Origin of the sequence: Bradyrhizobium agreste (assembly GCF_016031625.1) — a bacterium.
GTDB lineage: Bacteria > Pseudomonadota > Alphaproteobacteria > Rhizobiales > Xanthobacteraceae > Bradyrhizobium > Bradyrhizobium agreste.
Window position 1 is genome coordinate 1 of sequence record NZ_JACCHP010000036.1, and the last position, 44,041, is coordinate 44,041.

Genomic DNA, 44,041 nt, shown 5'->3' on the forward strand with positions numbered 1-44,041 from the left:
GGCGCCCGGCAGCACGCCGACACCGCCGGCCGGGCGTCCGGGGGCAGCCACGCCCGCGCCCGGCGCGACCCCGGCCCCCACGGCGACGCCAGCGCCCGGACAACAGGGTGGAACGCCTCCGGCCGGCGCGCCCGCTGCCGGGACTCCGGCTGCGCCGCCCCAGGCTGGCAACCTGCCGCCCCGGCCAGCAGCTCCTCCGGCCGGTGCCGCGGCGCCTACGGTGGTCCCCGGCACGCCCGCCGCAGCGCCACCGCCTGACAGGGCACAATACGCGCCGCCGACAGTCGCGCCCGCGTTCCGCGCCGCGCCGACAGTCGCAGCCCCCTTGCCGCCGCCGCCGCGTCCGCAGCAGCGTGACCTGACCCCGCTCGCGATCGGCGCCGGCGTGGTGGCCGGCGCCGTGATCGGCGCCACCATCGCCGATCTCCATAACCAGCGGCGCGAGGTCGTCGAGGGCGGCCGTACCGTCTACACCGAGCCGGACCGCATCATCGTCCGCGATCCGGGCGGGCAGGCCTATGTTCGCGGCAACGATCTCTATCGCTTCCGCTATGGTGCCCGTGACATCCGCACCGACACAGTCGGCGGCGAAACCCGCACCGTCGTGATCCGTCCCGACGGCAGCGAGGTGATCACCGTGGTCGGCCCGGACGGCTCGCTGCTGCGGCGCATCCGCAGGGATCCCGGCGGGCGCGAGATCATGATCATCGACAACAGCTACCGCGATCCGCGGGCGGTCGGCGGCTTCTACGTCGACGTGCCGCCGCCGGTGGTCAGCATTCCCTACGATCGCTACATCGTCGACGCCCAGGAGGCGCCGCCAGAGGTGATCTACGAAACGATGCGTGCCCCGCCGGTGCAGCGGATCGATCGTCGCTACTCGCTCGACGAGATCCGCTACAGCCCGAATGTTCGTATGCAGATGCCGAGCATCGACGTCAATACGATCAACTTCGCGACGGGATCGTGGACCATTCCGCCGGATCAGGCGGCGCGGCTGCAAGTGATCGCCGACGGCATCAACCAGGCGCTCCAGGCCAACCCGCAGGAGGTGTTCCTGATCGAGGGCCACACCGATGCGGTCGGCAACGAGGTCGACAATCTGTCGCTGTCGGACCGCCGCGCGCAGGCCGCAGCCGAATTGCTGACGCAGCAATTCGGTGTGCCTGCGGAGAACCTGACGTCGCAGGGCTATGGCGAGCAGTATCTGAAGGAGCAGACGCAAGGCCCAAGCCTGATCAACCGGCGCGTCACTGTCCGCCGTATCACGCCGTTGCTCAACGGCGGCCAGGCCAACGCGGCGCCTCCGCCGCGCCAGTAAGACCTTCGCAAGACGAAAATGGCCGGGAGCAATCCCGGCCATTTTGTTTGAAGCCTGTGTAGCCGCTAATGTCCGGCGGCGAGCCCGAGCGCATCGGCCATGACACGGAACACTTCGGTATTGTCCATCGAGCCGTGCACGCGCTCGCTCCCCGGGCCCGTCGCCGTGAGAATGACGTCCTCACCCGAATGCACGCTGGCGCCGACCAGCGACGACAGATTGCCGGGGCGCAGCACCGCGCCCGGGACCTCCTTGTATTTGTCGTTAGCCTTGAAGGTGCCGTCGTCGCCGGCCTTGACGGTCGGCTCGTTGGGATTATCGAGCTTCGGACGGAACGTCTCGTAGTGATCGGGCAGGCTCGCCGAGAAGATGGCAAGCCGCCGACTCACGTCGACGCGTGACGGATAACCTTCCGCATCCGGCGCAGGATAGTTGGGAAATCCGGCCTGCTCATAAACTCCGACCCGCTCGCGCAATGGCACGTTGGGCGTTGTCCCCATGTCGTCATTGATCGTCCCGACCAGGCTGTTGGGATGATTGTGATCGGCCAGCACCAGGATCAGGGTGTCGTCGCCGCGTGCGCGCGCCCATTCGCGCGTCTGACGCACCGCGTTGTCGAGCATGATCGTGTCGTAGACCGCTCGCTCCATATCGAGGACATGCGCGTATTTGTCGATCAGTCCGGACTCGACCATCAGGAAGAAGCCGCCCTCGTTCTTGGAGAGGACGTTCAGCGCCGCCTGCACCTGCTCGGTCAGATCAGGCTGCTCCGGGAATTTCTTGACGCCGCCGCCCTTCAGGAATTTGCGGTCGAGCACACCGTCCATGTTGCCGGTGGCGAACAGGCCAAGCAGCTTGCTCGTCTCCTGTTTTGCGGATGAGGCGCTGAGCTCGCTTGCGGTGGTCGCCACCTGATAGCCGGCATCGCGGAACTTCGCGATGTAGTCGGTCTCGTCCTTGCGTTTCGATCCGGCGGCCGACTTCGGCAGAAAATTCGCGCTGCCGCCGCCCATCAGCACATCCGGCTTTGCCGCGAAGAATTGCTCGACGATGTCGTCATAGGCGGCGCGCCGACGGGTGTGCGCGACCATCGCTGCCGGCGTCGCGTCCTCGATCTCGGTATTGGTGACGATCCCGATCGCCATGCCGAGCTGCCTCTTGGCGAGGCTCGCGATGGTTTCGACCTTGGGATCGTCGAACGGGCTTGCGGTGCGGTCGGCATAGACGCCGAGGGCATTGACGGCGCTCTTGTGCCCGGTCGCATAGGCGCTCGCCGAGTTCGCGGAATCCGTGATGATCGAGTCCGAGCCGGCGGTTGCCACCAGCGCCATATGCGGCATGTCGTCGATGGCGAGCTTGCCGCGACTCTTGCCTTCCGAAATGCCCTTTGACAGGATTCGCGCTGCGACCCGATGCACCGGCGACATGCCGTCGCCGATGAACAGGATGACGTTCTTCGCCTTGCGCGGGCCGGTGTCGTAGACCGTCCATGTGACGCTGCGCTGGCGCGTGCCGTCGCTGACGTCGACGTTTACGCTGCCCGGCTTCGTCAACGTAACGTCGCGCAGGATCAGGGCCGACTGCTCCTTGCCATCCTCGCGCTCGATGAAGGTCCCGGGGCGGCCGAACGCGGCCGCGTAATCCGCGCCGTTCACCGTCACCTTCAACTTGGCGGGATCGACCAGCCCGGGGAGCTCGACCTTGAAGTCGAACTTGGCTCCCGCCAGAATCTCGGCGCGGTCGATCGGAAAGATCGTCTGCGCCTGCAGCGACGATGTCCAACAAAGAACGATGAGAGAGGCGAGTGCCGATCCCCTGACCATGTGCGATGCTCCGCAATTCCGTTCCCGACAGAAGGCGGAAGCGTAGCGGTCGAGAATGACAGCGTCATTAAGCGCGTGGCCCGGATGGCGCGAAGCGCAATCCGGGCTACGGAAAGCCTCAGCCCTTGTCGCTCTCGAGCCGGAAGATCTGCGAGCCTTCCGTGCCCGACAACAGGCCGGTCTTCGAATAGAGACCGAGCTTGGTGCGGGTGTCGGCGATGTCGAGGTTGCGCATGGTGAGCTGGCCGATGCGGTCGGCCGGCGTGAAGGCGGCGTCCTCGACCTTCTCCATGCTCAGCCGCTCCGGCGCATAGGTCAGGTTCGGGCTCTCGGTGTTGAGGATCGAATAGTCGTTGCCGCGGCGCAGCTCCAGCGTGACCTCGCCGGTGACGGCGCGCGCGACCCAGCGCTGCGCGGTCTCGCGCAGCATCAGGGCCTGCGAATCGAACCAGCGGCCCTGATAGAGTAGTCGTCCCAAGCGCATGCCGCTGATGCGGTACTGCTCGATCGTGTCCTCGTTGTGGATGCCGGTAACGAGGCGCTCATAGGCGATGTGCAGCAGCGCCATGCCGGGCGCCTCGTAGATGCCGCGGCTCTTGGCCTCGATGATGCGGTTCTCGATCTGGTCGCTCATGCCGAGGCCGTGACGGCCGCCGATGACGTTGGCTTCGAGGAACAGCGCGACGGGATCGGAGAAGGTCTGGCCGTTGAGAGCCGTGGGCTGCCCTTCCTCGAAGCGCACCACGACCTTTTCGGCCTTGACATTGCAGTCGTCGCGCCAGAACGGCACGCCCATGATCGGGTTGACGATCTTGATGCCGCTGTCGAGGCTTTCGAGATCCTTCGCCTCGTGGGTGGCGCCGAGCAGATTGCTGTCGGTCGAATACGCCTTCTCGGCGCTCATCTTGTAGGCAAAGCCCTGCGCGGTCATGAACGCCGACATCTCGGCGCGGCCGCCGAGCTCGTCGATGAACTGCTGGTCGAGCCAGGGCTTGTAAATTTTCAGGCCGGGATTGGTGAGCAGGCCGTAGCGATAGAAGCGCTCGATATCGTTGCCCTTGAAGGTCGAGCCGTCGCCCCAGATGTTGACGCCGTCTTCCTTCATGGCCGCGACCAGCATCGTGCCCGTCACGGCGCGCCCGAGCGGCGTGGTGTTGAAATAGGTGATGCCGCCGGTGGAGATATGGAAGGCGCCGGCTTGGATCGCGGCGATGCCCTCGTGGACCAGCTGCGTGCGGCAATCGACGAGCCGCGCGTTCTCGGCGCCGAACTCCATCGCCTTGCGCGGGATCTCGTTGTAGTCGGCTTCATCCGGCTGGCCGAGATTGGCGGTGTAGGCATAGCAGCGCGCGCCCTTCTGCTTCATCCAGAGCAGCGCCGCAGAGGTGTCGAGGCCGCCCGAAAAAGCGATGCCGACTTTCTCACCCTTGGGCAGGCTTTTCAGGATCGTGGTCATGGGGCTTCCAATCGGGTCTCAAGCTGATGTGACGGGTGGGTTGACCGCGCGAATATCAAATTTCGCGGGGCTCGGCACCCCTTTAATGGCTCAAACCGAGGGCTCGGGGCCGGTCTTGCGGCCGAACAGGCGCTGGCGCAGCCGGTAGGCGGGCATGTTCAGCCGGGTCAGGGCGGCATCCACCGCTTCGTCCGAGAACCGCGTCCGCGGCCAGCGGTAGATCAGCGCGTGGGCGAGCCAGATCACGACGAAGGTGACGAGGCCGGCGATGGACACGTCGGTGAAGAAGTGCCCGCCGAACGCCATGCGCAGGGCGCTGGTCAAGGCGCCGAACACCACGGCAGCGGCATAAGCGAGCGGTCGCCACGCCGGCGGCGCCAGCGCAGCCGGCGCCAGCGTCCAGAATGCCGTCGCGCCTTCGCCGGAGAAGAACGAGCAGTTGCGCCCGCAGGCGCCGCGCGGATCCCACCACGGCACGAATTGCTGATCGCCGGCGAACTCGGTCACCACCACCGGACGCGGACGACCCCAATAATTCTTGAACGTCAGGTTGGTCAAAATGCCGGCCGACATGGTCAGCGTCACCAGCAGGAAGATGACGGTGCGCCCCCGCACCATCAGCGGCCGGTCGGGCCGGATCATCTTGACCACGAGCGCGACGATCGAGGGAAGGGCGAAGGCCCAGGCGATCCACATCGCCGCATCGCGCGCAAAGCCGGCCCACCCGTTCAGCTTGAGCGGAAAGGTCCTGGTCGCGGGGTCGAAGAACAGCGAAGCGAGCTTGAGGTCGAGCTCGGGATAGAGGCCGAAGACGACGCCGATCACGAGCCACAGCGCCAGGGCGATGAAGAGTCCGGTACGGTTCATGGCGCGCGGTTTAGCGGAGTGGGAAGGGGATGGAAACCCTTGCCGTGGTCATTCCGGGGCGGTGCGCAGCACCGTACCCGGAATCTCGAGATTCCGGGTCTGGTCCTTCGGACCATCCCGGAATGACAGAGCACCAAACTATCGCACATCCGGCCGCGAATTCGACGGCAGCGGCGGCGGCGGTTTGCGTGGGGACGGCGGGATGCGCCAGGCGCCGGCGTTTCGACCGGCGATCAGCCAGTAGACCACGCCGGCAACGATGCCGGCGCCGGTCATGATCTCCAGGTGACGACGTACGATGCCCTCGAACTGCAACGTGTCGGCGTGGAAGGGAACGAGGCCGAGATAGCAGGCGAGCCCGACAAGGCCGCCGCCCACAGCGTAGGTCAGCGCGCTGCGGATGTAGAGCGCCTCGGTGATCGCGACAATCACTGCCGCCGGCACCAGCGCGAAGCCCGAGACGAAGATGAAGCCGAAGCCGAGCAGGATGTCGATCGTGCCCTGATCGACCGGACCGGCGCCGAGATCGGCGAATTCGGGAAACAGCAGCGCGACGACCACGATCATGCCGCCGACGAAGCAGGCGGCGAGAAAGCCGATGAAGATGACGATGAGGCGACCGATCAGAGACATGAGATAAGCAGGTTGCCAATCAAGGATGTCGCGACGCTCACAACCGTCATGCCCGGGCTTGACCCGGGCATCCACGACTTTCGTGCTCGTGGCTCGACGTGGATGGCCGGGTCAAGCCCGGCCATGACGAGCATCGAGGACGTCATCATCCATCAATCCGTCATCGCCATGGCGCGCAGCGCCTGGCGCTCGCGCGCCGAGAGCTTTTCCGTCTCCGACTTGAGCTGGCCGCAGGCGGCGAGGATGTCACGGCCGCGCGGGGTGCGCACCGGCGAGGAATAGCCGGCGTTGAAGATGTATTCGGAGAACCTTTCGATCTGGTCCCAGTCGGAGCACTCATAGGCCGTGCCGGGCCAGGGATTGAACGGGATCAGGTTGATCTTGGCCGGAATGCCCTTGAGCAGCTTCACCAGCAGCTTGGCATCGTCGAGCGAATCGTTGACGCCCTTGAGCATCACATATTCGAAGGTGATGCGGCGCGCGTTGGAGGCGCCGGGATAGTCGCGGCAGGCCTGCAACAGCTCCTTGATCGGATATTTGCGGTTGAGCGGCACCAGCTCGTTGCGCAACTCGTCGCGCACCGCATGCAGCGAGATCGCGAGCATGACGCCGATCTCCTCGCCGGCGCGCACGATGTTCGGAACCACGCCCGAGGTCGACAGCGTGATGCGGCGGCGGGAGATGCCGATGCCTTCGTTGTCGCCGACAATCAAGAGCGCATCGCGCACGGCGTCGAAATTGTAGAGCGGCTCGCCCATGCCCATCATCACGATGTTGGTGACGCGGCGCGTGCCGTCCTCGCGGTCGGCCCAGTCGTTGAGACGGTCCCGCGCGACCATCACCTGTCCGACGATTTCGCCGGCGGTGAGGTTGCGCACCAGGCGCTGCGTGCCGGTGTGGCAGAAGGCGCAGTTCAGGGTGCAACCGACCTGCGAGGAGACGCACAGCGTGCCGCGGTCGGTCTCGGGGATGTAGACGCATTCGACTTCATGCGCCTTCTGAACATTGTCGCCGCTCGGCAGACGCAACAGCCATTTGCGGGTGCCGTCGTTGGAAATCTGCTCGGCCACGACCTCGGGCCGGTCCACGGTGAAATGCTGGGCGAGATCGGCGCGGATGCCCTTGGAGATCGATGTCATCTCGTCAAAACTCTGGGCGCCGCGGAAATAGATCCAGTGCCACAGCTGCTGCACCCGCATCTTGCGCTGCGCCGGCGCGACGCCGATCTCGCCGAGGCGATCGGCAAGCTCGGTGCGCGACAGGCCGATCAGCGACGGCTTGGCCGGCGGCACATAGGTTTCGAGTGGAGTTTTCTCCACCAATGTTGCGTTGTGCGGCTCGGTCGTCGGTTGCATTGAATGGACCTGATGGCTTGGTCGTTCCGGGGCGATGCGGAGCATCGAACCCGGAACCTCGAGATTCCGGGTCTGGTCCTTCGGACCATCCCGGAATGACGGAAGAATTTGGAACCGCCCCTATATAGCAATCGGAACCGCCGATTGCGACCTTATCGCCCGCAGTCTTGCCGCCGACAGTCTTACCGCCGGCAGTCCTGCGCGATCTTGTCGAGCGCCTGGGCGAGGCCCTTCAGCGAAAATGTGTCGGTCGTCTCGGTGCCCTTGGCCGAGACGCCCTTGACGACGAGATCGGCGGACTTGCGCATGGCTTCGACCATCCGTTCCTCCTCGGCCGCATTCTTGATCCAGAGCCCGTCGCCCTGCGTGTACATGGCGAAGGAGGCGCCGCCGACTTCGACGGTCGATTCCGAGCCCGGCTTCAGCGCATAGCCGATCATGACCGAGACTTCGTTGTTGACCTTCTCCGCCGGCCGGGTGGAGACGAAGGCATAAGCGGGATCGCGCGGCCGGTTCGGCGGGTTGGTTTTCGACGATGACGGCTTGGCCAGCGCGAAGCAGACCTTCTTGCCGTTCGGCGTCGCCGAATAGGCACCCCAGGTGCCGAACTGCCCGATCAGGGTCGGCTCCGCGCCTCCCGCAACTGCCGCAGCCGAGGCCGCCGGCTTGCTCTCGGGCTTCGGGGTCGCCTTTGCGTTGGTGTTGGCCGATGGCGCGGCCGGCTTCGGTGTAGCCTCTTTTGCAGCTGGACCGGACTTGGGCGCCGGTTGCGCCGTCTGCGCCCGCGCCGAAACGGCGATTCCCCCGGCCGCCACGCCCGTCATCAAAGCTAAAATCAGCACCCGCCACATGCCGCGTTGGTTCCCTCAATATTGTGACTGGAAGATGGCCCGAGCGCGCTTTGTCCCCGGGCAGGGATAGCCGGGAAAGTTCAATTTGGGAAGGAAGTTAGCGGTATCGCCGGCGGCTAGGCCTTGGATCGGGCGGCGCGTTGCGCGGCCCATTGCGCCTCGGTCCAGCCGAGCAAATCCTCGGCGCCGGAACTGCGCAGATGCGCGCCGCCGTCGATCACCACCATCTCGCCATTGATATAGGCGGCGCGATCCGAGACCAGGAAGCTGGCGAGATCGGCGAGCTCGCTATGCTGGCCAGTACGTCCAAGCGGGTTGCGCGCAGTCCAGCCTTCGTCACGGCCTTCGGGACGGAGCTGCCCGGCGGCCCCTGCGGTCGGAAACGGGCCCGGCGCGATCGCGACGGTGCGGATGCCCTTCGGGCCCCACTCCACCGCAAGGCTCCTGGTCATCGCCAGCAGTGCGGACTTCGCCATCGCCGAGGGAACCGTGAAGGCGCGGCCGGTGATGGTGGAGGTCGAGAGGATCGACAACACGACGCCGCCGTGCTCGGCCTCGATCCAGCGCCTGCCGGCGCCAAGCGTGCAATACATCGCGCCATGCAGCGTCGGCGCCAGGATGGCGTCCGCGGCACGGAAGGAGAGGCGCTCGCTCTGCGCGATGAAGGTGGCAGCGGCATTGTTGACGAGGATATCGAGCGGCGCCTCGCGCCAGATCGCATCCATCATGTTGTCGACCGCCGCACCGTCGCGGATATCGCAGGCGATCGCGGTGACCTTGCCGCCGGTCTCTTCGCGCATCTCGCGCGCCGTCGCATCGAGCCGGTCGAGCTTGCGGCCGCAGATCACGAGCTCGGCGCCGAGCGCGAGGAAGCGACGGCCCATTGCGGCGCCAAGACCCGAGCCGCCGCCCGTGACGAGGATGCGCTTGTTCTTGAGGAGGCTTGTTTCAAACATCGTTTGAATCCTCGCTGTTTCGATACACCGCGTTATTGCGAGAGCAGCGAAGCGATCCAGCCTATTTCCGCAGGACGGATTCTGGATTGCTTCGCGGAGCCTGTCATCGGGCCGCGCTTCGCGCGGACCCGGTGGCTCGCATGACGGGAGGATAGCCGTCGCGCGACCTCAGACAAAGAATCCGGATTGTCGCCACTGCCTAAATCCGGCAGAAACGGCCAAACTATAATTCCACCCGAAACGCCCTCAAGGTGCCGCCATGAAAGCCATCCTCTGCTCGCAATATTGCCAGCCTGACGACCTCGTTCTGACTGAGGTGCCGGATCCGGTGGCAGGGCCCGGCGAAGCCGTAATCGCGATCAAGGCGGCGGCGCTGAATTTCTTCGACATCCTGATGATCCAGGGCAAGTACCAGATCAAGCCGCCATTCCCGTTTTCTCCGGCGGCGGAAGTCGCTGGTGTGATCGAGAGCATCGGCCCCGGCGTCACCGATCTCAAGGTCGGCGATCGCGTGGTCGCCTCCTGCGGCCACAACGGCGCGCGCGAGAAGATCGCGCTGCCGGCAGCATCGATCGTGAAGATCCCCGACAATCTCGACTACGACCGCGCGGCCGGCATCATCATCATCTACGGCACCGCGCTGCATGCGCTGGAGGATCGCGCCAGCCCCAAGCCCGGCGAGACGCTCGCCGTGCTGGGCGCTGCCGGCGGCACCGGCCTTGCGGCCTGTGAGCTCGGCAAGCTGATGGGGTTGAAGGTGATCGCCTGCGCCTCGTCGGACGAGAAGCTCGAATTCGCCAAGGCGCACGGCGCAGAACTGACGCTGAATTACGCCAAGGAAGATCTGAAGGAAGGCCTGCGCAAGCTCACCGGCGGCAAGGGCGTCGACATCATCTTCGATCCCGTTGGCGGGGCTTACGCCGAACAGGCGCTGCGCTCGATTGCCTGGGAAGGCCGCTTCCTTGTCATCGGCTTTGCCGCCGGCGACATTCCCAAGATGCCGCTGAACCTCGCGCTGCTGAAGGGCTGCGACATCCGCGGCGTGTTCTGGGGCGCCTGGACGCGGCAGAATCCGGAGAAGAATCGCGCCAACCTGGAGAAGCTCGTGAAGTGGACCGCGGAAGGCAAGATCTCATCGCATGTCGATCGCACCTTCCCGCTGGCTCAGACTGCGGACGCGCTGAAAGTGCTCGCGGGCCGTCAGGCCATGGGCAAGGTGATCCTGCATCCGTGATCGCGATGTTCTCGCGACGCTGTTTCAGCATACACAAGTGTCATCGCCCGGCTGTGACCGGGCGATCCAGTATTCCGGAGCGCCAGTGATTTAACCGAGAAGCCGCAGCGTTCCGGGTGACCCGCCTTCACGGGGATGACAGCGGGCGAGGAGCTAGCACTATGCCTGCCGCCGCATCGTAAGATCCCCATCAACCATAGCGAGCAAAATTGCGGTGCATTCCGCCGCGCCGCCGTAATCAAACCCAAATATCTCCAGATTCGCGCAAACCGCCGTCGTTTTTTGGGCTGAATCGGACGGCGATTTACCGGTTCCAGTTAGCGGGGACTTCTGGACAACAACAAAAAGACTGAAGCCGGGACTGCCCCTGCGTTGCGTCAGTAATGGGGAGCATCACACCATGGAGACGACGGCCTACCGTCCGTCGAAGGAGTCGCACGCACACGATTCCGATCGATCTGCATCACATCCGCCCATCGCATCCTATATCCGTGCACGGGCCAAGCGCGCCGAGCTGGCGCAGGACGATCCAATTCCACTGTTTCTGTCCGACCCGCTCGGCGCACCCGACCCGAGCGAATATGCGCCGGTGACATCGCGCTCCAGAATTGTCCCGCGTATGCTCGCGGCCGTTCTGGCGGCATTCAGCCTGGCAGTTCTGGCCACACTGTTTCAGTCCGACTTGCGCGACCTCTTAGCCGCCAGTGCCGCTAGCTGGGCTCGCATCGCGGCGGACCAGGCCATGGCGTCGGCCAGCGCGCCGACCAGACCGCAGATCCCTCCCAAGGATGCGGCCCGCGTGGGCGACACGAGGCTGGCGAGCGCCGACACGCAGGTACTCCCTGCACCGGCCATGCCGAGCCGAGAGGCGATCGCGACCGCCTATCAGACGGCGCTGCAAGCCCAAGGACAAACCCAACCGGCGCCCGCGCCCGTCGCGGCGCCGCCCGCACCGCCTACGCCCGCGAAGACGCTCGACGCCGACACGCTGGCCGGGCTGATGACGCGCGCGAAGAACCTGTTGGGCGTCGGCGATATTGTTGCTGCCCGCCTGCTGCTTGAACGCGCGGCCAATGCACAGGATGCGACGGCTGCGTTTCTGCTGGCGCAGAGCTATGACCCGGCCGTGCTTGGCACCAGCGACTCGCGGCGCATCGCCGCCGACGCGGCCGCCGCGCGCGACTGGTATCAAAAGGCCGCGGCACTCGGATCGGCGGAGGCGCGACAGCGTCTCGCCCAACTCTCAAACTAGAACGCTTCAGGGGACATCATGCGTAACGCTTTGGGAATGGCGCTGGCCGCCATCATGACCATCTGTGCCTTCGCGGCGCGCGCCGAGCAGGCCGAATACGATCCGGCCAAGGTCTCGGACAGCCTGAAGGCCATCTTCCAGTTCGGCTCGAGCTCGACCAAGCAGGCGCTGAACGCCAACACCGTCACGCTGATCACGGGGACGATCGGCGGCACCTATGTGCAGTTCGGCGCCGATCTCGCCTCCGTGCTCGACGACGGCAACAAGATCCGCGTGCTGCCGATCGTCGGCCGCGGCTCGGTGCAGAGCGTCGCCGACATCCTGTTCCTGCAAGGCGTCGATCTCGGCATCGTGCGGGCCGACACGCTCGACTATCTCGAGCGCAAGGGTTTCGCCAAGGACATCAAGCGGCAGTTCACCTATGTGACGAAGCTGTACAACGAGGAGATGCAGGTGATCGCGCCGAAATCGGTGACGACGCTGAAGGACCTCGAAGGCAAGACCGTCAGCGTCGACCTGCCCAACGGCGGCACCTTCGTCACTGCGCTCACCGTGTTCGAGCGGCTCGGGATCAAGGCGCAATTCGTCTATGTCGAGCAGCGCATCGCGATGGAGAAGCTGAAGGCCGGCGAGATCGATGCCGTCATCGTGGTCGGGGGCAAGCCGTACAAATCGGTCTCGACCTTCGGCAATGACGGCCGCTTCCACCTCGCGAAGGTGGACTACGCCAAGCCGCTGCAGAGCGACTACCTGCCGGCGACCCTGACCGCGAAGGACTATCCGAATTTGATCAAGGAGGGCGAGAGCGTCGACACGATCGCGGTGCCCGCGGTGCTTGCGGCATATAGTTGGGCGCCCAATACCGAGCGCTATCGCAAGCTCGCGCTGTTCGTGGACGCGTTCTTCACGAAATTCCCCGCGCTGCAGAATCCGCCCTTTCATCCCAAGTGGAAGGAGGTCTCGCTCGCGGCGCCGCTATCCGGCTGGAACAGATTGCCGGTGGCGCAGCAATGGCTCGACAAGCACGGCATCGAGCCGGTGACACGGCAGCGCTTCGAGGCGTTCCTGAAACAGAGCCCGGCGGCCGCGCAGGTGTCCGATGCGGACAAGGAAGCGCTGTTCAGGCAATTCCAGGCATGGGAGGCGGCGCGGGCGCAGGCGGGGGGCGAGAGGAAGTAGACAACAAGGCGGCAAACGCCATCCACACAGGAGCTGTCATCGCCCGGCTTGCCGCCTTCGCTAAAGCTTCGGCGGCCGAGCACCCTTGTGGCCCCGGCGTAGCCTTGGCGGAGCCGGGGACCGGGCGATCCAGTACTCCGAGACGATTGCGATTGAACCGAGAGGCCGCAGCGTACTGGATGCCCCGGTCAAGCCGGGGCATGACAGTGTGCTGGTAGCGAAGGCTACTCCGCCACTTCCACTTCTGCCTCCGCCTCATCCAGCCCGCGCTTCAGCGCGGCACGGGCGGCGTCGCGGTGCTCATTTGTGATGTGGCTGGCAACCATCCGGATCGCAGTGGCGAGCACGGCGGCGTCATCGGCGAAGCCGAGCATGGGCATCACGTCCGCGACGAAGTCGAACGGCAGGATGAAATAGGCGATCGCACCCAACAGCGAAGCCTGGACGTGGCGCGGCGTCTGCCGGTCGAACGCGCAGTAATAGGCGGCAAGCAGATCCTCCGCGAACGGCAGATGCGCAGCGACCCGCTTCAGCTTGCGCCAGAAGCGGCGGCGCACGCTCTCGCGATCTTCCGCGAGCCGATCGGCCGGCTCGAAGCCGACGCTGTGCTCGGCAGCCATGTGCGACAAACTCCCTTCGGCCGGAGGCGGCGGACCGCCCCATCCCGGCTGATCACAACATGGGGATGCGGCCGGCCCCTGCAAGATGTCAGCTTGATGTCAGCCAGCGATGGCGTCCATCGCCTTGGCCAGCGCAATGTCGCGCGCGGTGACGCCGCCGGCATCGTGGGTCGACAGCACCACCTCCACCGTCTTGTAAACGTTGCGCCATTCGGGGTGGTGATCCATCTTCTCGGCGACCAGCGCGGCACGGCTCATGAAGCCGAACGCCTCGTTGAAATCCTTGAAGACAAAGGTTTTCCCGATGGCGTCGCGGCCTGGGACGTCAGTCCAGCCGGGCAGTCCGCCCAACGCCTGCCTGCGCGCCTCCGCCGAGAGCCGTTCTGCCATGATCATCTCCATCCTTCAGGGGAACTTTACCCTAACCCCGTGCTGACGCCCGGGTTCATACGGGGATTTCCTCCATCTGCTAACCATGACGGAGATGTAACCCCGCGGGACAAGAAATTTGCTACAATTGCACGCATAGATCGCCGGCCAAGATGAAACTGAGCCTGAAGCGCCTGTTTGGGAGATCGATGACCGGGGGATTGGACCTGGCCGAAGCACCCCCTCCGCCTTCGCCGCGATCCGCGGCGCGGAAGACGGCGCTCGTGTCTCTGGCCCTGGTGCTTGCCATCATCGGCGCGCTCGCCGGCGGCTACTATTTCGCGATGCGGCCGGTGACGCTGAGGATCGCGGTCGGCCCTGCCAACAGCGACGACGTCAAGGTCGTGCAGACGCTGACGCAAGGCTTCGCTCAGCACAAGAGCCAGGTGCGGCTGCGCCCGATCCAGACCGACGGTGCCACCGCCAGCGCCAATGCGCTCGCGGAGGGCAAGGTCGACCTCGCCATCGTGCGCGGCGACCTCGACGTGCCGAAGAACGCACAGGCGGTCGCGACCCTGCGCAAGAACGTCGTGGTGCTGTGGTCCGTGCCCGCCAAGGGCAAGAAGAAAGGCGCGAAGATCACCAAGATCGCGCAGCTCGCCGGCCATCGCATCGGCGTCGTCGGCCGCACCCAGGCCAACGTCAATCTGCTCAAGGTGATCCTGCAACAATACGGCGTCGACCCGGCCAAGGTCGAGATCGTGCAATTTCCCGCCAATGAAGTTGCCGAGGCGATCAAGGCCCAGAAGGCCGACGTCTATCTCGCGGCCGGCCCGGTCAACAGCAGGATCACTGCTGACGCGATCGCAGCGTCTATCAAGGAAGGCGGCACGCCGACCTTCCTCGCCATCGATTCAGCGGACGCCATCGCGCAGAATCATCCGGTCTATGAAGCGTCCGAGATTCCAGCCGGCACCTATGGCGGCTCGCCCGCGCGACCCGAGGACGAGGTCAAGACCATCAGCTTTTCGCATCACATCGTGGCGCGCAAAGGCGTGTCCGAGACCACCATCGCGGCGTTCACGCGCCAGCTGTTCGCCGTGCGGCAGCAATTGGTGACGGAATTCCCGCTGGCGGCGAAGATCGAGACCCCCGATACCGACAAGGACGCCGTGATCCCCGTGCATCCGGGTGCAGCCGCCTTCGTCGACGGCGAGGAGAAAACCTTTCTCGACCAGTACAGCGATTACATCTGGTGGGGCCTGATGGCGCTGTCCGCCATGGGTTCGATCGGCGCCTGGTTCGCGGGCTATCTGAAGAAGGACGAGCGCGACAGCAACAATCATCAGCGCGAACGTCTGCTTGATATGATCGCGGCGGCGCGCAAGTGCGAGACGACCGAAGAGCTCGACCAGATGCAGACCGAAGCCGACGACATCCTGCGCGATACGCTGCGCTGTTACGATCACGGCGCGATCGAGGAAGGCGCGCTCACCGCCTTCAACATTGCGCTCGATCAATTCCACGCCGCCGTCGCCGACCGCAAGACGGTGCTGATGAGCCTGCCGCAGAACCTGCAGCGGGCCGGCGCGCAATTCCGGGCCGCCGGCAACGCCTGAGCAGCACTTGCGCGCGTTATTGCTGCGTCACATTGTCTCAATATAGCTTGCCCCGTCATTCCGGGCGCGCAACGCGCGAACCCCGGAATGACGTGCCTTCCTGCAAGCTCGGGTTCGGAGCCATCTTCATGAACATCAAATTCTCCCGGCGCCGCTTCCTCACGACCAGCGCCGGTGCGCTCGGCACGATGGCGATGCCGTATCTTTCGCGCGCGGCCGACCGGCCGGCGGTCACCCACGGCGTGCAATCCGGCGACGTCACCGTCGACGGCGGCGTGGTGTGGGCGCGTACCGACCGGCCTGCGCAGATGCTGGTCGAGGTCGCGACGAGCGAGTCCTTCAGGGACGCCCGCGCATTGCCGCCGATCGCGGCGCTGCCCGAGAGCGACTTCACCGCGAAGCTGCTGGTCGAAAATCTTCCGGCCGGCCAGGATATCTTTTACCGCGTCCGCTTCCGCGATCTCTCCCACAGCGCTATCGAGGGCGAGCCGGTGACCGGCCGCTTCCGCACCGCGCCGGCCGACCGCCGCGACGTCAGCTTCGTCTGGGGCGGCGACGTCGCAGGTCAGGGCTGGGGCATCAACCCTGACGATGGCGGCATGTTCACCTTCTCCGCGATGCGCAAGCACCGTCCGGATTTCTTCCTGCACTCCGGCGACACGATCTATGCCGACGGCCCGATCCAATCCGAGGTGAAGCTCGCCGACGGCAAGATCTGGAAGAACCTGACCATCCCGGAGAAGGCCAAGGTCGCCGAGACGCTGGACGAGTACCGCGCCGCGCACAAATACAATCTCACCGACGACAATCTTCGCGCCTTCAATGCGGAGGTGCCGATCTTCGTGCAGTGGGACGACCACGAAGTCACCAACAACTGGTCACTGTCTAAGAACTTGCCGGCCGCCTACAAGGTGCGTGACATCTCGCTGCTCGCCGCACGCGCCGGCCGTGCCTTCCACGAAATGTACCCGATGCGGGAGAGCATCGTTGAGCCCGGCCGCGTCTATCGCCAGATCTCCTATGGCCCGCATCTCGACGTGTTCGTGCTCGACGAGCGCAGCTATCGCGGGCCGAACGGTGACAATGTCGAGACCGAGTACGGTCCGGCCAGCTACTTCCTGGGCCCGGAGCAGATGGCCTGGCTGAAGCGCGGCCTGCTCAATTCGCGTGCGACATGGAAGGTGATCGCCTCCGACATGCCGCTCAGCATCCTCGTTTACGACGATGCCGCGAACAAGAAGGGGTCGGAAGCCTTCGCGCAGGGCGACGGCCCGCCGCGCGGTCGCGAGCTTGAGATCGCCGACCTCCTGCGCTTCATCAAGATGGCGCCGGTCAAAAATACGGTGTGGCTGACCGCCGACGTCCATTACACCGCCGCGAACTACTACAATCCCGACAAGGCGCAATTCCAGGAGTTCGAGCCGTTCTGGGAATTCGTGTCGGGTCCGCTGCATGCGGGAACGTTCGGGCCTGGCGAGATGGACAACACGTTTGGACCCGAGGTGCGTTTCGTCAAGGCGCCCGGCCTCGACAAGCAGAACCTGCCGCCGTCGGCGGGCATGCAGTTCTTCGGTCACGTCAAGATCGACGGCACCTCCGGCCAGATGACGGTGACCTTGCGCGACCGCGCCGACGTCGCGCTGTGGTCGACCACGCTCGATCCGAAGGAGAGCTGACCGCTAATTGCCGGCGCGTGCCCGCAGCGCCGCCTCCAGCGCGTCGCTGGAGCATGGCTTCTGCAGCCGCGGCCGGCCCGCCAATTCGGACGGAATGCGCGCCTCGGCGCCGTAGCCGGTGACGAACACGAACGGAACCTTCAGCGCGATCAGCCGCTCGGCGATCGCAAAGCTCGTCTCGCGGATCAGCTCGACATCGAGCAGCGCGAAATCAGGTGTCCGTTTCGCGATGGCGTCCAATGCCTGCCTCACCGAACCCGCGGTCCGCACTGCGGACACGCCGAATCCGAGCAGGCGATCCTCGAAATCGATCGCGATGATCGGATCGTCCTCGACGATCAGAACATCGGCCGGCCAGCCTGTGCCATTGGAGGGTGCGGGTGCCATGATCGCATCTTGGTTGGGGGTTTTTGGATCAGGACTGCCGCGACACGATGCCTGCGCCCAGCGCACCGGAGGGTTCCCGGAACGAAACTCACCACATCATCGTTCTCTGGTCTGTCCACTTGTGCACACAGGAAACGGATGGAACTCGCTAAGGTCGCAGGTGGGAGTTCAGGATGGATGCGCGTATCGGCAAGGTCACCGAGGTCGAGAGCCGGCCGGCCAACAATCTGCTGCGGCGCTTGAGCCAGGCCGATTACGGCCTCTTGGCACCGCACGTGACGGTCGAGGATTCTGCAGCAGGCCACTTGCTCTACAATCCCGGCGATGACGTGCAGGTCGCCCATTTCCCCTGCGGTCCCTCGCTCGCGACTTTCCTCGTCCCCAACGAGGATGGCCGCGACGTCGAAACCATTCTGGTCGGCCGCGAAGGCGCGGTGGGCGGCATCGTCAGCGAGGGGTTTCTGCCCGCCTATACCCGGATCTGCGTGAAATTCGGCGGGCCCTTTGCGCGCATTCACGTCGCCAAGCTGGAAGCGGCCAAGCTGCGCTCGGCGTCACTGCGCAACATCTTTGCCCGCTATGCCGATTGCATGCTGGCCCAGATTTTCCAATCGACCGCCTGCAACGCAATCCATTCGATCGAGCAGCGCACCGCCAAATGGATCCTGGCGGCGATGGAGCGGACAGGCGACGAGACCAGCGTGCCGCTGACCCACGAACAGCTCGCGACCCTGCTCGGCGTGGGGCGCTCCTATGCCAGCCGCGTGCTTCAGTCGTTCAGGGCTGAGAGCGTGCTCGACACGCGGCGCGGCTCGATCCTGGTCCGCAACCGCGACGGCCTGAGGCTGCGCGCCTGCCTGTGCAACGATGCGGTGAAGATGCATTTCGAGGAGGTGCTGCGCGGCGTCTATCCGACCGAGGAGCGGGAGGTGGGGTAAGGCGCAGTCAGCTCTTCCTTCTCCCCTTGTGGGAGAAGGTGGCGCGAAGCGCCGGATGAGGGGTTCTATCCGCGAGTCCCACGGTTGTTGAGTTCGCGGAGAGATACCCCTCACCCAAATGTGCGTGTGGCAAATAGCGGAGCTGCCCTCTCCCACAAGGGGAGAGGGCACAAATATGTGCCGCGCGCTTCCCAACGCCTGCCATGCTATAATATCCCGCGGATGAGCGGGGCTTTCCTTCACACCTTCTTCGATATCCTGGCCTGGCTGGCGGCGGCGGCCGCCCTCTATTGGCTGTCGCGACGGGGCTTGCAGTTTGCCTCGCAATCCTTCGCGCTGCCCTATGTCGCCGCGCTGGTGTTCGGCGCAGGCCTTGGCGCCTATCTGTTCGGCTCCGCCAATCTGTGGCTGTCGGGGCAAAGCGGCATTGCACGCTCGGTCGAGGGCGCGCTCGCCGGCGGCATCGTGGCCATCGAGCTCTACAAATGGTCCGCTGGCGTCACGGTGCGAACCGGCGCGCGGTTCGCGCTGCCGCTGGCGCTCGGCATCGCGATCGGCCGGATCGGCTGTTACTTCGCGGGCCTCGACGATTTCACCTACGGCACGCCGACGGCGCTGCCCTTCGGCCACGATTTCGGCGACGGCGTTCGCCGCCATCCCGTGCAGCTCTACGAGAGCGCGGCCATGGCCCTGTTCGCGCTCGTCTATGTGCTGGCGGTCTTGAACCGGAACGCGTTCACCATCACCAATGGTTTCTACCTGGTGCTTGCCTATTACGGAGCGCAACGCTTCCTATGGGAATTCCTCAAGCCCTATGGCACGCTGGTCGGGCCCCTGACCCTGTTTCACCTTCTGTCGCTGGCCGTCCTGCTCTACGCCGTCGTCATGCTGGCGACGGCGTCCAAAACGAGACGCTTACAAAAAGAGTCACTTGCATGAACGCGCCGTTGCGTAAGTCGCGTCCCTACATCTTCTGGGGCCAGACCCAATCTCTTTGCGAGACCTGCCTGAAGCTGGTGCCGACCAAGATCCAGATCCTCGGCAACGAGGTCTGGTACGAAAAGCGCTGCAGGGAGCACGGCGTGCAATCGACGCTGGTGTCGACGGATGCCGCCTATTGGCGGCTGTGCAAGGATTTCATCAAGCCGGGCGACCGGCCGCTGCAATTCCAGGAGCGAACCCAATTCGGCTGCCCCTATGATTGCGGCCTCTGTCCCGACCACGAGCAGCATTCCTGCCTGGCGCTGATCGAGATCACCGAGCATTGCAATCTCACCTGCCCGGTCTGCTTCGCGGAGTCCTCGCCCGCACGAACGAAATTCACCCCGCTCGCGACCGTGGAGAGGATGCTCGACGCCCTGGTCGCCAGTGAAGGCGAGCCCGATCTCGTGCAGATTTCCGGCGGCGAGCCCACCCTGCATCCGGACTTCTTCGAGATCCTGGATGCCGTGCGCGCCCGCCCGATCCGCCACGTCATGATCAACACCAACGGCCTGCGCATCGCGCGCGACAAGGATTTCGTGGCGCGGCTCGCCAAGAACAGGCGCGGGCTGGAGGTCTATCTCCAGTTCGATTCGCTGCAGCGCGATGCGCTGATCAACCTGCGCGGCGCGGATTTGCGAAAAATCCGCCAGCAGGCGCTGGAGAATCTCGATCAATACGGCGTCTCGACCACGCTGGTCGCGACCATCAAGCGCGGCGTCAACGATGCCGAGATCGGCGACATCGTGCGCCACGCGCTGACCTGGAAATGCGTGCGCGGGGTGACGTTGCAGCCGGTCCAGGATGCCGGCCGCAACGAGAGTTTCGACACGAATACCGACCGCATCATGCTGTCGGAGATCCGCAAGCGCGTGATTGAAACGGGCGTGTTCGGCGACAAGGACATGATCCCGCTGCCCTGCAACCCCGAGAGCATCTCGATCGGCTATGGCTTGCGCAACGGCGAGAAGGTGCTGCCGCTGACCTCGCTGTTACAGCAGGAGCAGCTGGTTGCGGTGATGCCAAACACGATCAGCCCGGAGAAATATCCGGTGCTGCGCGAGAAGTTCGTCGATCTGTTCTCGCTGTCCTCAGGACCGCTCAACACCAGCGAACGCGTCTGCGAACTCCTGTGCTGCCTGCCGAGCTTCGAGGTGCCGCAAGGGCTCACGTACGAAAACGTCTTCCGCGTCACCATCGTGCAGTTTCTCGACCGCTTCAATTTCTGCGTCGGAAACGTCAAGCGCAGCTGCATCCATTTTGTGACCGAGCAGGGCGCGATCATTCCGTTCGACACCTACAATCTGTTCTACCGCAATGGCGCCATCTCCCGGATTCGTGCCGGGCTTGAGGGGCAGACCTATCGCGAGGCGAGGCAAACCGAGGAGGCCCCACGATGAGCGATACGCCACCGCCGGGTCTGCCGCCACCCGCGCCCGGCCCGGCTCGCAGCGGTTGCCTCACCGCGCTGATGGTGATCGCTGGGATAATCCTGCTGCTGCCGGGTGTCTGCGCGCTGCTGTTCGGCGGGGCCTCGGTGATCGATGAGGGCAAGCTCGATTCCGACATCGCGCCGCTTGTTTTCCTGGGACTGGTGGTTGGCATCGGAGGCGTCGTGCTGATCTGGGCGGCCATCAAGGGGCGCAAGGCCCCGCCGGCCCGGAACGGCAGCTAAGCCCCGGGGATTCCCGGACAAAATTCAGTCAACCAACGGCCAAAGAACACATTGTTTTTTGGCCGTTTTTGCATATATTGCGCCGCAACGCGCAGGGCGCCCGGTCTGATATGGCCGGGCTTCCTTTTTGGGCGGAAAGCGCCCCGTTTCCAGTCTTCCAGCGTTGTTTCGAGAAGAGGTCCCGGTCCGACCGGCGAGATCGCGCTTAACCCATTGTTCGACCGCAAAGAAGCTCCCTCATGAATCTTCGTAACGTCGCCATCATCGCCCACGTCGACCACGGCAAGACCACCCTGGTCGACCGTCTCCTGCAGCAATCCGGCACGTTCCGCGAGAACCAGAAGGTGACCGAGCGCGCCATGGACTCCAACGATCTGGAGCGCGAGCGCGGCATCACCATCCTGGCCAAGGCCGCCTCGGTGCAGTGGAAGGACACCCGCGTCAACATCGTCGACACCCCCGGCCACGCCGATTTCGGCGGCGAGGTCGAGCGCATCCTCAACATGGTGGACGGCGCCCTGGTGCTGGTCGACGCCGCCGAAGGCCCGCTGCCTCAGACCAAGTTCGTGGTCTCCAAGGCGCTCAAGGTCGGCCTCAAGCCGATCGTCGTCATCAACAAGGTCGACCGCCCCGATGCGCGCCCGACCGAGGTGATCAACGAGGTGTTCGACCTGTTCGCGGCGCTCGATGCCAGCGAGGAGCAGCTCGACTTCCCGATCCTGTACGGGTCGGCCAAGCAGGGCTGGATGGCCGAAAGCCCCGAGGGTCCGCAGGACAAGGGCATGGAGCCGCTGTTCGACCTGATCCTGCGCCACGTCGCGCCGCCGAAGGTCGAGGAAGGTCCGTTCCGGATGATCGGCACCATACTCGAAGCCAACCCCTATCTCGGCCGCATCATCACCGGCCGCATCTCCTCCGGCACGCTGAAGCCGAACCAGCAGGTCAAGGTGCTGAACGCGGACGGCAAGCTGGTCGAGTCCGGGCGCATCACCAAGATCCTGGCGTTCCGCGGCCTCGAGCGCACGCCGCTCGACGAAGCCGAAGCCGGCGACATCGTCGCCATCGCGGGCCTCACCAAGGGCACCGTCGCCGACACCTTCTGCGATCCGACCGTCGAGGTGCCGCTGCCGGCGCAACCGATCGATCCGCCGACCGTATCGATGTCGTTCATCGTCAACAACTCCCCGCTCGCCGGCACCGAAGGCGACAAGGTGACGAGCCGCATGATCCGCGACCGTCTGCTGCGCGAGGCCGAAGGCAACGTCGCGCTGCGCGTCGTCGAATCCGCCGACAAGGACGCGATGGAAGTGTCCGGCCGCGGCGAATTGCAGCTCGCGATCCTGATCGAGACCATGCGCCGCGAGGGATTCGAGCTCTCGGTGTCGCGACCGCGCGTCGTCTACCAGAAGGACGAAGCGACCGGCGCCACCATGGAGCCGATCGAGGAGGTCGTGATCGACGTCGACGAGGAACATTCCGGCGTCGTCGTGCAGAAGATGAGCGAGCGCAAATCCGAGCTGATCGAGATGAAGCCCTCGGGCGGCAACCGTCAGCGCCTGGTGTTCTACGCGCCCACCCGCGGCCTGATCGGCTACCAGGGCGAACTGCTCACCGACACCCGCGGCACCGCGATCATGAACCGCCTGTTCCACGGCTATGCGCCCTACAAGGGCGAGATCCAGGGCCGTCGCAACGGCGTCTTGATCTCCAATGACCAGGGCGAGGCGGTGGCCTACGCCATGTTCAAGCTGGAAGACCGCGGCCCGATGATGATCGAGCCGGGCTGGAAGGTCTACCGCGGCATGATCGTCGGCGAGCACACCCGGGACAACGATCTCGAGATCAACGTGCTCAAGGGCAAGCAGCTCACCAACATCCGCACGACCTCGAAGGACGAAGCGGTGCGCCTGACCCCGCCGATCCGCATGACGCTGGAAAAGGCGCTCGCCTATATCGAGGACGACGAGTTGGTCGAGGTCACCCCCAAGTCGATCCGTCTGCGCAAGAAGCACCTCGACCCGAACGAGCGCAAGCGCGCGGAAAAGGCCAAGGAAGCGGTGGCGTAAGGCCGCGAATAGCGAATGGCCAGTAGCGAATAGGGAAGACCGCGCGGCGCGGTCTGCTATAACCCTATTTGCCATTCGCTACTCACTATTCGCCCATGCATTTTCCCTCCTCCGTCGACGTCGCGATCATCGGCGCCGGTGCCGCTGGCCTCGGCGCAGCCCATGCACTGACGGACAGCGGCCTCTCCGTCATCGTGCTGGAGGCGCGTGACCGACTCGGCGGCCGGGCCTGGACGGTGCAGGCCTCACCCGAGGTGACGTTCGACGTCGGCTGCGGCTGGCTGCATTCGGCCGACAAGAACTCCTTCGTGTCGATCGCGCGACAGCTCGGCTTCGAGCTCAACAAGGACCTGCCGCCCTGGCGCGAGCGCGCCTACGGCAATGCCTTTCCGGAAAGCGAGCGCGACGATTTCATGCACGCGATGGACGCGTTCTACGAGCGCCTGTGGGAGGCCGCGCAGAAGGGCAAGGACGAACCCGCGAGCCTGAGCCTGGAGCCCGGCAATCGCTGGAATCCGATGCTCGACGCGATCTCGACCTATATCAACGGCTGCGAGCTGAAGGATATGTCGACGCTGGACTGGGACGCTTATGAGGACACGAACCTCAACTGGCGCGTCCGTCGCGGCTATGGCGCGCTGATCGCAGCCTATGGCGCGCCGTGTCCCGTGGCGCTGAACTGCAACGTCACGCTGATCGATCACTCCGACAAACGCATTCGCATCGGGACGTCGCGAGGCACGCTGACCGCGGACAAGGTGATCGTCACCGTGCCGACCAATCTCATCGCGGAGGAAGTACTCCGCTTCTCGCCGCCGCTTCCCGCCAAAATCGACGCCGCCGCCGGCCTGCCGCTCGGCGTCGACGACAAGGTGATGCTGGCGCTTGGCGATGCAGAGGCTTTCCCGACAGAAGGCAATCTGCGCGGCGCCACCATGCGCACGGAGATGGGCACCTACCACATCCGCCCGTTCGGCCAGCCCTGCATCGAAGGCTTTTTCGGCGGCAGCTTTGCCCGCGAGCTGGAAGACGCCGGCGACGGCGCCTTCGCCGCGCACAGCATCGACGAGATCGCCGGCTTTCTCGGCAACGATATCAGGCGCAAGCTGAAGCCGCTCTGCGAGTCCCGCTGGGCTCATGATCCGTTTGCGCGGGGGTCGTATTCGCATGCATTGCCGGGGCATGCCGGAGATCGCGCGGCGCTGGCGACGCCGGTGGACGGGCGATTGTTTTTCGCCGGAGAAGCGACGTCGCCCACGTTCTTTACGACGGCGCACGGGGCGCGAGACAGCGGCGAGCGGGCGGCGATGGAAGTGCTGGCGGCTCTGGGCCGGTCGTAGCCTCAAACTCCGTCATTGCGAGCGCAGCGACTTGTCCGCCGAAGCCTTGGCGAAGGCGGAAGCAATCCAGAATCTTCCCGCAGTGGCAGCCTGGATTGCTTCGTCGCTGCGCTCCTCGCAATGACGAAGAATGCTACTCGATCACCCGCGCCCGCAAGTCTGCGTCAGGCACGAAGCAGACGTCGTACTTGCCGAAGATGCGGTAGCGGTTGCGCGCGACGAGGCTGTAGACCGCGTCCCGTAGCGGCTTCGGCACGGCAAACAGCACGCGCACCCAGCCCCAGCCGGGAAGCTGCGACAGCACCGTCAGCGCGGCATCGGACTTCATGAACACCTCGCCGCCGTGGACGACCGCGTTGGTGTCGGGATCATCGGGTTCGATGCCGAACGTGCGCGCCAGCCGCGCCCCATAATCCGATTGGATCGGCGTGAAGCGAAATCGCTTCGCCGTGTCGCGCCTGGCGACGAACCGCACCCAGCGCGAGCAGAAGATGCAGACGCCGTCGAACAGGATCACGTTATCGTCGGGCCATTTGGGCATCAGACTCTCTTTTTGACGCGTTTTCTTCGCGCGAACCGGAATCCACTTCGCTCGAAAACGCTACCGATTATCCAGCATCAGGAGCGCGACGACCATCAAGACGATCGCCGGCCCCGTCTTCACCAGCGCGCCAAGCGGCTCGATCCAGAGATCGGGCGTGAGAATCGCTGCGCCAACCATATAGCCGAGCGAAGCGAAAATACCCGCGATCAGCCCGACCGCCGCTGTCCGGCGGAAGGCGATCAATATGCCGATGCTCATGTCCATCAGGCTGGTGCCGATGGTGATGGGATCGACCAGCGCGGGCGGAAAGTTGTGCGCGGTCAAAATGCCGGCGGCGGCACGGTAGGACACAAACAAGGCGATGAAGCCCGAGACGAGCCAGAACGCGACCAGGCTTGCGACGATCAGCGCCTTGACCAGGAACAGGCGCGCGAACCATTTGTCCTGGATGTTGGCAGGATGGCGTCCGATCGCCTCGGCCATCGTCTTCGGCGCGATGCCCGTCGCGGCGATCCACGCGGAGGGATCACCGATGACGCCGCGGCGCAGCTCGGCGATGGCGGTGGAGCGCATCGGCGGCATCCAGCCGAGATAGCTGGCGGCATCGCCGAGTTTCGCGCCGAGATCGAGCATGAAGCGCGGCATCGCGATGCGCGGCCAGCCGGCCGTGCCGAACGCATGGCGAAACGGCTTGACGACGCCGGCCATGGTGACCGGTTCGGCCTGCATCAGGTCCCAGCTCACCGCCCTTACCGCGGCATCGTCGATGTCGCGTGCGGCGAGCCAGGCGATGGTCGCCGAAATATCCTCGATCGCCACGGGCTGGATTGGCGTTGCCATTTCCTTGGCCGGCAGATCGATTGGAAAGGCAGCAAGCGCGCGGAGCATGGCGCTGCCGCCATAGGCTGACGGTGCGACCACGAAGCCGGGCCGCAGGATGGCGTGGGGAATGCCGCTAGCTCCGATCAGGCGCTCGGCCTCGCGCTTGGTCGTGGCGAAGGCGGTGCGATCCGCCTCCGCGGTGCCGGGGATCGAGATATGCACCAGCCGGATTGCGCGGCCGCTGCCACCGATCGCCTGAAGCAGGCGCGCGACGAAATCGCGATGCACCGCGCGCGTGTTGCTGCCGGGGCTATCCTGGAGCACGCCGAGGCAGTTCACGACGACGTCCACCGCATGCTCGCTCAAAAGACGCGTCAACGCGGCCGCGTCGAGGGTGAGGATCGGCAGTTCGATGTCCAGCGCGCTCATCCGCTGCCCCGGCGACATGCTCCGCGCCACGCCGACGACGCGAAAACCCCGCGCGCGCAGATCGTCGGTGACGAAGCGGCCGATCAGGCCGGAGGCGCCGAGCAACAAAACGGTTCGCTCACTCATCGCTTCTCTCAGAACGGTTTCGCGATCATCAGCCACAGGATCAGCACGGTCGCGCCGAAGCCGGGGAAGCCGAACGCGAACCAGCGGCGGAACAGCAGGAAATAGCGCGGTGGCAGCGCACTGCGCTGCGCAGCAGCCTTGCGCGCGAGGTCGCGCATCTCGATCTGCATGAACACGACCGGCACCCAGAACAAGCCGGCAATCGCGTAGAGCGCGAGTGAGGCCAGCAGCCAGCGCTCCGTGATCGACGTCGCCGACAGCATCATCAGCACGCCGCCACTGAGCGGCTGGAGGATCACGGCCGACAGCGTGAAGATCGCGTCCGCGATGACCACGATCGAAGCGGTGCGGGCGATGAACTCCGGATCCTGCGTGCGATGCGCCATCAGCATGAAGAAGGCGATACCGGCCCCGGTGCCGAGGATGACGATGGCGCCGAGCACGTGAACAAATTTGACCAGGAAATACAGCGTCATGGCTTCTTGGTCGCCACAGGCCTGGGCGGGTTCAGCGCGCGCGCGAGTTCGCCGCTGGCGGCTTTGACGCCGGCTTCGGTTTCGATCATCCAATGGCCTTCGCTGCCGACGGCCGGCAGCGGGCGAAACTCGGCCTTGCCGCCAGTGCCGCGAAACGCATCGACGAGTTTCTGCGAGAACGCGGGCGCGAAATAGCTGTCATTGCCCGCAACAAGCCAGGTGACGGGAATGCGCGCGGTCTTGCCGAATTCCGCTGCCGCGGCGAGCAGGGTGTGCGGCGCGCAGATTCGGTTAGACTCATCATTGGCATGGCCGCCCCGTCCCGGTGCAAACACCGTGATGGCGGAGATCAACTTCGGATCGGTACCGCCGAGCGCCAGCGCACCCCACCCGCCGGCGGAATGGCCGATCACGATCGCGCCATCCTTGCGGATGAAGTCCTGCTTTTGCAGAAGGGCCAGCGCCAGCTTGATTGCGTCGGCCGTTGCGCGTCCCGAGCGTGCGTAGTCGGCCTCGTCGCAGCCGCCCTGATCCTCGAGGTAGCGGCCGCCGGTCGCACCATGGCCGGGCCGCTCCGGCACCAGCACCGCAAAGCCGCGCGCGACGAGGAAGGCTGCGAGCGGGCGGTATTCCGGCTGCGGCATTTGCGCCCGACGCAACGTGTTCTGCGTCGAGGCGTGTGCGATCACCGCGAGCCGGAACGGACCTGGGCCCGAGGGACGAAACAGCAGTGCATGTGCAGCAAGGTCGGTATCCGGCGATGGCACCAGCCATTGCTGCCGACGAAACGGCTCGCCCTCCTCTCCCGATGGACCGAACCTGACCTGCGCGCACAGCGGCGGCGCAGTCAGCAAAGCCAGCAGAGGCAGGAGCGCGATGATGTTGAGGAGCCGCATGAATTGCCGAGAGCGAAAGCGAAAAAGGGACAGCCAGATTAGTAGGAACGAATCATTATCGGCCGACTTTTTGCCGTGCCATTGCCGCCCCTCGTTGCCGCCACGTCGTTTTGCACCGACGCCCGCCCTGCGGTTGGCGTTTGACACGGCGGCTTGTCCTCTTTCGGCACAACATGGCCGAAATACTGATGCAGAAAGTCCACAGGTTAACCGATAATTAACGATAGGTCTTGCCGCCGGCGCGGCGACTTGGTTTGATCGCGTCCATGAGCACAACCCTGATCGAGGTCCGGCCAGCCAAAGCTGCAGATGCAACTGCGGTGGCGTCGACCCATGACGAAGCCTGGCGTTCGGCCTATCAGGGCATCATTCCCGGTGCCGAGCTGGAGAAGCTGATCAACCGCCGCGGTCCGCAATGGTGGGACAGCGCGATCCGCAAGGGCAGCCGCGTCAGCGTGCTGGTGTTCGGTGACAAGATCGCCGGCTATGCCAATTACGGCCGCAACCGGGCCCGCAGCCTGCATTTCGACGGCGAGATCTACGAGCTTTATCTGCGGCCCGAATTTCAGGGCCTCGGCTTCGGCCGCCGCCTGTTTGCCGCCGCCCGCCGCGACCTGATGCAGAGCGGGCTGAAGAGCATGGTGGTGTGGGCGCTCTCGGACAACGACCCGGCCACCGAGTTCTACCGTGCTCTGGGTGGCCGCATGGTGGCGCGCTCGTCGGAGCGTTTCGGGCCGAAGGCGCTCGACAAGATTGCCTTCGCTTGGACCAATTGAGCTGCTGAAACCCTCACCGGGCAGCGTTCCCATCCGTCGATACCGCAGGCCGCTCGAGCCGGTGATCGCCGGATTCATTATTTCACAAAAACGCGATGGATCAGCGGGCCAAGCCCGCGTATGACAGCGCCAAAATCGCTGCCGGGCGCGATTTATCCTCGGCAACAACGGAGCCTTGAATGCGTATCGATGCGGTCTCGATCGGAAAGAACGTCCCCCACGACGTCAACGTCATCATCGAGGTCCCCGTGGGCGGCGAACCGATCAAGTACGAGATGGACAAGGAGGCGGGCACGCTGGTGGTCGACCGCTTCCTCTACACGCCGATGCGTTACCCCGGTAATTACGGCTTCATCCCGCACACGCTGTCGGATGACGGCGACCCTTGCGACGTGCTGATCATCAATACCCGCGCCATCATCCCCGGCGCCGTCATGAGCGTGCGCCCGGTCGGGGTGCTGTTCATGGAAGACGAAGCCGGCGGCGACGAGAAGATCCTGGCGGTGCCGTCGTCGAAGCTGACGCAGCGCTACGACAAGGTGAAGAGCTATTCCGACCTGCCCGACATCACGCTGCAGCAGATCCAGCACTTCTTCGAGCACTACAAGGATCTCGAAAAGGGCAAGTGGGTGAAGATCCTGCGCTGGGGCGGCCCGGAGGAAGCGCACAAGCTGATCCAAGAAGGCATCGAGCGCGAGAAGAAGAAGAAGGGCTGAGCTTCCGTGTCCCGGACGCGGCGCGGCATGTAATGACGCGACGCTGAGCCGGGACCCATGCCGCCACTGGGCCCCGGCTCAGCAGCGCACCGCTGAAGAAGCGCTGCGCTGCGTCCGGGGCACGACAGTTTACCTACACCGCCGGCTTCGGCAGGCCGGCGATCGCGCAGGCCGCGCGGAGCGTGTTCACCAGCAGGCACGCCACCGTCATCTGGCCGACACCGCCCGGCACCGGCGTGATCGCGCCGGCAACGGCAAGCGCTTCCTGATAGGCGACGTCGCCGACGAGGCGGGTCTTGCCATCCTCCTTCGGAATGCGGTTGATGCCGACGTCGATCACGGTCGCACCCGGCTTCAGCCAGTCGCCGCGCACCATCTCGGGCTTCCCAACCGCGGCATAGACGAGGTCTGCCTTCTTCACGAGCCCAGGCAGATCGCGCGAGCGCGAATGCGCGATCGTCACCGTGGCGTTCTCGTTCAAGAGCAATTGCACCAGCGGACGGCCGACAAGGTTGGAGCGGCCGATGACGATGGCGTTCATGCCCTCGAGCGAGGCGTGCACGCTTTTGGTGAGGATGATGCAGCCGAGCGGCGTGCAGGGCGACAGCGCCTCGAAGCCGCCGGCGAGCCGGCCGGCATTGTTCGGATGCAGCCCGTCGACGTCCTTGGCGGGATCGATGGCGTTGATGACGGCCTCGGTGTTCAGCCCCTTCGGCAACGGCAATTGCACGAGAATGCCGTGCACGGCGGGATCGCGGTTGAGCTTTGCGACCAGCGCCAGCAGGTCTGCCTGCGAGACGTCGGCCGGCAGCTTGTGCTCGAACGAGGCCATGCCCGCGGTCTGGGTCTGGGTGTGCTTTGAGCGGACATAGACTTCGCTGGCGGGGTCATTGCCGACCAGCACCACCGCAAGGCCCGGCACCAGATTGTGCTCGCGCTTGACGCGGGCGACCTCCTCAGTGACGCGGCCGCGGAGTTCCGCCGCAATAACTTTTCCATCGATGATCTCAGCGGTCATGTCTGTTCCCTCAGTCCTTCGATTTGGCCGACACAAGCTGGTGCAGGGCTTCGCCGAGCCGCACCGGATCGCCATCGACAGCGATCTGCTTCAACCGCGAGGTCGCTCCGGACAGCAGTTTCACACTGGCCTTGGGCACGCCGAGCGATTTCGCCAGCAGCGCGAGAACGGCTTTGGTGGCCTCGCCGCTGTCAGCAATGGCGCGCACCCTCACCTTGAGCACGCTGCGGCCATCCGAAAGCTGCTCGATCCCGTCGATGTCGTCGCGGCCGCCGCGCGGCGTCACCCGCAGCGCGATGCTGATTCCTGCGGCCGAGTAGCGCCAAGGCTCCTGACAACAAGGCTCCTTGTTGGCGACCAAGGCGCTCCCGCCCGCTCAGATCACGTTTGGGTAGATGTAGTACAGGATCACCCGCTCGATGAACATGATGATCAGGATCAGGATGATCGGCGAGATGTCGAGGCCGCCGAGGCTGGGCAGGAAATTGCGAATCGGCGCCAGCAACGGCTCGGTGATCCGGTACAGGAACTCCGCCACCGCCGACACGAACTGGTTACGCGTGTTCACCACGTTGAAGGCGATCAGCCAGGACAGGATCGCGGCGGCGATCAGCAGCCAGACGTAGAGGTCGAGCACGATGATGACGATGTCGAGAACGGCACGCATGGCTTATGAGGCCTCTGGCTTTTGAAGACTCTGGCTCAATCGGGATTGACGCCCCGTTTGCTAGATATCGGTTCCGTCAGGCCCAAACAAGGGAAGTCGGCGCCTGGACGGCCAAAACCGGGTTACAGCCGTCCTTGACTTGACCTTGGCGGGGACTTAAATGGCGCCCGGTTGTCGGCCGCGTTCACCAGAGCGGCCAGCAAAGGGGCCATAGCTCAGCTGGGAGAGCGCGTCGTTCGCAATGACGAGGTCGGCGGTTCGATCCCGCCTGGCTCCACCAGCCTTCGCTCGCTTCGCGAGCTACGGCTCGGCAATCCAGCCCTGCTCTCTCGTAGCGAAGTGAGCGAAGGCTGTCCCGCCATAGCCCGAAGGGCGACGGCGGACATCCACCCCTACCTCCCCGTAAACTTCGGCGGCCGCTTCTCCATGAAGCTCGCCACGCCCTCCCGGAAATCACTCCCGTTCAGCGCCACCATCATCTCGCGGTTGGCCTCGATCGTCGCCTCGGCGAGCGTCTGGAACGGTACCTCGTAGAGCTGGCGCTTGATCACGGCCATCGCGCTCGGCGAGACGAAATCGGCGAGATCGCGCGCGTAAGCGTAGGTGTCCTCGCGCAGCTTCTCCGGTGAAGAAAGCCGGTTGACCAGCCCGATCCGCAACGCCTCCTCGCTTCCCACGCGCCGCGCCGAGAGCAACAGATCCAGCGCATTGGCATGGCCGACGATGCGCGGCAGCATCCAGCTGATGCCGTGCTCGGCAATCAGACCGCGCCGCGCGAAGGCCGTGGTGAACACGGTGTTGTCGGCGGCAAAGCGCAGGTCGCAATAGAGTGCGTGGACGAGGCCGATGCCGGCGGTCGCACCGTTGAGCATCGCGATGACCGGCTTCTTGATCGAAGGATAATAGCCGTACCGCGTCTGCCAGTCCGGCCGGCGATTCATGTCGAACGGCGGCAGGTTCGAGGCACGCCTGACATCGTTGGGATCGAGGCCCTTCAGCGCATCCATGTCGGCGCCGGCGCAGAAAGCGCGGCCCGCGCCGGTGAGGACGATGACGCGGACGTTGTCGTCGGCGTTTGATGCTTCCATGGCGTGGCGCACGTCGCGCTCCATGATCGGCGTCCACGCATTCATGCGATCGGGGCGGTTGAGCGTGATGGTCGCGACCTTGTCGCTCACCTCATAGAGAATGTGTTCGTAGGTCATGACGCTCTCTCCCTGGTTTGCCGGCGCGCTTTTCGCGCGCGCTCGTTGGCGGCGAGCCTAGCATATCCAGGGATGGGGTGAGGACTTGCGCCAAGGATCTGCGCGAAGGCGCGATCACTCGGCGGCTTGCGCCAGCACCGGCCGGCGCTCCAGCCAGCGGTCGAGGAAATGATCGAGCCAGGCGCGCTCGGCGGCATCGTAGACGGCGCGATCCGCGAAGTGATGATGCCGCTGCCGTGCACCGGGCGCGCTGAAGCCGTCATAGCCGCGTGTGGTCCAGCGGCACATCATCGCATAGGTCACATCGGGGTGGAACTGCACGCCGAAAGCATTGCCGGCGCGGAACGCCTGCACCGGGAAATCATCGCCCTCGGCGAGCAACTCCGCGCCGACCGGCAGCTCAAAGCCCTCGCGATGCCAGTGATAAACCTGAGCCGGCCAGTGCGGGCAGAGCGAGCGGCCCGCGCCGGTCGGCCTGATCGGATAGTACCCGATCTGCGTCAGCGCCTGCGCATGCGGCGCGACACGGGCCCCGAGTTGCATCGCCAGCATCTGCGCCCCAAGGCAGATGCCGAGGAACGGGCGCTGCTCGCGGAGCGGAATTTCGATCCAGTCGATCTCACGGCGAATGTAGTCGTCGGAATCGTTGGCGCTCATCGGCCCGCCGAAGATCACGGCGCCGGCATGCTGATCCAGCGTCTCCGGCAGGGGATCGCCGAAGCGGGGACGGCGGATGTCGAGACGATGGCCGAGCGCGCGCAGCGCATTGCCGACGCGGCCGGGTGTCGAACATTCCTGATGCAGGACGATCAGAACCGGCAGCCGGGTTTCAGCGGCGGCGACGCTCGCCGCCCTCTGTGGGAAGGCGACCACCTCTGCGCCACCAAACCTGTCCGTCCGGAACGACATGGCCTCTGCAAGTGCTATCGGTTCAGACCAGCATAGCTAAGCGATGGTTAACATCGTGTGAGTTTGCGCACACACGCCGCGTGCTTGAAGCAAGCTCCGGGCCACTACGGACGTGGCCGGCATCGTTCAGCGCCTCTGCCTCTGGAACCGGCTGGTGGCGGCCAGAATGAAGCCGCGCGGGAAGAAGCGCAGCGCGAACGGCACAATCTTGATGCCAAGACCCGGCAATACTGCCCGTTTGTTGGCCATCAGGCCGCGATAGGCCGCCCGCGCAACCTCGGCGGCGGAGACGTTGAGCATGGCCGTATCATGTTGCGATCCAAGGCCGGCGCGAGCCTGGAATTCCGTGGGCACCGGGCCCGGGCAAAGCACGGTGACGCGGACGCCGCGGGGCGCGAGCTCCGCCCGCAATGCTTCGGTGAAGGAGATCACATAGGCCTTGGACGCGTAGTACACGGCCATGCCGGGGCCGGGCAGGAAGCCTGCGACGGAGCCGACATTGAGAATACCGCCCTTGTTCCGGATGAGCTGATCGGCGAAGCGCAACGACAGATCCGTCAGGGCCCGGACGTTGACATCGATGATGCCGAGCTGCGCGATGCGATCGTGCTCGATGGCATCGCCGAACACGCCGAAGCCGGCATTGTTGACGAGATGATCGAGCTCGACGCCTTCGGCGGCAAGCGCTGCGGCGATCCTCTCGCCTGCATGCGGGTCCTCGAGATCGCAGGCGATCACGATCGGCTTCTTGCCGCCCTTGGCGGCGAGCTCGTTCGCGAGCGCTTCGAGCCGATCCGCCCGTCTCGCCGTTAGCGCGAGGCGATGTCCATTGGCGGCAAATACACGCGCCAGCTCCATCCCGATGCCCGCCGAGGCACCGGTGATCAACGTTACCCGCTCAGTCACGACATAAGTCTCTTGAATTGAAGTCTGTGGCCCCGGCAATCGCTGAACGAGAGCATAGGCCGTGCGCACCAGGCAAGCGGCGCCGGCAGCATGGCTGCTTGTGAGGGCGACAGGGCGAGCAGGAAGGCCGGAATTTGCAGCCGAATTCGCGAAAGCGGGGATCGCCGGCCTACATTAAAGTTTCGTCATGTGGCGCGCAGGCCAGGCAATCCGCCGGGGACAGGTCCGACGGCGCGATCCTTGGCCTTGCCACCGGCACGCTCCGCAACGGCGTGCTTCAGCTCGATCCGGTCGCGCTGGGAGATGCCGAGCAGGTCGGACGCGCGCCAGACCACATTGTCCTCGAACTCGCTGACCTCTCCGTCGGCATAGACCAGCTCCCACATCATCTGCACGATCCGCTTGCGACCCGCTTCGTCGAGCGAGCGCATGATGACGCTGGTGAAGTGATAGAGGTCGACGGCCTCGCCCTCGACCTGGGTGGCGTCGGCGATGAGACGGTCAGCGGTGCCGCGATCGAGCCCGAAATGGCTTTCGATCAGGCTGTGCAGCTTGCGCTGCTCGGCCGCGCTCGGCTGGCCGTCCAGCGAGACCACATGGACCAGCAGCGCGGTCGCGGCCAAGCGGTAATCGCTGTCGCCGAATGCGCGGTCCTGGGCTTGGGGACCGACAATGTCGGCGATGAATCGGCGCAAGCCTTCGAGCATGGGTCCTACCGAGATCGATGACGCCGCAAGGAGCGCGGCCGTTACCAGCAATATATGAGCGGGAAACTCAACCGGCGCAACGTGCGTCAGTTCCGCGCGCGTATTACGTTTCGGCAATCTGGATATCGATCATTCCGGCGCGCAAAGCGCGAAGCCGGAATGACGGTCCGAAGCTCACGGTATCTCGTACACCACCATCTTGTCGGCGATGCCACGGAGCGCGGCCTGCTTCTGGATCGGCTTGATGGCGCGCTGCTCGAGCACTTCGGCGACTGCGGGCGCATCCAGCACCGGGCCGGTGATGTGAATCTCCTGCGCGGTCGACAGGCTCTGCACGCGGGCGGCGATATTGACGGTCTGGCCGAAATAATCCTGCCGCTCGTTGAGCATCACCGCAAGGCAGGGGCCCTCATGGATGCCGATCTTGAGAATGAGATCGTTAGCGCCGCGCTGCTTGTTCAATTCATCCATGGCTGCACGCATGCGTAGTCCGGCGGTGATGGCGTGCTCAGGTCTGACGAAGGTCGCCATGACGGCATCGCCGATCGTCTTCACGACTGCACCCTTCTCGGCAGCGATGATCTCCAGCAGCGCACGAAAATGCGCGCGCACAAGATCGAAAGCACTGAGGTCCCCGACGCGCTCGTACAAGGCCGTCGACCCCTTCAGGTCGGTGAACAGGAAGGTCAGGGACGTGATCTTCAATCGCTGGTCGACGTTGAGATTGTCCGCCTTGAAGACGTCGCGGAACGTCTGATTGGACAGCATCCGCTTGGCCGTCAGGATCGGCTTGCGCTTGCCGATCATCTCATGCAACGCGTCGGCGGCAATCCAGACCGACGGCAATACGCGATTGCCTGATTGGTTCTCGAGCGTAAGCCGCAACGGTCCTGGGCGCATCACGGTGGTCCCCGTGGGCGCCTCCAGCTTGTTGAACATGATCGAAAGCTGCTGACGTTCGTTGGTCGGCTCACCCTGAACATCCAGGAAATGGGCGGAATGGGTGACCGGCTCGAAAACGATGATGAACTGGCTAGGCAGGTTCAGCGAGAGAATCGCCTTTTCGCCGGCCGGTAATTCGAGCGCTTCGAGCGTCACTTCGTTGATGAGGCGCGCGAACGACTCATCGCTGATGTCGACACCGGAGCTCCAGAACATCTGTCGCACGTATTCCCATATCGGCAGCGTGTCGGGATCGTGAGCGCCGATACGGCGGACACGCGGACTGACGGTAAAGGCCACCTCGACCATCTCGTCGACAGACGCCTCGTAGCCAGCTGCGCAGAGTGCGCAGTTGTAATCCTCGTGTTTCAGCGATTTCAACGTTGCATGTGCACCCAGAACTCCTCCGCAGCCGGGACACAGCACGTTCCAGCTCATGTCGAACAGGCCCAGCCGCGATGCGTGCAGGAATCCGGAGATGACCTTCTCCTGGTCGAGCCCGGCACGGTCGGCAAAATCCAGCACATTGATACGGTTGAGCTCGCGGTCCTGACCATTGGCGATCAGCTGCGCAATCGCATCGACCACCTTGGGATCGGCGGTCTGCTTCAGAACGGAGAACTGGGCCTGGATGTCGCTCATGGCGAAACTCTATTTAGGATGGATCGCGTCAGCGGCCAGACGCACGACTGTCACCGACGCGTGATGCGGAACATGGGTGAGTGGTCCGGCTGGGTGGTGACGACGCCGAGCGGGATCACGGGGGCCTCCGGGTCGGCAAGCTCGATGCGGAACGCGCCGATCAGCCGCGCCAGCGCCAGCACGGATTCGGCCTGGGCAAACGGCGCGCCGATGCAGACGCGCGGACCCGCACCGAACGGCAGGTAGGCGAAACGGTCCGGCGCCTCCCTCGACATGAAGCGCTTTGGAACGAATGCGTTCGGCTGATCCCACAGCTTCTCGTGCCGGTGCAACAGCCAGGGTGCGATCATGATGATGTCGCCCTTGCCGATCTCGATGCCCGCCGCGTTGTCCTTGTCGCGCGCGGCACGCGCGACCAGGAAGGCCGGCGGATAGAGCCGCATGGTTTCGTCGATCACCGCGCGGGTGAATTTCTGGCGGTCGATGTCGGCCGTGCTGTCGAGATGCTCACCGCGGGTCTCGGACGCCACCTCTTCCTGCGTATCGGGATCGAGCGCAAGCAGATAGAGCGCCCAGAACAGCGCCGTCGCCGTGGTCTCGTGACCGGCGAGGATCATGGTCGCGACCTCGTCGACCAGCTGCTCGTCCGAGAAGCCCTGGCCGGTTTCGGGATCGCGCGCCTCGTCCATGAGGTCGAACAGGTCGCGCGGCGGCGCGCCGGCCTTCTTGCCCGCCTTACGCCGCTCGGCGATCAGCATGGCCACGAACTCGGTCCAGCGCTTGCGGAAACGGGCGCGGGCAAAATCCATCGGGCTCGGCCAGGACACCGGCAGCACCATGTCGAGGAAATAGGGACGCCCCAACCGCGCGGCATATTCCATGATGAAGTCGCGCAGGGTCGCGCCGTGCTGGTCCATGCCGAACGAAAACATCGTACGCCCGGCGATCTCGAGCGTCATGCGCTGCATGACCTGGCGCAGGTCGACCGGCTCGCCGGTTTTCGCGTCCAGCTTGGCGATGGTCTCGTCGAGCACCGCCGTCATGTGCGGAACGAGGTTCGCCGTCGCGCGCGGCGTGAAGGCCGGCGCGAGCGTGCGGCGCTGAAAGGTCCAGGAGTGACCTTCCGCGATCAGAAGGCCGTCACCGAGCACGGGACGCAGCATGCGGATGCCGGCCGGCGTGCGCGTGTAGTTCTCGTAATTGCTGAGCAGGACGTGCCGGATCGCGTCCGGCTGGTTCAGGATGAAGCTGTTGCGGAAGAAAAAGCGGCCCGGAATGACCTCTTCCTCATAGGCGCGTTGCCCCCAGGTCGCGATCATGTTCTGCCTGACGACCGCGAGCCGGCCGAAGAACGACATGTCGTCGGGTGCCCGCGGGGGAGCCGGAGGGATGATGGGCCGACGCACGCTGGCGATATTCATGGCTCTCTCCCGCGAGATGGGACGCAGGTAAATAGCTAGTAAGTCAGCTCGGCGATGGCAATCCGGTTCTCGGACGCAGGCCAGGCGCGTGCCACAATCCGTTCTTCGCCGAATTGGGCTACGATGTTACGGCCGACCTCGCCGGCGGGAAGCCGCAGGGTTGCTGCCGTATCCGTGGGCACGCCCGGTTTGACGTCGGCCGGCTCGTTGCCGTCGAGCAGCACCACGTCTCGCGGCAGGCCGAAATAGCCGCGCGGACGCGACATGATAACGACGGCGTCGGCGTCCTTGTCGGCCGGCCCGAGCGGGCGCGCAGGCCGCAGATGCACGACCTCGGACGAGCGCGGGAAGGGCGAGCGGTAAATGTGCGTCGTCGGTGCATCCGGCGAGGTCAGCACGAATTCGAGCGACCAGGCGGGATCGACCTGTGCCGGCCCCCAGCGGCCATCGGAGCCCGTCCTCGAGCTATGCAGCGCACCCTCTTTGCGCTCACCGGTCTCGGGATCGACACGGAAGATATCGACGATTGCACCCGCGACCGGCCGATTGGTCGGCGCGCCGCCGGGCGTGGCGGTGACGAGGCCGCTCAACGTCACGCTGGTCTCCGGCACGATCGCGATACGCGCGGGCTCACGTCCTGCGATGAACTTGTAGATCTCACGGAACGCGCGCGGATGGAACGCCACCTCGCGATGGTCGAGCGCGCCGAGCACGAGATTGGTGGCGCCCCTCAGCTCCGGCCCTTCGACCGTGACATTGGTCGGGGTGCCGGGCTTGCCGATGAAGCGGCCGTCGCTCTGCGCATATTTGTCCATGCCGTCGCTGCGCAGCGTGAGGAAGGCAACGCCCGGCGTCACCTCGCTCTCGCCCTCGTTCAGTCCGCGCAGGAACGTGCCGCGGCCGTTGAACTCGTTGTTGGGCTGGTCGTCGGTCGCGAACACACCGTGATTGGGGGTGCCGCACAGCACGGCGTGGCTGACATCGCCGGCGCCGCCGTTCTTGCAGAGGTTGCGAATGGCATAGCCGCCGCGCGAGCTGCCGACCAGCGCCACGCGCGCTGCGCCGGTGCGGCGCTTCAGCTCAGCGATGGCGGCAGCGAGCTCGCGGCGCTGGTCCTCGGTCGAGGAGCGGTTCGCCTGCTCGACCTTGTCGTCGCTGCGCGCCAGGGGATCGGTGAAATTGATCGCCATCATGCGATCCCGCGCGACGCCGTTGGACTCCATCCGCCAAAGCGTGGTCATCCAGAGCGCGTCGTAGTCGCCGTTGCCGTGGACGAACAGAATCGGCGGCGGCGGGTCCGCAAGCAATGCGGCCGCCATCGGTGCAGATTGGGCCAGCACGTCCGACCGCAAGCTCGCAATTGCGAAAGGCACGCTCGCAGCCCCTTGCAAAATCGTCCGTCGCGACAGCTTCATCAGCTCCTCCCCGGCAAGCCCGCCTCTTTGCTTTGCTTATACCGGCCAAGGCACTGGACAGCGAAGGACTTTCGCAGGCATCACTGAATTGGCCGGAATCACCACGACCACTTCTGCCATTCGATATGGAAGGGGATATGACCGAGCAGCCGAACCGCCCGAAAATGACCGCCGACGGCATCACTGCGCCCCTGCGGTACACCGTGTTCCGGCGAATCTGGCTCGCCAGCCTGCTCTCCAATCTCGGCCTCCTGATCCAGGGCGTGGGCGCGGCCTGGGCGATGACGCAGATGGCGGCCTCGGCGGACAAGGTGGCCCTGGTGCAGACCGCCTTGATGCTGCCGATCATGCTGATCTCGATGCCGGCCGGCGCCATCGCCGACATGTACGACCGCCGCATCGTCAGCGTGATTTCGCTGTCGATCGCGCTGATCGGCGCGAGCGCGCTCACCGTGCTGGCCGGCTTCAACCTGATCACCCCCGAATTGCTGCTCGCCTTCTGCTTCATCGTCGGCAGCGGCAATGCGCTGTTCGGCCCGGCCTGGCAGTCCTCGGTCAGTGAGCAGGTGCCGCCCGAGGCCTTGGCATCCGCGGTGGCGCTGAACGGCATCAGCTACAACATCGCGCGCAGCTTCGGTCCGGCGGTCGGCGGCGTCATCGTCGCCGCGCTCGGTGCGGTAGCCGCATTCGCCTGCAATGCGATCCTGTATCTGCCGCTGCTGGTGGTGCTGCTGCTCTGGCGCCGCAGCACCGAGCCGTCGCGCCTGCCGCGGGAAAAGCTCAACCGCGCCATGGTCTCGGGCGTGCGTTACATCACCAATTCGCCGCCGATCAAGATCGTGCTGTTGCGCACGCTGGTGATGGGCCTGATCGGCGGCGCGGTGATGGCGCTGATGCCGCTGGTCGCGCGCGACCTCCTGCATGGCGGCGCGCAGATGTACGGCATCATGCTCGGCGCCTTCGGCATGGGCGCGGTGATCGGCGCGCTCAACATCCACGAACTGCGCAAGCGCATGAGCGGCGAGGCCGCGATCCGCGCCTGCACCATCTCGATGGCCTTCGCGATGGCAGCACTCGCGCTGAGCACGGAGCCGGTGCTGACGGCGGCCGCGCTCGTGCTGGGCGGCGCAGTCTGGATGGCAGCGATCGCGCTGTTCAATATCGGCGTGCAGCTCTCGGCCCCGCGTTGGGTCGCCGGTCGCTCGCTCGCGGCGTTCCAGGCCGCGATCGCCGGCGGCATCGCGATCGGCGCCTGGGGCTGGGGCCATCTCACGGACTATGCCGGCGTCGAGATGGCGCTGCTGACGGCAGCAGGCCTGATGCTGATCTCGCCGCTGCTCGGCATCTGGCTCACGATGCCGCGCGTCGGCGCCCGCAACGAGGATGCGGACATGCTCGCCGATCCCGAGGTGAAACTGTCGCTGACCGGACGCAGCGGGCCCCTCGTGGTCGAGATCGAATACCGGGTCGCCCAAGAGAATGCGCGCGCGTTCCACAACGTGATGCAGGACGTGCAGCTCTCGCGTCAGCGCAACGGCGCCTATGGCTGGTCGATCGCGCGCGACATCGCCGACCCCGAGCTATGGACCGAGCGCTATCACTGCCCGACCTGGTTCGATTATTTGCGTCAGCGCAACCGTTCGACCCAGTCCGAACGCGCGCTGCATCAGCAGGCGATCGATTTCCACATCGGACCCGAGCCGGTGCGGATCCGCCGCATGCTGGAGCGTCCGTTCGGCTCGGTGCGCTGGAAGGACGACACGCCGGACCGCGCCAACAGTGAGGTGCTGCCGGTGGTCGCGACCGCTGCGGGAAGCAGTACGTAAGTCTCTCGTCATTCCGGGGCGCGCCGTCAGGCGCGAACCCGGAATCCATTTATCTCAGAACCTTGTCGTTTGATGGATTCCGGGTTCGCGCTTCGCGCGCCCCGGAATGACGATCACTGCCCGTGATCCGTCAGCACCTTGTCGCAGCCCTTGCTGAGGCGGGTGCGGTTCTGCTTCAGGCAGGCGAGCACGGCACCGTCGCCATTGTTCATCACGGCGCGGCAGAAGCGGCTGACATCGCGCGCGCAGGCATCATGGCCGGGCTGCTGTTGCGCGGATGCAGCCGAAGCGCACAGGAGCAAAGGAATGATGAAAAGAAACCTGGTCATCGCGGAATGCCTCTTACCCGGAAGAATGTGCGGGCGAAGCTAGTGCGACGATCCGAGGGCCGCAACGGCTTTGTTGCTGGCTGCCACATGCCGCCTGGCCCCGGTTTTAACGCCAGGGCGCGCCGCGCAGGAGCTCACTGAACGCAACGGTCGAGGCGTTGCTGCCCGTCTCTCATTGCTTGTCTTGAGCGTCAGCGACCTTGCGCGAAGCGCCCTTGGCGAGGTCCTTGTCCATCACCGCGCGGCAGCCGGCGCTGAGGTCCGAGCGATGCTTGATCATGCACGCCGTGATCTTCGGGATATTGGGGATCTCCGCCGAGCAGAGGCGGAAGGCGTCGCCCGTGCACATCTGCTGCGCCTCGGCCGTGAAGGCGAAGCTCGCACTGGTCGACGCGATCGAGACGATGGCGGCAAAGCCCAGGGCCAGGCTGGCGTCGCGGGTCTTGCCGGTAGACGACTTGGTCATTTGAAGCTCCCATTGGCGCCGCCACAGCGGGCCCGTTGTCGATGGGAGCTACGATGCTCCGGCAAATCCGTTTCCACTGTGATGACGCTCACGGGAGACCCAGCTTCTGTGATCTCGGTCACTTTGGCGCAGCCCGCTGAAATTCCTCCGCAACCGCCGTCGTGTTGGTGTCACGTTAACTCTTGGTTCGCATTAATGGCTCGTCGCGCGGGAAATTCCGCCGGTTTGGTTGCGTAATTGGAAAGATTAGCGATGCGTAATGCGTTGGGCCTGATGCTGGCCAGTGTAGTTGCGGCGGTCGTGATCGCCGCCGGCGGTTGGTTTTATTATTCCGCGCGCGCCGACCAGGGCGCTCCCAAGACAGTTGCCGCCCGTGCCGCCAATCCATTGCCGGCACAGGCGAAGCTCGCCGCCAAGGACGACGTCGAGACCACCGCAGCCATCGCGGCCAAGCCGGCCGCAGCAGCACCTGCGCCCGCACCGGTCATGCCGATGCAGCCGAAGCAGGCCTGCGCCAATCCGAACGCCCTGGGTGTGTCCCGCGTGGTCGAGATCGACACGACCGGCGGTCCCGGCTTCGGCTTCGAGCATTTCAAGCAGTTCGACTTCCTGACCGAGAAGGAGGTCGTGCTGACCTTCGACGACGGTCCGTGGCCGGTCAATACGCCTGCGGTGCTGAAGGCGCTCGCGGACGAATGCACCAAGGGCCTGTTCTTCTCCGTCGGCAAGCACGCGACTTACCATCCGGAGATCCTGCGCCAGGTGCTGGCCCAGGGCCACACGGTCGGCACGCACACCTGGTCGCATGTCAATCTCAACGGCAAGAAGATGACCGAGCAGCAGGTCAAGGACGAGGTCGAGAAGGGTTTTAGCGCGGTGCGGTTCGCGCTCGGCACCAATCCGGCGCCGTTCTTCCGCTTCCCGCAGCTGCAGCACAATCCGGCGATGGTGACCTATTTCGGCACCCGCAACGTCGCGATGTTCTCGACCGACATCGACTCCTTCGACTTCAGGAAGGGCGCGACGCCGGAGAAGATCGTCGAGACCGTGATGGGAAGGCTCGACAAGCTCGGCAAGGGCATCATCCTGATGCACGACTTCCAGAAGCACACCGGCGAAGCCATGCCGGCGCTGCTCGCGCGGCTCAAGGCCGGCGGCTACAAGATCGTGCAGATGAAGGCCAAGACGACCTTCCAGACGCTGCCGGAATATGACGAGGCGCTGATGAAGGACATGAAGGTGCCGACCGCCGGCACGAACACGCGCCCGATCTCGAGCGTGGTGCAGACGGTTTCGCAATAACCGCGATCATCGCGTCAAATGAATCATGGCCGGGCTCTCGCCCGGCCATTTGCTTTCGAAGCGGAGGAAGTGCCTACCAGTAAATGCCGTGGCGATGCAGCTCGCTGATGATGCGGCGCTCGGTCCAGCTGCGCTTGGGCTTCGGCTTGTCTGCCCTTGCAGTGGTCTTGGTGGCGGGCTTGGTCGTCGTGACCGGCGCGGAGATCGCCGCCGGTGTGGTCACCGTCGGAGTGCTCGCCGCAGCCGGCGCGGAGAGCGAGACTGTCGGCGGACGATCGTGATATTTCTGAGCCTCGGCGACCGGCGCAGCTTCGCTCGCCTGCGCCGTCATGGTGCTCGCCGATGCCGCGGTTTGCGGAGCGGAGGTCTGTTCGTCTGCCGCGGCCAGCGACAGACCGCGGGAGCCGCCTGCCTGGGCGGAGGCACAAGCCAGGAGCATGGCGGCAACCAGAATGATCTTGCGCATGTGAAGTCTCCCCGTGTTGGCGTGACGGAGGTTAGGGGAGCCACGTCTGCGGTTATGTGATCGCGATCACGCAGCCGAGCGAGCCCTGATGCGGCTGATGCCCTGGTCGATCGGAGCGCTTGGGGGATCGGATGAACCGTGAGCGGCCCGAGACATAGGTGACATTTCGTACCGGACACATGGGTTACACTTTCCGCTTTTGTTCTGCGGGAGGTGTAGATGCCGTGGAAAGCGAGTTCGGTGATGGATGAGCGCCTGCGGTTTGTCGCCCGGCTGTTGGACGGCGAGGCAATGACGGACGTATGCCGGGAGTTCGGCATATCGCGGAAGACCGGCTACAAGATCTTTGGCCGGTACAAGGAACACGGGCTCGAGGCCCTGACGGACCGGTCGCGACGGCCGGTGCGCTACGCCAACCAGCTGCCGCAGCAGCTCGA

At 65.0% G+C, this 44,041-nt stretch carries 44 protein-coding genes and 1 tRNA gene; 18 read left to right on the forward strand and 27 right to left on the reverse strand.

Features of this window, described 5'->3' with window-relative positions; translation table 11 throughout:
• The coding region (locus HZZ13_RS34345) for an OmpA family protein (protein ID WP_246504681.1) at window positions 1–1,321 on the forward strand (1,321 nt) is incomplete at its 5' end.
• Window positions 1,322–1,386: 65 nt separating this feature from the next.
• Here HZZ13_RS34345 and HZZ13_RS34350 read toward each other — a convergent pair.
• The 7 genes from HZZ13_RS34350 to HZZ13_RS34380 all read right to left on the reverse strand — a co-directional run bounded on the left by HZZ13_RS34350 (window position 1,387) and on the right by HZZ13_RS34380 (window position 9,262).
• Window positions 1,387–3,144, reverse strand: coding sequence for an alkaline phosphatase (locus HZZ13_RS34350; RefSeq protein ID WP_197963867.1), 1,758 nt, complete (start codon window positions 3,142–3,144; stop codon window positions 1,387–1,389).
• Between the two features lie 118 nt (window positions 3,145–3,262).
• Window positions 3,263–4,600 carry an argininosuccinate synthase gene (gene argG / locus HZZ13_RS34355; RefSeq protein WP_197963868.1) on the reverse strand — a complete coding sequence of 446 codons (1,338 nt, stop codon included), beginning with the start codon at window positions 4,598–4,600 and terminating at the stop codon, window positions 3,263–3,265.
• Between the two features lie 90 nt (window positions 4,601–4,690).
• Window positions 4,691–5,467 (reverse strand): phosphatase PAP2 family protein, encoded by a 777-nt coding sequence (locus HZZ13_RS34360; protein WP_197963869.1) that lies wholly within the window; start codon window positions 5,465–5,467, stop codon window positions 4,691–4,693.
• Window positions 5,468–5,605: 138 nt separating this feature from the next.
• Entirely contained in the window at window positions 5,606–6,100 is a 495-nt protein-coding gene (locus tag HZZ13_RS34365) for a hypothetical protein (RefSeq protein ID WP_197963870.1), read from the reverse strand.
• 152 nt (window positions 6,101–6,252) lie between these two features.
• A complete protein-coding gene (gene rlmN / locus HZZ13_RS34370) occupies window positions 6,253–7,455 on the reverse strand; it encodes a dual-specificity RNA methyltransferase RlmN (protein ID WP_197963871.1) in 1,203 nt (400 codons plus the stop codon).
• Window positions 7,456–7,637: 182 nt separating this feature from the next.
• The gene (locus HZZ13_RS34375) at window positions 7,638–8,306 is read right to left on the reverse strand and encodes an invasion associated locus B family protein (RefSeq protein WP_197963872.1); all 669 of its coding nucleotides are present in this window, start codon (window positions 8,304–8,306) and stop codon (window positions 7,638–7,640) included.
• Window positions 8,307–8,422: 116 nt separating this feature from the next.
• Window positions 8,423–9,262, reverse strand: a complete 840-nt coding sequence (locus HZZ13_RS34380) for an SDR family oxidoreductase (protein ID WP_197963873.1) — start codon at window positions 9,260–9,262, stop codon at window positions 8,423–8,425.
• Between the two features lie 259 nt (window positions 9,263–9,521).
• Between HZZ13_RS34380 and HZZ13_RS34385 the strand changes: the two genes are divergently transcribed.
• From HZZ13_RS34385 to HZZ13_RS34395, 3 genes are all read left to right on the forward strand, one after another.
• The gene (locus tag HZZ13_RS34385; protein WP_197963874.1) at window positions 9,522–10,496 is read left to right on the forward strand and encodes an NADPH:quinone oxidoreductase family protein; all 975 of its coding nucleotides are present in this window, start codon (window positions 9,522–9,524) and stop codon (window positions 10,494–10,496) included.
• A 400-nt stretch (window positions 10,497–10,896) separates the two neighbouring features.
• Complete coding sequence (locus HZZ13_RS34390) at window positions 10,897–11,748, forward strand: hypothetical protein (protein WP_197963875.1); 852 nt, start codon at window positions 10,897–10,899, stop codon at window positions 11,746–11,748.
• 18 nt (window positions 11,749–11,766) lie between these two features.
• The gene (locus tag HZZ13_RS34395) at window positions 11,767–12,927 is read left to right on the forward strand and encodes a TAXI family TRAP transporter solute-binding subunit (protein WP_197963876.1); all 1,161 of its coding nucleotides are present in this window, start codon (window positions 11,767–11,769) and stop codon (window positions 12,925–12,927) included.
• Between the two features lie 224 nt (window positions 12,928–13,151).
• On the opposite strand, the gene HZZ13_RS34400 is transcribed toward HZZ13_RS34395, so the two are convergent.
• The gene (locus HZZ13_RS34400) at window positions 13,152–13,547 is read right to left on the reverse strand and encodes a YkvA family protein (RefSeq protein ID WP_197963877.1); all 396 of its coding nucleotides are present in this window, start codon (window positions 13,545–13,547) and stop codon (window positions 13,152–13,154) included.
• Window positions 13,548–13,646: 99 nt separating this feature from the next.
• A complete protein-coding gene (locus tag HZZ13_RS34405; protein WP_197963878.1) occupies window positions 13,647–13,937 on the reverse strand; it encodes a 4a-hydroxytetrahydrobiopterin dehydratase in 291 nt (96 codons plus the stop codon).
• A 152-nt stretch (window positions 13,938–14,089) separates the two neighbouring features.
• Here HZZ13_RS34405 and HZZ13_RS34410 point away from each other — a divergent pair, with 152 nt between their 5' ends.
• A complete protein-coding gene (locus HZZ13_RS34410) occupies window positions 14,090–15,535 on the forward strand; it encodes a TAXI family TRAP transporter solute-binding subunit (protein WP_197963879.1) in 1,446 nt (481 codons plus the stop codon).
• 128 nt (window positions 15,536–15,663) lie between these two features.
• The gene (locus HZZ13_RS34415) at window positions 15,664–17,211 is read left to right on the forward strand and encodes an alkaline phosphatase D family protein (protein WP_197963880.1); all 1,548 of its coding nucleotides are present in this window, start codon (window positions 15,664–15,666) and stop codon (window positions 17,209–17,211) included.
• 3 nt (window positions 17,212–17,214) lie between these two features.
• Here the strand turns inward: HZZ13_RS34415 and HZZ13_RS34420 are convergent, their stop codons facing one another.
• Window positions 17,215–17,598, reverse strand: coding sequence for a response regulator (locus HZZ13_RS34420; protein ID WP_197963881.1), 384 nt, complete (start codon window positions 17,596–17,598; stop codon window positions 17,215–17,217).
• A 173-nt stretch (window positions 17,599–17,771) separates the two neighbouring features.
• On the opposite strand from HZZ13_RS34420, the gene HZZ13_RS34425 reads away from it, so the two are divergent.
• From HZZ13_RS34425 to HZZ13_RS34450, 6 genes are all read left to right on the forward strand, one after another.
• Window positions 17,772–18,536: a Crp/Fnr family transcriptional regulator gene (locus HZZ13_RS34425; RefSeq protein ID WP_197963882.1), complete on the forward strand. Its 765-nt coding sequence runs from the start codon at window positions 17,772–17,774 to the stop codon at window positions 18,534–18,536.
• Window positions 18,537–18,758: 222 nt separating this feature from the next.
• A complete protein-coding gene (locus HZZ13_RS34430; RefSeq protein ID WP_197963883.1) occupies window positions 18,759–19,475 on the forward strand; it encodes a prolipoprotein diacylglyceryl transferase in 717 nt (238 codons plus the stop codon).
• Entirely contained in the window at window positions 19,472–20,917 is a 1,446-nt protein-coding gene (locus HZZ13_RS34435; RefSeq protein WP_197963884.1) for a radical SAM protein, read from the forward strand. The genes HZZ13_RS34430 and HZZ13_RS34435 overlap by 4 nt, the downstream gene beginning before the upstream one ends.
• Window positions 20,914–21,192, forward strand: a complete 279-nt coding sequence (locus HZZ13_RS34440) for a hypothetical protein (protein ID WP_197963885.1) — start codon at window positions 20,914–20,916, stop codon at window positions 21,190–21,192. The genes HZZ13_RS34435 and HZZ13_RS34440 overlap by 4 nt, the downstream gene beginning before the upstream one ends.
• A gap of 239 nt (window positions 21,193–21,431) precedes the next feature.
• A complete protein-coding gene (gene typA / locus HZZ13_RS34445; RefSeq protein ID WP_197963886.1) occupies window positions 21,432–23,258 on the forward strand; it encodes a translational GTPase TypA in 1,827 nt (608 codons plus the stop codon).
• Between the two features lie 95 nt (window positions 23,259–23,353).
• Window positions 23,354–24,598 (forward strand): flavin monoamine oxidase family protein, encoded by a 1,245-nt coding sequence (locus HZZ13_RS34450; RefSeq protein WP_197963887.1) that lies wholly within the window; start codon window positions 23,354–23,356, stop codon window positions 24,596–24,598.
• 133 nt (window positions 24,599–24,731) lie between these two features.
• Here HZZ13_RS34450 and HZZ13_RS34455 read toward each other — a convergent pair whose 3' ends face one another.
• From HZZ13_RS34455 to HZZ13_RS34470, 4 genes are read right to left on the reverse strand one after another with little or no spacing between them, the layout of a single operon-like run.
• A complete protein-coding gene (locus HZZ13_RS34455; protein WP_197963888.1) occupies window positions 24,732–25,139 on the reverse strand; it encodes a thiol-disulfide oxidoreductase DCC family protein in 408 nt (135 codons plus the stop codon).
• Window positions 25,140–25,199: 60 nt separating this feature from the next.
• A complete protein-coding gene (locus HZZ13_RS34460; protein WP_197963889.1) occupies window positions 25,200–26,519 on the reverse strand; it encodes an SDR family oxidoreductase in 1,320 nt (439 codons plus the stop codon).
• An 8-nt stretch (window positions 26,520–26,527) separates the two neighbouring features.
• The gene (locus HZZ13_RS34465) at window positions 26,528–26,995 is read right to left on the reverse strand and encodes a DUF2269 family protein (RefSeq protein ID WP_197963890.1); all 468 of its coding nucleotides are present in this window, start codon (window positions 26,993–26,995) and stop codon (window positions 26,528–26,530) included.
• Window positions 26,992–27,891, reverse strand: coding sequence for an alpha/beta hydrolase family protein (locus tag HZZ13_RS34470; RefSeq protein WP_197963891.1), 900 nt, complete (start codon window positions 27,889–27,891; stop codon window positions 26,992–26,994). Before HZZ13_RS34470 ends, HZZ13_RS34465 begins: the two co-directional genes overlap by 4 nt.
• Window positions 27,892–28,157: 266 nt before the next feature.
• On the opposite strand from HZZ13_RS34470, the gene HZZ13_RS34475 reads away from it, so the two are divergent.
• Both HZZ13_RS34475 and ppa read left to right on the forward strand, forming a co-directional pair.
• A complete protein-coding gene (locus HZZ13_RS34475; protein ID WP_197963892.1) occupies window positions 28,158–28,667 on the forward strand; it encodes a GNAT family N-acetyltransferase in 510 nt (169 codons plus the stop codon).
• 179 nt (window positions 28,668–28,846) lie between these two features.
• Complete coding sequence (gene ppa, locus HZZ13_RS34480; RefSeq protein WP_172787893.1) at window positions 28,847–29,383, forward strand: inorganic diphosphatase; 537 nt, start codon at window positions 28,847–28,849, stop codon at window positions 29,381–29,383.
• A gap of 133 nt (window positions 29,384–29,516) precedes the next feature.
• Here the strand turns inward: ppa and folD are convergent, their stop codons facing one another.
• From folD to HZZ13_RS34495, 3 genes are read right to left on the reverse strand one after another with little or no spacing between them, the layout of a single operon-like run.
• Window positions 29,517–30,401, reverse strand: a complete 885-nt coding sequence (gene folD, locus HZZ13_RS34485) for a bifunctional methylenetetrahydrofolate dehydrogenase/methenyltetrahydrofolate cyclohydrolase FolD (RefSeq protein ID WP_197963893.1) — start codon at window positions 30,399–30,401, stop codon at window positions 29,517–29,519.
• Window positions 30,402–30,411: 10 nt separating this feature from the next.
• Window positions 30,412–30,762, reverse strand: coding sequence for a DUF167 domain-containing protein (locus HZZ13_RS34490; protein ID WP_197963894.1), 351 nt, complete (start codon window positions 30,760–30,762; stop codon window positions 30,412–30,414).
• Between the two features lie 15 nt (window positions 30,763–30,777).
• Window positions 30,778–31,068 carry a YggT family protein gene (locus tag HZZ13_RS34495; protein WP_197963895.1) on the reverse strand — a complete coding sequence of 97 codons (291 nt, stop codon included), beginning with the start codon at window positions 31,066–31,068 and terminating at the stop codon, window positions 30,778–30,780.
• 204 nt (window positions 31,069–31,272) lie between these two features.
• Here HZZ13_RS34495 and HZZ13_RS34500 point away from each other — a divergent pair.
• A tRNA-Ala gene (locus HZZ13_RS34500) sits at window positions 31,273–31,348 on the forward strand.
• Window positions 31,349–31,460: 112 nt separating this feature from the next.
• Here the strand turns inward: HZZ13_RS34500 and HZZ13_RS34505 are convergent.
• The 7 genes from HZZ13_RS34505 to HZZ13_RS34535 form a co-directional block, all read right to left on the reverse strand.
• Complete coding sequence (locus tag HZZ13_RS34505) at window positions 31,461–32,273, reverse strand: enoyl-CoA hydratase (RefSeq protein ID WP_197963896.1); 813 nt, start codon at window positions 32,271–32,273, stop codon at window positions 31,461–31,463.
• 114 nt (window positions 32,274–32,387) lie between these two features.
• Entirely contained in the window at window positions 32,388–33,182 is a 795-nt protein-coding gene (locus HZZ13_RS34510) for a glutamine amidotransferase (protein ID WP_197963897.1), read from the reverse strand.
• Window positions 33,183–33,308: 126 nt separating this feature from the next.
• Window positions 33,309–34,088 (reverse strand): SDR family NAD(P)-dependent oxidoreductase, encoded by a 780-nt coding sequence (locus HZZ13_RS34515; protein WP_197963898.1) that lies wholly within the window; start codon window positions 34,086–34,088, stop codon window positions 33,309–33,311.
• Window positions 34,089–34,273: 185 nt separating this feature from the next.
• A complete protein-coding gene (locus HZZ13_RS34520; protein WP_197963899.1) occupies window positions 34,274–34,795 on the reverse strand; it encodes a tellurite resistance TerB family protein in 522 nt (173 codons plus the stop codon).
• A 174-nt stretch (window positions 34,796–34,969) separates the two neighbouring features.
• Window positions 34,970–36,379, reverse strand: coding sequence for an adenylate/guanylate cyclase domain-containing protein (locus HZZ13_RS34525; protein ID WP_197963900.1), 1,410 nt, complete (start codon window positions 36,377–36,379; stop codon window positions 34,970–34,972).
• 50 nt (window positions 36,380–36,429) lie between these two features.
• A complete protein-coding gene (locus HZZ13_RS34530; RefSeq protein ID WP_197963901.1) occupies window positions 36,430–37,800 on the reverse strand; it encodes a cytochrome P450 in 1,371 nt (456 codons plus the stop codon).
• A 35-nt stretch (window positions 37,801–37,835) separates the two neighbouring features.
• Entirely contained in the window at window positions 37,836–39,215 is a 1,380-nt protein-coding gene (locus tag HZZ13_RS34535) for a hydrolase (protein ID WP_197963902.1), read from the reverse strand.
• A 137-nt stretch (window positions 39,216–39,352) separates the two neighbouring features.
• Here HZZ13_RS34535 and HZZ13_RS34540 point away from each other — a divergent pair, with 137 nt between their 5' ends.
• Window positions 39,353–41,041: an MFS transporter gene (locus HZZ13_RS34540; protein WP_197963903.1), complete on the forward strand. Its 1,689-nt coding sequence runs from the start codon at window positions 39,353–39,355 to the stop codon at window positions 41,039–41,041.
• Between the two features lie 113 nt (window positions 41,042–41,154).
• Here the strand turns inward: HZZ13_RS34540 and HZZ13_RS34545 are convergent, their stop codons facing one another.
• On the reverse strand, window positions 41,155–41,370 hold the full coding sequence (locus HZZ13_RS34545) for a cysteine rich repeat-containing protein (RefSeq protein ID WP_197953572.1): 216 nt from the start codon (window positions 41,368–41,370) through the stop codon (window positions 41,155–41,157).
• Window positions 41,371–41,542: 172 nt separating this feature from the next.
• On the reverse strand, window positions 41,543–41,836 hold the full coding sequence (locus HZZ13_RS34550) for a hypothetical protein (protein ID WP_197963904.1): 294 nt from the start codon (window positions 41,834–41,836) through the stop codon (window positions 41,543–41,545).
• A gap of 252 nt (window positions 41,837–42,088) precedes the next feature.
• On the opposite strand from HZZ13_RS34550, the gene HZZ13_RS34555 reads away from it, so the two are divergent.
• Window positions 42,089–43,138: a polysaccharide deacetylase family protein gene (locus HZZ13_RS34555; protein WP_197963905.1), complete on the forward strand. Its 1,050-nt coding sequence runs from the start codon at window positions 42,089–42,091 to the stop codon at window positions 43,136–43,138.
• 73 nt (window positions 43,139–43,211) lie between these two features.
• On the opposite strand, the gene HZZ13_RS34560 is transcribed toward HZZ13_RS34555, so the two are convergent.
• Entirely contained in the window at window positions 43,212–43,604 is a 393-nt protein-coding gene (locus HZZ13_RS34560) for a hypothetical protein (protein ID WP_197963906.1), read from the reverse strand.
• Between the two features lie 219 nt (window positions 43,605–43,823).
• On the opposite strand from HZZ13_RS34560, the gene HZZ13_RS34565 reads away from it, so the two are divergent.
• On the forward strand, window positions 43,824–44,041 hold a 218-nt coding region (locus HZZ13_RS34565), incomplete at its 3' end, for a helix-turn-helix domain-containing protein (RefSeq protein ID WP_197959714.1).

What these genes read in the sequence shown, in the direction of transcription:
- HZZ13_RS34360 (WP_197963869.1), bottom strand. Translation starts at nt 5,467, where the DNA reads ATGAACCGTACCGGACTCTTCATCGCCCTGGCGCTGTGGCTCGTGATC.
- HZZ13_RS34505 (WP_197963896.1), bottom strand. Translation starts at nt 32,273, where the DNA reads ATGACCTACGAACACATTCTCTATGAGGTGAGCGACAAGGTCGCGACC.
- HZZ13_RS34495 (WP_197963895.1), bottom strand. Translation starts at nt 31,068, where the DNA reads ATGCGTGCCGTTCTCGACATCGTCATCATCGTGCTCGACCTCTACGTC.
- HZZ13_RS34455 (WP_197963888.1), bottom strand. Translation starts at nt 25,139, where the DNA reads ATGCCCAAATGGCCCGACGATAACGTGATCCTGTTCGACGGCGTCTGC.
- HZZ13_RS34425 (WP_197963882.1), top strand. Translation starts at nt 17,772, where the DNA reads ATGGATGCGCGTATCGGCAAGGTCACCGAGGTCGAGAGCCGGCCGGCC.
- HZZ13_RS34510 (WP_197963897.1), bottom strand. Translation starts at nt 33,182, where the DNA reads ATGTCGTTCCGGACGGACAGGTTTGGTGGCGCAGAGGTGGTCGCCTTC.
- HZZ13_RS34435 (WP_197963884.1), top strand. Translation starts at nt 19,472, where the DNA reads ATGAACGCGCCGTTGCGTAAGTCGCGTCCCTACATCTTCTGGGGCCAG.
- HZZ13_RS34440 (WP_197963885.1), top strand. Translation starts at nt 20,914, where the DNA reads ATGAGCGATACGCCACCGCCGGGTCTGCCGCCACCCGCGCCCGGCCCG.
- HZZ13_RS34385 (WP_197963874.1), top strand. Translation starts at nt 9,522, where the DNA reads ATGAAAGCCATCCTCTGCTCGCAATATTGCCAGCCTGACGACCTCGTT.
- HZZ13_RS34350 (WP_197963867.1), bottom strand. Translation starts at nt 3,144, where the DNA reads ATGGTCAGGGGATCGGCACTCGCCTCTCTCATCGTTCTTTGTTGGACA.
- ppa (WP_172787893.1), top strand. Translation starts at nt 28,847, where the DNA reads ATGCGTATCGATGCGGTCTCGATCGGAAAGAACGTCCCCCACGACGTC.
- typA (WP_197963886.1), top strand. Translation starts at nt 21,432, where the DNA reads ATGAATCTTCGTAACGTCGCCATCATCGCCCACGTCGACCACGGCAAG.
- HZZ13_RS34535 (WP_197963902.1), bottom strand. Translation starts at nt 39,215, where the DNA reads ATGAAGCTGTCGCGACGGACGATTTTGCAAGGGGCTGCGAGCGTGCCT.
- HZZ13_RS34410 (WP_197963879.1), top strand. Translation starts at nt 14,090, where the DNA reads ATGAAACTGAGCCTGAAGCGCCTGTTTGGGAGATCGATGACCGGGGGA.
- HZZ13_RS34520 (WP_197963899.1), bottom strand. Translation starts at nt 34,795, where the DNA reads ATGCTCGAAGGCTTGCGCCGATTCATCGCCGACATTGTCGGTCCCCAA.
- HZZ13_RS34560 (WP_197963906.1), bottom strand. Translation starts at nt 43,604, where the DNA reads ATGCGCAAGATCATTCTGGTTGCCGCCATGCTCCTGGCTTGTGCCTCC.
- HZZ13_RS34475 (WP_197963892.1), top strand. Translation starts at nt 28,158, where the DNA reads ATGAGCACAACCCTGATCGAGGTCCGGCCAGCCAAAGCTGCAGATGCA.
- HZZ13_RS34460 (WP_197963889.1), bottom strand. Translation starts at nt 26,519, where the DNA reads ATGAGTGAGCGAACCGTTTTGTTGCTCGGCGCCTCCGGCCTGATCGGC.
- HZZ13_RS34380 (WP_197963873.1), bottom strand. Translation starts at nt 9,262, where the DNA reads ATGTTTGAAACAAGCCTCCTCAAGAACAAGCGCATCCTCGTCACGGGC.
- argG (WP_197963868.1), bottom strand. Translation starts at nt 4,600, where the DNA reads ATGACCACGATCCTGAAAAGCCTGCCCAAGGGTGAGAAAGTCGGCATC.
- HZZ13_RS34400 (WP_197963877.1), bottom strand. Translation starts at nt 13,547, where the DNA reads ATGGCTGCCGAGCACAGCGTCGGCTTCGAGCCGGCCGATCGGCTCGCG.
- HZZ13_RS34470 (WP_197963891.1), bottom strand. Translation starts at nt 27,891, where the DNA reads ATGCGGCTCCTCAACATCATCGCGCTCCTGCCTCTGCTGGCTTTGCTG.
- HZZ13_RS34395 (WP_197963876.1), top strand. Translation starts at nt 11,767, where the DNA reads ATGCGTAACGCTTTGGGAATGGCGCTGGCCGCCATCATGACCATCTGT.
- HZZ13_RS34555 (WP_197963905.1), top strand. Translation starts at nt 42,089, where the DNA reads ATGCGTAATGCGTTGGGCCTGATGCTGGCCAGTGTAGTTGCGGCGGTC.
- HZZ13_RS34365 (WP_197963870.1), bottom strand. Translation starts at nt 6,100, where the DNA reads ATGTCTCTGATCGGTCGCCTCATCGTCATCTTCATCGGCTTTCTCGCC.
- HZZ13_RS34465 (WP_197963890.1), bottom strand. Translation starts at nt 26,995, where the DNA reads ATGACGCTGTATTTCCTGGTCAAATTTGTTCACGTGCTCGGCGCCATC.
- rlmN (WP_197963871.1), bottom strand. Translation starts at nt 7,455, where the DNA reads ATGCAACCGACGACCGAGCCGCACAACGCAACATTGGTGGAGAAAACT.
- HZZ13_RS34450 (WP_197963887.1), top strand. Translation starts at nt 23,354, where the DNA reads ATGCATTTTCCCTCCTCCGTCGACGTCGCGATCATCGGCGCCGGTGCC.
- HZZ13_RS34525 (WP_197963900.1), bottom strand. Translation starts at nt 36,379, where the DNA reads ATGAGCGACATCCAGGCCCAGTTCTCCGTTCTGAAGCAGACCGCCGAT.
- HZZ13_RS34415 (WP_197963880.1), top strand. Translation starts at nt 15,664, where the DNA reads ATGAACATCAAATTCTCCCGGCGCCGCTTCCTCACGACCAGCGCCGGT.
- folD (WP_197963893.1), bottom strand. Translation starts at nt 30,401, where the DNA reads ATGACCGCTGAGATCATCGATGGAAAAGTTATTGCGGCGGAACTCCGC.
- HZZ13_RS34540 (WP_197963903.1), top strand. Translation starts at nt 39,353, where the DNA reads ATGACCGAGCAGCCGAACCGCCCGAAAATGACCGCCGACGGCATCACT.
- HZZ13_RS34420 (WP_197963881.1), bottom strand. Translation starts at nt 17,598, where the DNA reads ATGGCACCCGCACCCTCCAATGGCACAGGCTGGCCGGCCGATGTTCTG.
- HZZ13_RS34545 (WP_197953572.1), bottom strand. Translation starts at nt 41,370, where the DNA reads ATGACCAGGTTTCTTTTCATCATTCCTTTGCTCCTGTGCGCTTCGGCT.
- HZZ13_RS34390 (WP_197963875.1), top strand. Translation starts at nt 10,897, where the DNA reads ATGGAGACGACGGCCTACCGTCCGTCGAAGGAGTCGCACGCACACGAT.
- HZZ13_RS34405 (WP_197963878.1), bottom strand. Translation starts at nt 13,937, where the DNA reads ATGGCAGAACGGCTCTCGGCGGAGGCGCGCAGGCAGGCGTTGGGCGGA.
- HZZ13_RS34550 (WP_197963904.1), bottom strand. Translation starts at nt 41,836, where the DNA reads ATGACCAAGTCGTCTACCGGCAAGACCCGCGACGCCAGCCTGGCCCTG.
- HZZ13_RS34530 (WP_197963901.1), bottom strand. Translation starts at nt 37,800, where the DNA reads ATGAATATCGCCAGCGTGCGTCGGCCCATCATCCCTCCGGCTCCCCCG.
- HZZ13_RS34375 (WP_197963872.1), bottom strand. Translation starts at nt 8,306, where the DNA reads ATGTGGCGGGTGCTGATTTTAGCTTTGATGACGGGCGTGGCGGCCGGG.
- HZZ13_RS34430 (WP_197963883.1), top strand. Translation starts at nt 18,759, where the DNA reads ATGAGCGGGGCTTTCCTTCACACCTTCTTCGATATCCTGGCCTGGCTG.